This is a genomic window from Variovorax sp. SPNA7 (genome assembly GCF_033807855.1).
Classification (GTDB): Bacteria; Pseudomonadota; Gammaproteobacteria; order Burkholderiales; family Burkholderiaceae_C; genus Variovorax; species Variovorax beijingensis.
In genome coordinates, this window is the sequence record NZ_CP138514.1 from 786,396 (window position 1) to 841,474 (window position 55,079).

A 55,079-nucleotide genomic window follows, 5' to 3' on the forward strand; every position below is an offset into this window, starting at 1 on the left:
CACACCGCACGGCATGCCGTCGACGCCCCTGCAAACCGCAGCTTCGTTTCGCCAGGCGCCGTTTTTCCCTACATGCGCCGAGCGATGGCGTGCTGCAATCGCTTCGTAATGAGTTTGTCGCAATTGCCACCCTTCACAGAGGATTCGAGACCATGACCTTCCGTCCCAAGTACGTGACCTTCGACTGCTACGGCACCCTCACCCGGTTCCGCATGAAGGAGCTGACCACCGATCTCTTCGCCGACCGCATCCGGCCCGAGCAGATGGCGCAGTTCGTCACCGATTTCACCGCCTACCGCTTCGACGAAGTGCTGGGCGCGTGGCAGCCCTACGAGGTGGTGCTGAAGAACGCGGTGCGCCGCCTGTGCAGGAAATGGAAGATCCAGTACCTCGACAGCGACGGCCAGGCGTACTACGACGCCGTGCCCACCTGGGGCCCGCATGACGACGTGGCCGCCGGCCTGGCCAAGGTCGCCAAGGAAATCCCGCTGGTCATTTTGTCGAACGCCTCGGACGACCAGATCCAGAAGAACGTGGCCATGCTCGGCGCGCCCTTCCACCGCGTCTACACCGCGCAGCAGGCACAGGCCTACAAGCCGCGGCTGCAAGCCTTTGAATACATGCTCGATTCGCTCGGCTGCAACCCGGAAGACGTGCTGCACGTGTCGTCGAGCCTGCGCTACGACCTGATGTCGGCCGACGACATCGGCATCGTCAACAAGGTGTTCGTGAACCGCGGCCACGGCCCGGGCAACCCGGCCTACCGCTACACCGAGATCCAGGACATCGGCGGCCTGCCCGGCGTCGTCGGTCTCTGATTTTTTTATCTCGCACAAGTCCCACGCCATGAAGCTCGACTCCTACTGGACCGATTCCGCGCCCGCCTTCGCTCCCGCAGTGCATGCACTGCCGGCGCAGGTCGACGTTGCGGTGGTGGGCGGCGGCTTCACCGGCTTGTCGGCGGCGCTGGCGCTGGCGAAGCGCGGTGCCCGCGTCGCGGTGCTGGAGGCCGGCAGCCGCGTGGCGGCCGAGGCGTCGGGCCGCAACGGCGGGCACGTGAACAACGGGCTCGCAGTGGACTATGCCGACGTGGCCGCCAGGGTCGGGATCGACAAGGCCCGCGCCTGGTACCGTGCCTACGACGACGCGGTCGACACCGTGGCGCGGCTGGTGCGCGACGAAGCCATCGACTGCGACTTCATGCGCCACGGCAAGCTCAAGCTCGCCACGCGTGCCCACCAGATGGCCGCGCTCGAACGCAGTGCCGAGCGCCTGGTCGCCGACGGCGTGGACACCGATGTCGAGATCCTCGACGCAGCGCAAGTGCGCAGCGAGGTGCAGAGCGAGCGCTTCCACGGCGGCCTGCTCTACAAGCGCAGCGGCCAGATGCACATGGGCCGCTTCGCCCAGGGCCTGGCCGAGGCCGCGCAGCGCCATGGTGCGCAGATCCACACCGGCACGGCCGTGAACCGCGTCGAGCGCCTCGGCCAGGGCCATGCGCACCGTCTGCACACCGCTGGCGGCATCGTCACCGCCCAGCAGGTGCTGCTGGCCACCGGCGCCACACGCCATGGCGGCTACGGCAGCTTCGGCTGGCTGCGCCGGCGCATCGTGCCGATCGGCAGCTTCATCGTCGTCACAGAGCCGCTCGGCGCCGAGCGCGCGCAGGCGCTGCTCGCGGCCCGGCGCACCTACACGACGGTGGCCAACATCCACCACTACTTCCGGCTCACGCCCGACCACCGGCTGGTGTTCGGCGGCCGCGCGCGCTTCTCGGTCTCCAGCCCGCAGGCCGATGCCGCGAGCGGCGAGATCCTGCGTGCCGGGCTCGCCGAGACCTTTCCGCAGCTCGGCGCCGTGCGGCTCGATTATTGCTGGGGCGGACTGGTCGACATGACGCAGGACCGCCTGCCCCATGCCGGCGAGCGCGACGGCCTCTACTACGCGATGGGCTACAGCGGCCACGGCACGCAAATGTCGGTTCACATGGGCGAGCGCATGGCCGCCGTGATGAACGGCGACGCCGGCGCCAACCCCTGGCAGGGCCGCGACTGGCCCGCCATTCCAGGCCACCTGGGCCCGCCATGGTTCCTGCCGGCGGTGGGCCTCTACTACACGCTCAAGGACAGGCTGGCCTGACCTCCTGCGAGCTACGCGTTTTCGTTTCGTGTTCTTCAACCCAAGGGATCAATCCAGGAGTACCCACCATGAGCGACAGCAGCAACAAGAGGTTCGAAAACCTCGTCGGTCCCGGCGAAAGCCTTCGCGTGATGGATTCGCTGAAACGCGGCGCATCGCGGCGCGACATCCTGGCAATGCTGATGGCCGGCGGCATGCAGGCCACGCTGGCCGGCAGCCTGGCGGGCATGGCGGTGTCCGCGCATGCGCAGACGCCCAGAAAGGGCGGGCGCATCCGGGTGGCAGGCGCCACGGCCGCCGCCACCGACACGCTCGATCCGGCCAAGCAGTCGAACCAGACCGACTACTCGCGCTGCAACATGGTCTACAACGGCCTGACCACGCTGGACGCCAGCCTCACGCCGCAGCCCGCGCTGGCCGAATCCTTCACCACCAAGGATGCCAAGACCTGGGTCTTCACCTTGCGCAAGGGCGTGGTCTTCCACGACGGCAAGGCGCTCGCGCCCGCCGACGTGGTGTTCTCGGTGATGCGCCACAAGGACCCGGCCACCGCCTCCAAGGCCAAGATCCTTGCCGACCAGATCGAAAGCGCCAAGGCGACCGGCCCGAACGAAGTGACCTTCGTGCTCAGCGCGCCGAACGCCGACCTGCCGGTGATCCTGGGCACCTTCCACTTCCACATCGTCAAGGAAGGCACCACCGACTTCAACGCCGGCATCGGCACCGGCCCCTACAAGCTCAAGGAATTCAAGCCCGGCGTGCGCTCGCTGATGGTGCGCAACGACGCCTACTGGAAGCCCGGCAAGCCCTACCTCGACGAGATCGAGTTCGTGGGCATCGGCGACGAGAGCGCGCGCGTCAACGCACTGCTCTCGGGCGGCATGGACCTGGTCGGCTCGGTCAACCCGCGCTCGGTGGCGCGCGTGAAGGGAACGCCCGGCTTCGGCATCTTCGTGACCCAGTCGGGCCAGTACTCCGACCTCGTGATGCGCAAGGACGTGGGCCCCGGCGCCAACCCGGACTTCGTGCTCGCCATGAAGCACCTGTTCGACCGCGAGCAGATGAAGAAAACCATTGCGCTGGACTACGCGGTGGTCGCCAACGACCAGCCGATCGACCCGACCAACCGCTTCTACTTCGCCGGCCTGCCGCAGCGCCCCTTCGACCTCGACAAGGCGAAGTTCCACCTGCAGAAGTCCGGCATCACCGGCAAGGTGCCGATGGTGGCATCGCCCGCGGCGCTCTATTCGGTGGAGATGTCCCTGCTGCTGCAGCAGACGGCGCAGCGCGCGGGTCTGGAGCTGGACATCAAGCGCATGCCGGCCGATGGCTACTGGTCGAACCACTGGCTCAACAGCCACGTCGGCTTCGGCAACGTCAACCCGCGCCCGAGCGCCGACGTGCTGCTGACGCAGTTCTTCCAGTCGGGTGCGGCATGGAACGAGTCGCGCTGGAAGAGCGAAAAGTTCGACCAGCTGCTCGTGGCTTCGCGCGCCGAGACCGACCTGGCCAAGCGCAAGCAGATGTATGCCGACATGCAGACCATGATCCACCAGGACGCCGGCATCGGCATTCCGCTGTTCCTCTCGAGCCTCGACGGCCACAGCTCCAAGCTCAAGGGCCTGTCGCCCATCCCGCTCGGCGGCCTCATGGGCTACAACTTCGCCGAGAACGTGTGGCTCGAAACATGAGCTCTCCCCCAGTCTTGCTCACTTCGTGTAGCCGCCAACCCCCTCACCGGGGGCAACACCAGCGGCCCGGCAAAGCCGGTTCCGCGGTGTTCCCCGAACGGGCCTGGCTTCGCCGGCCGCGGTGGGCGTGAAGCGCATAGCGCAGAGAAGTCACTGATATGAATCACGTCATTCTCAAACTCCTCGGCCAGCGCATCGCGCTGGCGCTCTTGTCGCTGCTGGCGGTCTCGGTGGTCGTGTTCTCGATCACCGCGGTGCTGCCGGGCGATGCCGCGCAGGAGCAGCTCGGCCAGGACGCCACACCCGAGGCGGTGGCCGCGCTGCGCGCGCAGATGGGCCTGGACGTGCCGGCGCCGCTTCGCTATGCGCGCTGGCTTGGCGGGCTGCTGAAGGGCGATCTCGGCACGTCGAGCACCACGCAGATGCCGGTCGGCGAACTCGTTGCCAGCCGCCTGCCCAACTCGCTGCTGCTGGCCGCCGTCACGGCGCTGTTCTCGGTGCCGATCGCACTGGCGCTGGGCATCGCCTCGGCGGTGTGGCGCGGCTCGTGGTTCGACCGCGCCGCCTCGACGACGGCCGTGGGCGTGGTGTCGGTGCCGGAGTTCCTGGTCGCAACGCTGGCGGTGCTGGTGTTCGCGGTGCAGCTTCGATGGCTGCCGGCGCTCTCTTTCGTCAACGACATCGAGTCGATCGGGCAGATGCTGCGCGCCTTTGCCATGCCGGTACTGGTGCTGTGCTGCGTGATCGTCGCGCAGATGATGCGCATGACGCGCGCCGCGGTGATCGACCAGCTCGAGGCGCCCTACATCGAGATGGTGCGCCTCAAGGGCGCCTCGCCGATGCGCATGGTGCTTGCGCATGCGCTGCCCAACGCGGTGGGGCCGATTGCCAACGCGGTGGCGCTGAGCCTGTCGTACCTGCTGGGCGGCGTGATCATCGTCGAGACCATCTTCAACTACCCGGGCATCGCCAAGCTGATGGTCGACGGCGTCTCGCAGCGCGACATGCCGCTGGTGCAGACCTGCGCCATGATCTTCTGCTGCGCCTACCTGATCCTGGTGACGACGGCCGACGTCTGCGGCATTCTCGCCAACCCGCGGCTGCGGCACCGCTGAAGGAAACGCCATGGAAACGTCCACCTCTCCAACGGCCGTGAGCGCCACGGCCTTACTGGCGCCAGCGCCGCAAGAGCGCCGTTCCGGGCCGCTGCGCTGGCTCGCGGGCTTCGGCGCCTCCGGCCTGCTTGGCCTCGCGGTGCTGCTGTTCTGGCTGCTCGCGACGCTGCTCGGCCCCTGGCTGCTCTCGCACAGCGCTGCGGCCATGGGCACCTCGAACGTCTTCGAGCCGATCAGCGCCGCGCACTGGCTCGGCACCGATTACCTCGGCCGCGACATGCTGGCGCTGATCATCCAGGGCGCGCGCTACACGGTCGGCGTGGCGCTGCTGGCCACGCTGCTGGCCAGCGGCACCGGCACCGTGCTGGCGCTGCTGGCTGCCGCCAGCGGCCGCTGGATCGACGCGGTGCTCAGCCGCGGCCTGGACACGCTCACGGCCATCCCGAGCAAGATGTTCGCCCTCATCATGGTGGCGGGCTTCGGCTCCTCGGTGCCGATGCTGGTGGTCACGGCGGCCATCATCTACGTGCCGGGCGCCTACCGCATGGCGCGCTCGCTGGCCGTCAACATCAATGCGCTCGACTACGTGACCGTGGCGCGCACGCGCGGCGAGGGCACGCTCTACATCATGCTGCGCGAGATCCTGCCCAACATCCTGGGCCCGATGCTGGCCGACCTGGGCCTGCGCTTCGTCTACGTCGTGCTGCTGCTGGCGAGCCTGAGCTTCCTGGGCCTGGGCATCCAGCCGCCGGCGGCCGACTGGGGCTCGCTGGTGCGCGAGAACATCGGTGCGCTCGCCATGGGCGGGGCCTCGGTGATCGTGCCGGCACTGGCCATCGCGAGCCTGACCATCGCGGTCAATCTCGTCATCGACAACCTGCCCGGCCGTTCGGCCAGGGAAAGAGGAGCACGCTGATGGGCGCACCACTCACTGTCCAGGGCCTCAGCATCGTGGCCGGCGCGAACACGCTGGTCGACAACCTGAGCTTCTCGGTGCAGCCCGGCGAAGTGCTGGCGCTGATCGGCGAATCGGGTTCCGGCAAGACCACCACCGCGCTCGCGCTGATGGGCTATGCACGCAGCGGCTGCCGCATCTCGGCCGGCCGGGTGCAGATCGGCGACACCGACGTGCTGGCACTCGATGCGGCGCGGCAGCGCGGGCTGCGCGGCCGCACGGTCTCCTACATCGCGCAGAGCGCGGCCGCCTCCTTCAACCCTTCGCGCACGATCATGGACCAGGTGGTCGAGCCCACGGTCATCCACGGCCTGTGCAAGCGGGCCGAGGCCGAGGCCAAGGCGGTGCAGCTGTTCCGCGAGCTGGCGCTGCCCGACCCGGAAAACATCGGCGCGCGCTATCCGCACCAGGTCTCCGGCGGCCAGCTGCAGCGGCTGATGGCGGCCATGGCGCTGATCGGCGACCCCGAACTGGTGATCCTCGACGAGCCGACCACCGCGCTCGACGTGACCACGCAGATCGAGGTGCTGCGCGCCTTCCGCCGCGTGGTGCGCGAGCGCCGCGCCACCGCCGTGTACGTGAGCCACGACCTGGCCGTGGTCGCGCAAATGGCCGACCACATCCTGGTGCTGCGCAACGGCCGAATGAGCGAGCTCAATGCCACCGGGCAGATCCTTTCCGCCCCGGCCGACGACTACACCAAGTGCCTGCTCGCGGCCGCGCGACCCGCGGTGCGCGCATCGGGCCAGGCCTCGGGCGATTCCGCGCTGCTGCTTCACGTGAACCAGCTTTCGTGCGGCTACGGCGCGGTGGACGCCAAGGGCCAGCCGGCCAAGCTCATCCTCGAGGACATCAACCTCAAGCTCTACCGCGGCCAGGCCATTGGCGTGATCGGCGAATCGGGCTCGGGCAAGACCACGCTGGCACGGGCCGTCGCCGGCCTGCTCAAGCCCTGCCACGGCAGCGTCACCTTCGACGGTCACGCGCTCGCGCCCACGCTGCAGCAGCGCGATCGCGAGCAGCTGCGCCGCATCCAGATCGTGTTCCAGATGGCCGACACGGCGCTCAACCCTTCGCAGACCATCTGGCGCATCCTGGCGCGGCCGCTGCAGTTCTACAAGGGCTTGCGCGGCGAGCCGCTCAAGCAGCGCATCTTCGAACTGCTCGACCTCGTGAAGCTGCCGCGCACGGTGGCCGACCGCCTGCCGGGCGGTCTCTCGGGCGGGCAGAAGCAGCGCGTGAACCTGGCGCGCGCACTGGCGGCCGAGCCCGACCTCATCCTGTGCGACGAAGTGACCTCGGCGCTGGACACCGTGGTGGCCGCGGCGGTGCTCGACCTCATGGCCGAGTTGCGGCGCGAGCTCGGCGTGTCCTATCTCTTCATCAGCCACGACCTGCACACGGTGCGCTCGGTGTGCGACGAGATCGTGGTGATGCAGCACGGCCGCAAGCTCTCGCAGGTGGCGCGCGCCGACTACGAACGCGGTCCGCACCATCCCTACTACGACCTGCTGGCGCGTTCCGTGCCCGAGTTGCGCCAGGGCTGGCTCGACGACATGGACCACGCAGCAGCAGCCGCGACAGCCACGCCATCAACCAGGGAAGCACTCGCATGACCCCCACGTTCCGCATTGCGCTGATCGCCGGCGACGGCATCGGCAAGGAAGTGATGCCCGAAGGCCTGCGCGTGGTGCTGGCCGCCGCCGAGCGCTTCGGCTTCGAGCTCGACTGCCGCACCATCGCCTGGGCCAGCTGCGACTACTACGCCGCGCACGGCCAGATGATGCCGGACGACTGGAAGGAACAGCTGCGCGGTGTGGACGCACTCTATTTCGGCGCTGTCGGCTGGCCCGAGACCGTGCCCGACCATGTCTCGCTCTGGGGATCGCTGCTCAAGTTCCGCCGCGAGTTCGACCAGTACATCAACCTGCGCCCGGTGCGCCTGTTCGAAGGCGTGCCCTGCCCGCTGGCCGGCCGCAAGCCCGGCGACATCGACTACCTGGTGGTGCGCGAGAACACCGAGGGCGAATACACCTCGCTCGGCGGCGTGATGTACGAGGGCACCGAGCGCGAGATCGTGATCCAGGAATCGGTGTTCTCGCGCCATGGCACCGACCGCGTGCTCAAGTACGCCTGCGAGCTTGCCCGGTCGCGCAAGAGAAAGCACCTCACGGTGGCCACCAAGAGCAACGGCATCGCGATCAGCATGCCCTGGTGGGACGGCCGCGCCGACGCCATCGGCCGCGACTATCCGGACGTGACCATCGACAAGCAGCACATCGACATCCTGTCGGCGCGCTTCGTGCTGCAGCCCACGCGCTTCGACGTGGTGGTGGCGAGCAACCTGTTCGGCGACATCCTCTCCGACCTCGGCCCGGCCACCACCGGCACCATCGGCCTCGCACCCTCGGCCAACCTCAACCCGGAGCGCAAGTTTCCCTCGCTGTTCGAGCCGGTGCACGGCTCGGCGCCCGACATCTACGGCCAGAACATCGCCAACCCGATCGCGATGATCTGGTCGGGCGCGCTGATGCTGGACTTCCTCACACAGGGCCAGGGCGCAGGCCGCGCCGCGCACGATGCGATCCTGGGCGCCATCGAAGCGGTGCTGCGCGACGGGCCGCGCACACGCGACCTGGGCGGCACGGCCTCCACCACCGAAGTTGGAACAGCCATTGCCGAACGTGTGGCCGCCGCCTGATCTCTCCATTCATCCAAGACCTTTTCGACCATGACACTGACCCTTGAACGCCAGGACCTGCTGCCCGGCCAACACCTCATCGGCGCCGAGTGGCGCGAAGCCAGCGACGGCCGCCGCCTCGACGTGACCGACCCCGCCACCGACGGCGTCTTCGCGAGCGTGCCCGACGGCACCGCCGCCGACGCGCGCGCCGCAGTGAACGCCGCGCATGCGGCCTTCCCCGCCTGGCGCGCCGTGCCGGCCAAGCAGCGCGCGCAGATCCTCAAGCGCTGGAACGACCTGATGCTCGCGCACCAGGAAGACCTGGGCCGCCTCATCTCGCGCGAGCAGGGCAAGCCGCTGGCCGAAGGCCGCGGCGAAGTGGCCTACGCGGCGAGCTATGTCGAGTGGTTCGGCGAAGAAGCCACGCGCGCCAACGGCGACGTGATTCCGGCCCCCGTGACGGGCCGGCGCATGCTCGCGCTGAAGGAGCCGGTCGGTGTGGTCGCCGCGATCACGCCGTGGAATTTTCCGGCCGCGATGATCGCGCGCAAGATCGCGCCCGCGCTGGCCGCGGGCTGCACCGTGGTGTGCAAGCCGGCCGAGGACACGCCGCTGACCTCGCTCGCGCTCGTCAGGCTCGCGCAGGAGGCCGGCGTGCCCGCGGGCGTGCTCAACATCGTCACGGCTTCGCGCGAGCGCACGCCCGAGGTGGTCGACGTGTGGCTGGCCGATGCGCGGGTGCGCAAGATCAGCTTCACCGGCTCCACGCCGGTCGGCAAGCACCTCGCGCGCGCCTCGGCCGACACGCTCAAGAAGCTGTCGCTCGAGCTCGGCGGCAATGCGCCGTTCATCGTGTTCGAGGATGCCGATGTCGATGCCGCGGTCGAAGGCCTGATGGCCGCCAAGTTCCGCAACGGCGGCCAGACCTGCGTGTGCCCGAACCGCGTGTTCGTGCAGGCCAGGGTGCACGACGCCTTCGTCGACAAGCTGGCCGCGCGGGTCGGTGCGCTCAAGGTCGGCCCGGCGACAGAGCCCGACTCACAGATCGGCCCGATGATCAACGCACGTGCGGTCGACAAGATCGAGCGCCACGTGCGCGACGCCGTGGCCCGGGGCGCGCGCATCGTGGTGGGCGGCGAACGGCTGCGCTCCGCGCGCTGCGACGGCCCCAACTACTATGCGCCGACCGTGCTGGTGAATGCCGATGCGGGCATGGAATGCAGCTGCGAAGAGACTTTCGGACCCGTGGTGCCGGTCACGCGCTTCGAGACCGAGGCCGAGGTGATCGCGGCCGCCAACGACACGCCCTTCGGCCTGGCCGCCTACTTCTACTCGAACGACGTGCGCCGCATCTGGCGCGTGGCCGAGGCGCTCGAATCCGGCATCGTCGGCATCAACGAAGGCGCGCTGGCCGCCGAGGCCGCGCCCTTCGGCGGCGTGAAGGAATCGGGCTACGGGCGCGAAGGCTCGGTGCACGGGCTCGACGACTACATGCACACCAAGTACCTGTGCCAGGGCGGGCTGTGAGGCGGCGACCGCGCCTTTTCGGCATTCCGGCTTGACCCGGCCCCAGGGGCATCCTCTAAAAGGGGAAGATCCATCGAAAGGAACACTTCATGCGATCTCCCGCCCCGCACCTGAATCCCTCCGAAGCCGCGCGGCGGCTCGGCGTTTCGGCCAAGGCCCTGCGGCTGTACGAGCAGCGCGGCCTGGTCGAGCCCGGCCGGACCGCGGCGGGATGGCGGGCCTATGGCCCGGCGGAGATGGCCCGCGCGGCCGAGATCGTCGCGCTTCGCGCGCTCGGCTTCAGCCTGGCCCAGGTGGCACGGGTGCTCGCGGGCAACCCCGAAGGCCTGGAGCAGGCGTTGGCCGCGCATCAGACGGCCCTGGAGGCGCAGCTTCGCCAGCTCATGCACACGGTCGAGAAGGTCCGCGGCCTGCGAAGCGATGTTGCGCAAGGCCGAACGCCGAGCATCGGCGAGCTCGCGGGCCTGCTCGCGCCCGCCGGCGAAGTCCGCCTTGCCTTCGACCTGCCATGGCCCTGGGGCGGAGAGCGCTTCGAGCTTCGGGACATCCGGCCGCTCAACTACATTGTCGGGCCGCTCGGCAGCGGCAAGACCCGGCTGGCGCAGCGCATCGCCGAAGCACTGCCCAATGCGGCCTGGCTGGGGCTGGACCGGCGGGTGGGGTGCGGCGCCGCTGTGTCCGAGCCTCGGGTCGACCGCGCGCTGGCCTGGCTCGTGGAGGACGGCGCGACGCCATCGGACGCGCTGATTGCACTTCTGGCCGGGCTGGAAGCGGAAGGACCCGATGCCGTGGTCGTTGACCTGATCGAACACGGCCTGGACCAGGTCACCCAGGAGGCGCTGATTGCCCGGCTGCGCCGCCGCGGACCCAACGCGCGGCCGATCTTCATGCTCACGCGCTCCTGCGCGATCCTCGACCTGGCGGCCGTCGGGCCGGGGGAGGCGATCATCCTGTGCCCCGCGAACCACAGCCCGCCGAGCCTGGTCGCGCCCTGCCCCGGCGCGCCGGGCTACGAGGCCGTCGCCACCTGCCTGGCGTCGCCGGAGGTGCGGGCGCGAACAGCGGGGGTTGTCGCATGGCGGCAGGCGGCCTGAGCACGCATCGAAGCAGGCCCTGTCACCGCAGCGCCGACAGCTCCGCGCGCATGGCAGCAAACGCATCCGCGGGATTCGGCGCGCGCGCTATCGGCCGACCGACCACCACGTGCGTCGCGCCCGCATCGATGGCCTGCGCCGCCGTGGTAAAGCGCGCATGGTCGCTCTTCTCCGAGTCACCGGCCAGCTGTATGCCGGGCGTGACGATCAGCATGCCCGGCGGCAGGATCTCGCGAAGCAGCCGCGCTTCCAGCGGCGAGGCGACGACGCCGTCGCATCCCGCGGCAGCGGCAAGCCGTGCAAGGCGCAGCACCTGCTCGGTCACCGTCGAGCCCACGCCCACTTCGCGCAAGCTTTCGTCGTCCATGCTGGTGATGACGGTGAGTGCGAGCACCTTCAGCTCGGGAAAGCGGCGCGCAGCCTCGACCGCGGACCGAAGCACCGCCGAGCCGCCCGAGGCATGGACCGTCACCATCGAGGCGCCGATCTGCCCCGCTGCGGTGACCGCCGCCGCGACCGAGCTCGGGATCTCCAACAGCTTGAGGTCCAGGAACACACGCTTGCCGCCCGTCACGAGCTCGCGCACGACCGAAGGCCCGGCCGCGGTCAGCAGCTGCAGGCCGACCTTGTAGAACGTCGCTTCGGCGCCCAGTTGACGCACGAGTTCCGCTGCCGATGCAGCGGTGGCAAAGTCGAGCGACACGATGAGGCGGTTGTCCAAGCAGAGTACCCAGTCCAGACAATCGCGCAGCCTATCACCTGGCGGGCACAACCGGCGAGGCTGCCGCCCTCTGTGGGGCACGCTCAATCGGCATCCGGCGGCAGCACCAGCGGGCCGCAGTTCTCGTCGGCAACGAACACCGCCAGCAGCTTCGCGGGGCGCACCGGATCGGGATTCTCCGCAAAGAGATGCAGCGTGCGTGGCGGCTCGAAGAAGGTCTCGCCGCTCTTGTAGGTGCCCACCGGACCGCCGCCGAGCTGCGAGCGGATGGTGCCTTCGAGGATGATCGCGGTCACCGAGCCCGGATGCCGGTGGGCCGGCGAATAGGCCAGCGGCGGAAAGTCGACGAGCACGGTGGTCACCGCCTTGCCCGGCACGTTCGGCAGCGCCTCGCACGAGAGCACCTTGACCGAGGTCGCGGGCCTCGCGTCGGCGCCCGAGCCCGCAGGCGCCGGGGCCGATGAGAACATCGGCCGGGCCACGCTGCTGCACACATCGGCGAACCACTGCGCGGCCTCCTGCCGGTTGCCGTGCGGCATCAGCGCCCAGCCGGCGGCCAGCACCAGGGAGAGCGCAGCAATGCCCGCGCCGAGGTGCCGGTGAAGCTGCCCCGCCTTCACGATGCCACTCCCTGCCGCTGGCGCAGCCGCAGCGATGCCTGCCAGCCCAGCTCGCGCCTGGCCTTCTCGCTGCTGACTTCGGGGTTGTCCTCGGCGATGTTGAAGACACCGCCCTGTGCATGCCGCAGCGCCAGCACCGCCGCCCAGGCCGCGGCCTCCACATGGACCGGGCACGCGCCCCTGGGCGCGGCGGTCGACGTGCCGGGACCATAGAACTGCCCGTAGCGCAGCACCGTGCCCGTGAGGCCCGCCGTGCCCAGCACGCTGCGCTCCAGCGCCGCCACGCCGCCCACGCTGACGCCGCGCGTGCCCTCGGCGGCGAGATCGAGCGGGTCTTCCTCGACATGCGGGGTCGCGCCGGGCGCATAGAGCCAGGCGATGCTCTGCGCCACCAGCCGGCGGGTGCCGGCCGCCGCCGCGGCGGCCACGAGGTTGCGCGTGCCCTCGGTGCGCACGCGCGCATTGCGATGGGCGGCATCGGCCATCCGCTTGGGATCGAGGTCCGGCGGCAGGTCGGTGAGCTGGTGGATCACGATCGCCGGTGCAATGCGCATCAGCGCCGCGCGCAGGGCCGGCGCGTCGAACACGTCGACGACGACGGGCACCGCGCCGCTTGCCTCCAGCGCCTGCGCGCGTTCGGCGCGCCGCGTGCTGCCGTACACGGCGTAGCCTGCGTCGACCAACAGGGGCACGAGCGCGCTGCCGATGGCCCCGGCCGCACCCGCCACGAATATCTTCTCGCTCATCGCATGTCCTTTTTTTACTGGATGTCCGAAGCTTAGGTTTTCGATGCCCCATTCCAAAGAGCCAAGATTCGTCAAAATGAATGGGCCATGAGCCAAGAGAAGAAACCACCCGCCGCCCTCCTCGCGATCGACCGTGCAGCATCCACGCCGCTGCACCGGCAGATCTACGAACGCTTCCGCACGACCATCGAGCAGGGCCTGCTCCGCCCGGGCGACCGCGTGGCCTCGGCGCGCAGCCTGGCCAGCGAACTGGGCGTGGCGCGCGGCACCGTCGAGGCGGCCTACAACCAGCTCGCGGGCGAAGGCTATTTCTCGCCGCAGGGGCAGGCGGGCACGGTGGTCTCGCCCTCGCTGCCCTCCCCGCGATCGGCGCACCGCTTGCGCCGGCAGGCCGAGGCGCGGGCCGTGGAACAGGAACTCGCCGACCCCGCGCCGCCGCCGCCCCTGCAGCTGGGCATTCCGGCGCTCGATGCCTTCCCGCGCAAACTCTGGGCACGCCTGGTGTCGCGCCGCGCCAGGGCAACGGCCGCGGCCGACATGTTCTATGGCGACCCCTCGGGCCATCCGTCGCTGCGCACGGCCATTGCCGCCTACCTGCGGGTGTCGCGCGGCGTCGCGAGCCATCCGTCGCAGGTCTTCGTGACCGGCGGCTACCGCGCATCGCTCGCGCTCACCTCGCACGCGCTGCTCGCCAAGGACGAGCGCGTGTGGGTGGAAGACCCGGGCTATCCGCCAACGCAGGAGGTGCTGCGCAGCGCCGGCCAGCGCACGGTGCCCGTGCCGGTGGACGAAGAAGGCCTGGTCGTCGCGCGCGGCATGCGCAAGGCGGCGGGGGCGAAGATGGCCGTCGTCACGCCCTCGCACCAGGCGCCACTCGGCGTCTCGATGTCGCTCGCGCGCCGGCTGCAGCTGCTCGACTGGGCCTCGCAGGCGAAGGCCTGGATCGTCGAGGACGACTACGACGGCGAATACCGCTACACCGGCCCGCCGCTGCCCGCGCTCAAGAGCCTCGACCACCACGACCGCGTGCTCTACGCCGGCAGCTTCTCGAAGGTGCTGTACCCCGGACTGGCGCTGGGCTACGTGGTGGTGCCCAATGCGCTGCGCGGCGCCTTCGGCGAGGCCGCGCGGACAGGGTCCAACGGATGTCCGCAGCTCACGCAGGCAGTGGTTGCCGATTTCATGCGCGAAGGCCACTTCTCGCGCCACCTGAAGAAGATGCGGCTGCTCTATGCGCGCCGCCGCCACATGCTCGCGGCCGCGCTGCTGAAGGCCTTCGGCGAGGAGGTGCGCATCGACCTACAGGGCGGCGGCATGCACCTGATCGCACGCTTCGACCGGCGGCGCGAAGGCGACGAGGAGCTGGCGCGCCGCGCGCAACGCGCAGGACTGAACTGCCAGCCGCTGTCCGCGCGGGGCACGGCAAGTTTCCGCGACGAGGGGCTGCTGATCGGCTTCACCAACATCGGCTCCGCGATACACGCGCAACAAATTGCGGCGAAGCTGCACCAGGCCGTGGGCCGCGAGCCCTGAAAAACCCGTGCAAGGGCACAATCCACTGCGCCAGCCATACATACAAGAGGAGAAGAGAACCATGCGCAGCCGACTGCTTGCCTTCGTCATTGCGATCGTCCTGGCCGGGTGCGCTGCCACGGCGCCACCGGTCCCGCCCAATACAGGCAAGCTCGCGAAGGGCGCCAAGGTCGGGGTGCTGGTCTACATGCCTTCGCCGGCGCAGCACCTGCACGTGGGCACCACCGTCTTCAACAACTTCTCGGCAAACTATCAGTTTCCCTGGACGCCCACCTCCAGGGCCTACGAGATCTTCGCGTCGGACCTCGAGAGGGCAGGCTTTCAGGTCGTGAAGCTCTCCAGCTTCGCAACGAGCACCATCGACACTCTGGCTGTTTCAACGGATGGGCGCTGGATCGCGAACCCAAAGCAGGACTGGGCGGCCCGAAAGCTCCGGGAAGAGCAGATCTCGGCGGTCGTCGTGGTCGAAGGGAAACGAACGCTCGCGCGGCTCGAGTGCACCGGTGGCCCCTGCGCCGAGAGCTACATGGCGAACTCGGGTCTTTTCACGCGCAGCATGCTGGGAACGACGAGGTACTTCGCCGTGCCCGCTGTCGAGGCAAAGGTCTTTGTCATGGATCCTCCGATGGACCTCATGGCCTACGAGCCGATGAAGACCCTGCAGGCGCGCCGTGTCCGGCAACTCGACAATTTTCCCGAGCCCCGCGACTTCAAGCGACTGAGCAATGCAGAGTTCGCGCCCGTGGCTGCCTCGATCGATGCGCACCTGCGGTCGCTTTCGCGCAGCGCCGCACAGGCATTGAGCAATGGCGTGAAATAGGATCTGGACTCCCGTATGTCTCGATGGTCCCGACTCGGCCTCGGGTTTGACGCATGAATCTGCGGCAAGCCAGATCGTGGGTGCCTTTTGCCTGCGCATCCATTCTCAGCTTCGTGGCCTACAGGACCCTTTCCGCAAGCGAGTGGTACTACGCGATCCTGTGGCTGCTGGCTGGCCTGAGCGTCGTGCTTGCGGCGAGGCTTCTCTTTCAGGCCGGCTTCAAGGCGTGGCCAGTTGCAGCAACAGCCATCGGCCTGCTGGCCGGGCAATGGTGGCTGGTGGAGGCTCTGATCCTGCGAGCGTTCTGGCGCCTCAACGGGTTCGGCCCTTGATACTCGCCCAAGTCCCGGGGCGACCTTCGCCGCATGCGCTTCAGCGAGGTGCGCTTGCCTCAGGTTCCTTCGCTGCCGCCCGGCCCGCTGCGCTGAAGATCGATCCGCAGCCCCTCGGCGGTGCCGTTCTCGACGTGCAGCGCGAAGCGCATCGCCGAACCTTCGACCAGGATCTCGATCGCCAGCTTCGCCGTCGCCCGATCGAAGCCCATCTGCGCGCCCTTCCAGGCCGCCGCGGCATCGCGGGCCGCGAGTGACGCCGTCTCGACCTTGAGGCCGCGGCCGACGGACCGGGAGTTCAGCGCGATCGCATGGCGCCCTTCCAGATGCACTTGCAGGCCCGGCGCGGCAACGAGCCCCTCGCCAAGCCGCAGCTCGCCCGAGAGCGACGTGCGGCCCAGCAGCAGGCGCGCCTGCTGTGTCAGCCCGTGGCCAGGCCCACTGCGGCCCTGGCGCAGCATCGATTCGGCAAAGGCCTGCAGCTGCAACTTGCCGCGCTCGGAGACCCAAGGGCCCAGCAAGGCTCCGCGGTGCTCGAACACCACGCCCGCGAGCGGCGCCGCGGCAAACTGGTACAGGTAGCTGCGCCCGTTGGGCGCGTCGACGTAGATGCCCATCCGGCTCACGCCCATGCGCGAGTCGGGCCCGACATGCTCGACCGTCGCATCGTTGAAGTCGATCTGCCCGTCGCGAATGGGCACCGTGACGTCGGCATCGAACAGCAAGTGCGCGTCGGTGATCTGGCCGCGGATGGTGCCTTCGGCCTCGCGGAGCGGTGCGAGGTGCCACGCATCGGCCGCCGCATGGCCGGCCGCGGCGCCGGGCGTTGCTGCCGCTGCGTCCGCGCCCTGGCTCGCCTCGCGGATTTTCTGGATCTGCGGCGGCAGCACCAGCGGGCCATGCAGCTTCAATCCCGAGCACTCGGCCTTGTCCGCCTGGACGGAAACCAGGCGCGGCACGCCGGCCTCGGCGCGCAGCCGAGCCACCAGCTCATGCACGTCGATGCGGCCGATTTCAAGGACGAACGGATCCGACGCAAGCCGCAGCGCCATCGCCTCGAACCGCCGGACCCGGAGTTCGACGGCGCCGTCCGGCATGGATTGCCACGTCACGCCCTCGAGCGTGCAGCGATTGCGCCCGGCATCGCCGGAAGCCCCGAGTTCCGATCCGAGTGCGAGTTCGATGAGGGAGGCCGCGAGCGAGACGGTCATGCCGTGCTTCTACCAGACCTCGCGAGATCATGCGCCGTTCGGTGGCAACCGCAGACGCGGCTCCCAGTCTTCGACACGCCCCGAGGCTGCGCGTTTTTGAAAGGTCTGGCGCCAGCGTTCGGCGAGCGCCGGCAATTCGGCCGCACGCTCCCATTCGGGCGCCGCGTGCGCGTCCCGGGTGAACAGCAATGCAATGAGACGCGACAGAGGCCAGTCCGGGTGCGGCCGATCGACCCGCACGGCCTGCGCGCCGGCGCGCACCCAGCCGGGTTCGAGCGTGCGGTAGTACCAGCCCGTGTGGCCGCGCGCCTGCATCTCGCGTGCCATGCCGCGCTCGCCGAACCGCAGGTCGAGTTTCCAGCAGGGCTGCCGGCCCTGCGACACCTGCACCAGCGCCTCGCCAAGGCGCACCACGTCGCCGATGCACACGTTCGATTCGTCCCAGCCGCGGGAGGAGATGTTCTCGCCGAATGCGCCCGGGTTTGCAAGCAGGTCGGCGCGGCGGCTCCAGGAAGCCCAGCGGGCATAGTGCTCGCGAGGGTAGTGATGCACCGCCTTCTCGACACCGCCGTGGATGCGCAGGTCGGCCTGCGCATCGCCCTGCAGGCCCGTGGCCGACAGCCACAGCGCGTGGTCCGCGGGCAACTTGTGGATGCCGCTCGACGAGCGCCCGTCGGGCAGCAGCGCCACCTGGCCCACCAGCAACGCATCGATCACGGTGGCGCCTGGCGTCATTCGAGCTGCCCCAGCCAGGCCGTCAACATCGCCGCGGCGGCCGTGCAGGGGCCGGCGCCCAATGCGGCGCTGCGGGCGCGCAGCGCGGGTATGTCGACCCCGGCCTGGACGAGTTCGCAGGCATGCCCGATCAGCCATGGTTCGATGCGCGACGGGTCCGCCTCCGGATGGAACTGGAGCCCAAGCGCATGCGACCCCAGGCTGAACGCCTGGTGCGGCGTGGAAGCCGTGCTCGCGAGCAGGACGCCGCCCGGCGGAACGTCGAAGGTGTCGCCATGCCAGTGGAGCACCGGGCTGCCTTCCAGCCGCGCAAGGCACGAGGCCTGGCCGGCCTCGTTCAATTCGACCGGCGCCCACCCGATCTCCTTGCCCGCGGCCGGATACACGCGCGCACCGAGCGCGCTGGCCATCAGCTGCGCGCCCAGGCACAGCCCCAGGGTCGGAAGCCGCAGCGCCAGGCGCTCGCGCAGGCCCGCCAGCTCGTCTTCCAGCCACGGATAGGTCCGGATGTCGTAGGCGGCCACGGGACCGCCGAGCACGACGACAAGCCCGGCGCTGCGCCATTCGTCGACGCCAAGGGGCGAGACGCCGGCCTGCCGGTACTCGATCTCGTAGCCGGCGTCCGCGAGCACGCGCGCGAACGAGCCGAGGTCCTCGAAGGCGAGGTGCTGCAATGCGATGCACTTCATGGGATCAGGCTCCATCGGCCTGGCAGCCCTCGCCGCGGCACCCGCCGCGCGCCGATGCAAGGCCGTCCGCATCGCCCGAGGACCGCGTGATCAGCGTCGCGGGTGCCTCTTCGGCGGCCAGCTGGCCGATGGCCGCGCCGAGCGCCATGTCATCGAGCAGGCCGAAGTGGCTCAGCCGGATGCGGCCCTGCCTGTCGATGAGGACGACGCTCGGCGTTCCCTGCAGCTGGTACGCCCGCATCGTCGCGGGAATGCTGCCGCGGGAAGGCGCGTCGATGCCGATGGGAAACATCAGGCGGTACTCCTGCACGAATGCGGCAAGGGCAGCGGCGGTCATCACATCCTGGTGTTCGAACACCGTGTGCAGGCCGATCACGGCAACGTCCTTGGCATCGAAAAGCTGCCGCGTCTTCTTTGCCTGCGGCAGGCCGTGCGACACGCAGGCCGGGCAGAGCATCTGGAAGGCATGCAGCACCACCACGCGGCCGCGCAGCGACTCCAGCGTGAGGGCGCTGTCCGCGTTGAGCCATTGGGCAACCTGCAGCGCGGGCGCCGGGGGAAAGATCTTCGGCATGTCGAAAGCTCCAACGTGAAGGCAACCAGGAAGCGGCCGCGCCGCCCCCTGCACTATCGCTCCGGTCAGGCGGCTGCGCGCAGCTTGACCGACGGAAAATCGACCGGCACGTCGAAGGCCACGTTCACATAGTTGGTGAACAGGTTCAACGCCACGTGCGCGACGATCTCGACGATCTGCGCATCGTCGAAGCCGGCGCTGCGAAGCGCGTCGACATCGGCAGCGCCGACCTGGCCGCGCGCATCGACCAGCTTGAGCACGAAGCGCAGCGCTGCCGCCGTCTGCGGGTCGGAAGATTCGCCCGCCTGGGCCGCCGCCATGTCTGCGGCGGACACCCCGGCCTTGCGGCCGAGCGCCGTGTGCGCGGCCAAGCAATAGTGGCATGCGTTGCGGTCAGCCACCGCCACGGCGATCTGTTCGCCGAGTTGCGCAGGAATGGCGCCGCCACCGAGCGCGCCGAACGATCCCCACATGCTCTTGAGCGCGGCCGGCGAATTGGCAACGGCGCGGAACATGTTGGGCGTGGCGCCGAAGGTGCCATGGATGTTCGCCAACAGGGCCTTGGCTTCGCCGGCGGCTGCGGCTTCGTTCACGAGAGGGATGCGAGACATGGGAGTCCTTTGAAGAAGTGGAGGAACGAAGCCAGTGTCTGCGCATGCGCCGTATGATCGGGATCGTTTCATCCGAATAAGATACCTTTTCGTCCAGAATCGACCCGCATGCCCCCGATCGACAGGCTTTCCTCTCTGCTCGAGCGCTTTCACGTGCGGGCCCATCTGTTCCACGCCGGCCCCTTGTGCGGCACCACGAAGTTCGCTGCCCGGCAAGGCCGCGGCTTCCTGCATGTGCTGCGGCGCGGCGAGATGGTGGTCACGCACTCGGCGCGCGCCGGTGTGCCGCGCAAGCTCGCCGTGCAGGCGCCGTGCCTTCTTTTCTATCCCCGGCCCCTGGCGCACAACTTTCACAACGCACCAGCGGAGGGTTCGGATTTCGTCTGCGCGACGCTCGATTTCGATGGCGGCGAGGCGCATCCCCTGGCGCGCGCGCTGCCGCCCCTGGTCGTCCTGCCACTCGATGCCGTGGAGGGCCTCGAGCAGTCGCTGGCGCTGCTCTTCGCCGAGACCACCCGGGTGCTGTGCGGCCACCGCCTGCTGGCCGACCGGCTGTTCGAGGTCGTGCTGATCCAGCTCCTGCGCTGGCTGCTCGACCACCCGCAGGAAAGCGAGCTTCCCGCCGGCCTTCTGGCCGGACTCGGCGATGCGCAGCTGGCGCGCGTCCTGGTCGCCATGCACGAGCGTCCGGGCGATCCCTGGACGCTGGACCGCATGGCGCGCGAGGCCGGCCTGTCCCGCAGTGCGTTCGCCCAGCGCTTCAAGGCCGTGGTGAACGCCACGCCCGCGGACTACCTCGCCAGCTGGCGCCTCACGATCGCACAGGCCGAGCTCCGGAAGGGCGCATCGCTCAAGACCATCGCGGACACGCTCGGCTACGCCAATGCATCTGCGCTGTCGCGGCTCTTCACGCAGAAGGTCGGCATGCCTGCGCGCCAATGGCTGGCCAGCCGGCAGTGAAGGTGCCCGGACGCGGCCTCTGAAACCGCGCAGCTGCTAGCGCGTGCGCAGGCCAGCGCCCTGCAGGCTGCTGCGCAGCGCCAGCTTGCGCACGATGGTCGAGAACGCGCGCGTGGCCGCCGCGTCGCGTGCCACCGGCGACCACAGCATGCCGGGCGTGCGCACGGGCGTGGGGCTTTCGAGCCGGATGACCACGAGCCCCGAGAGCGGGTTGACCACGTTCGCGGCCACGATGGACGCGAGCTGCGTCTTGGCGACCAGGTCCATCATCGGCGCCAGCGTGTTGATCTCCGCCACCACGTGGGGCTGCGCGCCGCAGGAGCGAAAGCATTCGTCGAGCATCTGGCGCGTGGCAAAGCTGGCCGGCAGCAGCACCATCGGCAGCCGGTGCAGCTCCACCATGCGCACGCGCTTGCGCCGCGCGAGCGCGTGCTTCCTGGCCACCACCAGCACCATCTCCTCGTTGTAGAGCGGCTCGAACTGCAGCGGCCCGGGCACGCTTGGCCGGTAGGCGATGCCCAGGTCCAGCGTGCCCTGCTGCAGGCGCGCGGCGATCTGGTCGGCCGACAGCTCCTCGACCACCACCTTCACGCGCGGATGCCGCGCCTGGAAGCTCGCGATGCAGTCTGGGATGAAGCCGAGGTTGAAGGTGTGCGTGGAGCCCACGCGCAGCTCGCCCGCCACCTCGGAGCTGTCCTGGCGCAGCGCGCCCAGCCCCAGGTCGATCTCGTGCAGGGCCTTGGTGCAGTAGTGCAGGAACTCGTCGCCGGCGTCGGTCAGGCTCACGCGCTTGCCGATGCGGTCGAACAGCGCAACGCCGATCTCCTCTTCGAGCTGCTTGATCTGGTGCGACAGCGTCGACTGCGTGACGTGCAGGCGCTCGGCCGCGCGCGTGAAGTTCAGCGAGCCCGACAGGGCGATGAAGTAGCGCAGGTGCCGGAGTTCCATGGCGTTCCTCGGAAGCAATGATCGATGGCATCGATGCTAACGATGGAAAACAATCATTTTCGGAATTCTTGGATGCAACCTAAAGTTTCTCCGGCCCCACCACAACGACAGGAGACTCCCCGGTGCAAAAAGTCCTCAGCGGCATCAAGGTGCTGGAACAAGGCACGTTCATCACCGGACCGGCCGCCGGCATGTTCCTCGCGGACCTGGGTGCCGAGGTGGTCAAGATCGAGCAGCCCGGCGCGGGCGATCCGTTCCGCGCCTTTCGCGGCGGCCTCTACAGCCCGCACTTCCAGACCTACAACCGCAACAAGCGCAGCGTCACGCTCAACCCGAAGCTGCCCGAGGACGCGGCCGTGTTCGACGAGCTGGTCAAGGACGCCGACGTCTACATCCAGAATTTCCGCCCCGGTGCGGCCGAGCGGCTGGGCGCCGGCGAGTTGCGGCTGCGGGCGCTCAATCCACGGCTCGTGTATTGCGCGATCAGCGGCTTCGGGCAGACCGGCCCCGCGGCCGGGCGCCCCGCCTACGACACGGTGGCGCAGGCCGCAAGCGCCTTCCTCAAGCTGCTGGTGAACCCGGCCAACCCGCGCGTGGTCGGCCCCGCGCTCGCCGATGCCATGACCGGCTTCTACGCCGCCTACGGCGTGCTCGGCGCACTGGTCGAACGGGGCCGCACCGGGCGCGGGCGCGCGGTCGAGGTGTCGATGCTGGAGGCCATGTGCCACTTCAACCTCGACGCCTTCACGCACTTCTTTTCCGAGAGCGAGGTCATGGGCCCGTTCAGCCGGCCGAGCGTCTCGCAGTCCTACGTGCTGGAGTGCGCGGACGGCCTGTGGATCGCGCTGCACATGTCCTCGCCCGAGAAGTTCTGGCAGGGCCTGGCCAACGCCATCGAGCGCCCTCGCCTGTTCGCGGACCCGCGCTTCGCCTCGCGCGAGGCGCGCATCGCGCACCAGGAAGACCTGATCGCGCTGCTCGGCGAGCTGTTCCGCCAGCAGACCCGCGCAGCGTGGTGCGCGCGGCTCGAGGCCGAGGACGTGCCGCACGCGCCCATGTACGACACGCGCGAGGCCATGGAAGACCCGCAGGCGCGGCATCTGCAGCTGCAGGTGAGCGCACCGCACCCCGAGGGCGGCGAGTGGCACACCATCCGCTCGCCCGTGAGCTTCGACGGCGAGCGCGCGCTCGAAGTGACGGCGCCGCCCATGCTCGGCGCCGACAACGCGGCCATCGTCGAGCCGATCCGTCGGCGCCTGGGGCAGCCGCCCACCGCCGCGCGCTGAGCCCACGCAGCCTTCCAGAACAAAACGAAACGAGCCAGGAGACAAGAACACCATGACCCCATCGAACGAAAGCGAGCTCACGCAGACCGTGCTGCAGAGCCTCAAGGGAACGCGCGACGCGCGCTTCCTGCAGCTCATGCAGTCGCTGATCACGCACCTGCATGCCTTCATCCGCGAGGTGGACCTGAAGCCGGACGAATGGATGCAGGGCATCGAATTCCTGACCGCCACAGGCCAGACCTGCACCGACAAGCGCCAGGAGTTCATCCTGCTGTCGGACACGCTCGGCGCCTCGATGATGGTCGTGATCCTGGACCAGCTGCGCGCCGCCGCCGGCAAGCGCGGCCGGGCCGAGGCCAGCGAAGCCACGCATGCCACCGAGCTCAGCGAGGCCACGCACGCCACCGTGCAGGGCCCCTTCTACTGGGAGGGCGCGCCCGACCTGCCGCTCGGCGCCGACGTGGCCCAGGGCGCCCGCGGCGAGCCGACCTTCTACAGCGGCCGCGTCACCGACACCCACGGCCAGCCGCTCGAGGATGCGCTGCTCGACATCTGGTCGGGCGACGGCGAAGGCGTGTACGACATGCAGCTCGAAGGCGCCGCGATGCAGGCGCGCGGGCGCATCCGCACCGACCACGAAGGCCGCTACTGGTTCTGGTCGATCCGGCCGAGCTTCTATCCGATTCCGGTCGACGGGCCCGTGGGCCGCATGCTCGAGGCGATGGGCCGCCATCCGAACCGCCCCGGCCACATCCACATGATGGTCTCGGCGCCGGGCCATGTGCCCGTGACCACGCACCTGTTCGTGGCCGGCAGCCCGTACATCGAATCCGACGCGGTGTTCGGCGTGCGGCCGCGGCTCGTCGTGGACTTCGAGCCGCACCCCCCGGGGCGCGCGCCGGACGGCAGGTTACTGGAAACGCCCTACTGGTCCGCGCACTACGACTTCCGCCTCGAACCCCGACACGCCTGAAAGACCACGCCCATGAAAATCGGAAAGTCCACCGTCCCGCGCACCGCCATCTGCACCTCGGACGAACACACCATCGTCGTGCGTGGCCAGGACCTGTGCCAGGAGCTGATCGGGCACCTGTCGTTCACAAACTATTTCTTCCTGCTGCTCACCGGCCGCCGCCCCGATGCCGCGTGCAGCGCCGTGCTCGACGCCACGCTGGTGGCGATTGCCGAGCACGGCCTCGTGCCGAGCGTGCAGGCCAGCCGCATGACCTTCGCGGCCGCGCCCGATGCGCTGCAGGGCGCGGTGGCGGCCGGCATCCTCGGCTGCGGCTCCGTCATCCTCGGTGCGTCCGAAACCGCGGGCCGGCTGTTCATCGACGTGGCGGCGCGCGTGGATGCGGGCGCCACGCTGCCGCAGGCCGCCGCCGCGGCCATCGCCGAGCTCAAGGCCGCGCGCGCCGCGATCCCGGGCTACGGCCATCCGCTGCACAAGGAACGCGATCCGCGCGTCGACCGGCTGATCGGCGTGGCGACGCAAGCCGGCGCCGACCTGCGCTATGTGCGCATCGCGCAGGCGCTGGAAGAGGCGATCCCGGGCATCGTCGGCAAGGACCTGCGCATGAACGTCTCGGCGGCGATTCCGGCGGTGCTGCTGGGCGTGGGCTTTCCGGTGGCGTCGCTGCGCGGCGTGCCGATCCTCGCACGCACCGCGGGGCTGATCGCGCACCTCGCGGAAGAGGCCGAGACGCCGAGCGGCTTTGCGCTGTCCTACCAGGCCACGCGCGAGTTGCAGTACGAAGGCACCGTGCCCGCGGGCTTTGGGAAGGCGCCATGAAACGCCGCGAGATCCTGGCCGCGCCGCTCGTTGCAGCAGCGCTGCTGGCGCAAAGCAGCGCATGGGCCCAGGCAGCCAATGAGCGCCCCCTCAAGCTGGTCGTGCCCTTCGCGGCCGGCACCACGACCGACATCGTGGGACGGGTGCTGGCCGAAGCCCTCGGGCGCCAGCTGTCGCAGGCGGTGATCGTCGACAACCGGCCCGGCGCGGGCGGCGCCATCGGCAGCGAACTCGTGGCCCGTTCGGGGGCGGATGCGCACACCGTGCTGCTGGGCACCGTGGGCACGCATGCCATCAACGCGACGCTCTACAAGCGGCTTTCCTACCATCCGCAGCGCGACTTCGTGCCGCTGGGCTTCGTCGGCGCCACGCCCACGCTGCTGGTCGTGCCCGCCGCCGCGCCGTGGAGGACGGTGGCGGACCTGCGCCAGGCCAGCGGCAAGTCGGTGAGCTTTGCCTCGGCCGGCAACGGCACCTCGGGGCACCTGGCGGGCGAGTTGCTCAACCTGCGGCTCGGCAAGGATTTCGTGCACGTGCCCTACCGCGACGGCGCGCAGGCGCTCACCGAGGTGATGGCGGGGAACGTGCAGTTCATGTTCTATCACCCGGCCGCCGTGCTGCCGCAGATCCGCGCCGGCAGGCTGCGCGCGCTGGGCGCATCAAGCGCGCGGCGAAGCATGGCCGCGCCCGACGTGCCCACGCTGGCCGAGCAGGGCATTGCGGACTTCGACCTGGTCGCGTGGTTCATGTTGTATGCGCCGGCCGACATGCCCGCCGCGCAGCGCGACCGCCTGCGCGAAGCCACGCAGGCGGTGCTTGCCCAGGCCGCAGTGCGCGACAAGCTCGCGGCCCAGGGCATCGAGCCGATGGCCATGGGCGCGGCGGACATGGCCGCCTTCGGTACGGCCGAGATCGCGAAATGGGGCGAGGCCGTGCGCCGCTCCGGCGCGCAGGTGGATTGAAGAAGACAGAACAACCCAACAAGCGGGCACCCATAGCCCAAGGAGACAAGCCATGCTTTCAATAACAAACCTCGTCAAGAAGATGCTCGGCCTGGTGCTGGGCCTCGCCGGCATGCTGGCCACGGGCCATGCAAGCGCCCAGACCGCGGAGTGGCCCACCAAGCCGATCCGGATCGTCGTGGGCTTCGCGCCCGGCACGCCGCCCGACATCTTCGCGCGCATGTACGGCGACTACGCGAGCCGCAAGCTCGGCGTGCCGGTGCTCATCGACAACAAGCCCGGCACGGCCGGCAACCTCGCGTCGGATACGGTCGCCAAGGCGCCGGCGGACGGCTACACCTTCCTCTACAACCTGTCGACCGCGTTCACGATCAACCCGTACATCTACAGCAAGCTGCCCTTCGACCCCGAGAAGGATTTGGTTCCCGTCGCCACCACGATGCGCCAGGGCCTCGTGCTGATCGCCAACACCAAGTTCCCGGCCAAGACCATCAAGGAGCTCGTGGCCGCGGCCAAGGAAAAGCCCGGCACCTATTCGCATGCTTCGTACGGCGCGGGAAGCCCCTCGCAGCTGATCGTCGAATCGTTGAAAGACGAAGTGGGCATCACCATGCTGCATGTGCCCTACCGCGCGAGCCCCATCGCCGACCTCGTTGGCGGACAGGTCGACACGCTGATGGAACCTATTGCGACAGGCTATCCGCTGATCAGCAGCGGCCGGGTGCAGGCGCTGGCCTACTCGGGACCCACGCGGCACCCCGCGCTGCCCGACGTGCCCACGCTTTCGGGGGTGATGCCGGGCTTCTCGATGATGTCGTGGCATGGCATCTGGGCGCCCGCGAACACGCCCGCCGCGGTGCTCAACCGGTTCAATGCGGTGTTCGTCGAAGCGAGCAAGGACCCGGACCTTGCCAAGCGCATCAAGGACCTCAACAGCGAGCCGCTGGGCGTCACGCGCACCGAGATGAGCGCGATGGTGCGCCGCGACGCGGAGATCTACAGCCGTGTCGTGAAGGCGCGCAACATCCGCGTGGATTGACCTGCTGCGCCCATCGCCTCCCACTCCTCATGGCCCTTAACATCGGCCGTGATGACCGCTTCACTGCCACCCGAAATCATCCCGCAACTGGCGCAGGCGCGCGCCGTTCTCGCGCATCACCTGGCCGGCACGCTCCAGGCCATCCACCTGTTCGGCTCCGCCGTCGACGGGGGGCTCAAGCCGCACAGCGACATCGACCTGATGGTGACCGTGGAAGCGCCGCTGCCCGCACAAGTGCGGCATGCGCTGATGACGGACCTGCTGTCGGTCTCGGGCAGCCCCGGCGCCGGCGGACCGTGGCGCCCGCTCGAAGTGACGCTCGTGGTGCGGAGCGAGGTCGTGCCCTGGCGCTATCCGCCGCTGCGCGAACTGCAGTTCGGCGAATGGCTGCGCGACGCGCTGCAGGCCGGCATCGTCGAGCCGGCCATGCCGGACCATGACCTTGCGATCCTGCTCACGAAGCTGAGGCAGCACAGCGTCTGCCTGCTCGGCCCTCCCGCGGCCGAACTGTTCGACCCCGTGCCCCGCGCCGATTTCACGCGCTCGTTGCTGGACACCGTGGCGCAGTGGAACGACGCGCCGGACTGGCAGAGCGACGAGCGCAATGTGGTGCTCGCGCTCGCGCGCATCTGGTTCAGTGCGTGCACAGGCCAGATCGCGCCCAAGGATGCCGCCGCGGCATGGGCGCTGGAGCGCCTGCCCGGCGAGCACCGGCCTGTGCTGGCGAGCGCGCATGCGGCTTACCTGGGCCATGCGCCGGACAACTTGGCCGATCGTCCTACCCAGGTCGGGGCGTTCGTGCGCTACACCAGGGCGCTGATCGAGGGTGTCGTCTGCGCAGGCCCCGCGCCCGCGCGGTGAACCATTGCGGCGCAGCCGCACCCCGCCAGGCTTTCCTCCAGGCACGACGAACAGGAGAGACACGGATGTACGTCATCATGGGTGGTACAGGGCATGTCGGTTCGGCGGTCGCGCAGGCACTGCTCGACCGCGGCGAAGCAGTGACGATCGTCACGCGCGATGCGAAGCGCGCCGGTGCGTGGCGCGCAAAGGGCGCCGAGATCGCCGAGGCAAATGTTGAAGACGTGGCGTCGCTGCGCGCGGCGTTCCAGCGCGGGCGCCGCGCCTTCCTGCTCAACCCGCTCGCGGACACGTCGGCGGACACCGACACCATCGAGCGGCGAACGGTCGCCAACATCCTGTCTGCACTGGAGGGCTCGGGGCTGCAGAAGGTGGTGGCGGAATCGACTGGCGGTGCGCAGCCCGGCGAGCGCATCGGCGACCTGAGCGTGCTGTGGGAGCTCGAAGAGGGCCTGCGCCGCCAATCCATTCCGGCGGCCATCAACCGCGCGGCCTATTACATGAGCAACTGGGACGGGCTGCTCGATGCGGTGCGCAGCACGGGCAGGCTGCCCACGATGTACGACCCCGACCTCACGATTCCCATGGCCGCGCCGCTCGACCTCGGCGAGATCGCGGCCCGCAGGCTGGTGTCCCCGCTCGACGACGTCGGCATCCGCTACGTGGAGGGGCCGCGGCGCTATTCCTCGGTCGACGTGGCAAAGGCGTTCTCGCAAGCGCTCGGCCGGCCGGTGGAGCTCGACGTCACGCCGCGCGACAAGTGGAAGGCAGCGTACCGCGGCCTCGGCTTTTCCGAAGCGGCCGCAGACTCGTATGCGCGGATGGCCGCGGTGAGCGTCGACAGCGGCTTCGACATGCCAGGCGATGCCCTGCGCGGCTCGACGACACTCGAGGCCTACATCCGCGGCCTGGTGGCGCGATCCTGACGGCGGCGCGCCACCCACCACCCACGTTCAGGCAGCGAGCACCTGCAGGTTGCCAGCACCGGGCAGCACGCGCAGCGTGGCGGCCGTCCTCACCGAATAGTCGCGGCTCAGCACCGTGCTGACCTCGATGTAGTCGCAGCGCGCCTCGGCCGGCGTGAGGGTCAGCACGGCATAGCCGCGCTTGCTGGTCTCGGCGTAGCGCAGGTCGTCGATGATGCGTCGGAAGCCATCGGACAGCAGGTCGTTGGCGATCAACGGCAGCGCCCGCTCGAAGCCGGGCGACGACACCGACGAGGTTCCGAATTCCACGCCGACCCGCTGCCCCGAAGCGTCGGTGAGGTTCCCGGCCCAGGCGTTGTGCGTGTCGCCGGCCAGCGAGATCAGGTTCTTGCCCTGGTTGCGCGCCATGGCGAGCACGGCATCGCGCGCGGCCGGGTAGCCGTCCCACGCGTCCAGGTTGTAGGGCACCTTCTGCTGCGTGATCAGCGCGCGCTGGCTGTCGCTGCGCGCGGAATCCGGAAGCGCCTGCGCCGCCAGGTAGGCGGTCAGCGTCTCGACGCTGAAGTCGGTCGCGATGCTCAAGGGAATGACCATGCGCATCATGAGCACCTGCTGGCCGAGCACCTGCCAGGTGCAGGGCGATGCGGCCATGCGCTGGGACAGCCAGTCCACCTGCGGCTGGCCCATCAGCTGCCGCGTGGGCGCCGACGCCTCGCCGGCCAGGTACTGCGAGAGCGTGACCTGCTTGTCGCGGCCGATCAGCCGGGTGTCGAGCATGTGCATCGAAGCCAGCGTGCCGAAGTCGAAGGAGCGGTAGATCCGCAGCGGGTTGGCCGGGTCGGGCAGCCGCGTCGGCAGCCACTCGTGGTAGGCCTGCACGGCCGCCGCGCGCCGTGCCGCAAAGCTGCCCTCGGTCGCTTCGTCGTGGTTCTCGGCCCCGCCGGACCACGCGTTGTCGGCCAGGTCGTGGTCGTCCCACACCGCGATCATGGGCAGCCGCGCATGCAGGGCGCGCAGGTCGCCGTCGGTGCGGTACTGCGCATGGCGCAGGCGGTAGTCCGCGAGCGTGAGGATCTCGTGGTCGGGCCTCGACTCGCGGTCGATGGCAATGGCCAGCTGCGAGGCGAAGCCCACGCGGCCGAATTCGTAGATGTAGTCCCCCAGGTGCAGCACCACGTCGATGTCGGTGCGCTTGGCAATGTCGGCATAGACGTTGAAGTAGCCGCTCGGGAAATTGGAGCAGGACACCACCGCCAGCCGGGCCTGCGATACGCCGCCCACCGGCAGCGTGCGGGTGCGGCCGATGGGCGAGCGGTCGTTGCCCATGGAGAAGCGATAGAAATAGGTGCTGGCCGGCTGGAGCCCCATGGCGTCCACCTTGACCGTGTAGTCGCGCTCGGGGCCGGTGCTCGCGGTGCCGCGCGCGACGATGATGCCGAAGCGCTCGTCGCTGGCCACCTCCCATTCGACGTTGAGGGTGCCCGGCGCGGCGGCCGTCACGCGGGTCCAGAGGATCACGCGGTCGGACAGCGGATCACCGCTCGCGATCCCGTGCTTGAACACCGAGTTGGATCCGTCGGGCGGACGCCCGCCCCCCACTCCGCCACCGATGCCGATGCCCCCTCCTCCGCCGCCGCCACCCCCGCCACAGGCGGTCAGGCCGATACCGCTGCCCGAGAACATCGCGAACAGCACGGCGCTGCGCAGCAGCGAGCGCCGGGTGGTGCCACTCAGGGCTTGCGGGGGGTCGGTGTCTGCATCGTGAACGGCATGGCTGGCCTCGCCGTTGTTCTTCTTCTCGTCGTGGGTGCGCATGGCTGTCTCCTGATCCGCCGACGGCAAGACGCACGGCACGCCTCGGTCCCCGTTCGACGTCGGCGCCATTGAAAGTGAAGACCTTGGTTTTCAACGTAGGCTGCCGCCGATGCGCGCGTCAGCCGGGAGCGCGCGGGGGTGCCGTCAGTTCAACGTGTCGAAGAGCCTGAAGATCCACGACAGCTGGTAGACCAGCGTGCCCGCCACGAAGACGGTGTGAAAGCGCTGGCTCGCCGTCCTGGCCGCCACGATGCACAGCAACACGAGAACGGGCGTGCGGATCAGGTACTCCAGCGCAAAGCGGGCGAAGTGCGCCTCGCCCTTGATCAGCGTGTCGACCACGTCGAGCAGGTAGGTCGCAGCCAGCAGGCCGAAGAACCAGGCGCGCCGGGCATAGAAATAGTCTTCATAGCTCGCGTAGTCGCGCATGCTGTCCGGAAAGAGCAGCGCGCACAGCAGGAACAGCACGATCGCGTAGCTCACGATGAAGGCATAGGTGCCGAAGGTCCAGCTCTCGATCTGGTAGAGGCCGAACTCCCACCACCAGAAATGCACCAGCGCCAGCAGGACCGAAGCCACCCAGGCAAGGTGCACCGCATAGAGCCGGTACTGCGCCGGGTGCTGCACGATGCGCGCAACGCCCGACAACAGCCGCGTGACGCCAAGGCCGATCACCATGCCCATGACGATGCGGATGTGCGGGAAGATGTCGTGGGCGGAGATGACTTGTTGCTGCATTCAGGGGCTTCATGGTGTTGGGACGATGCCAAGGGTGGCCAGGCTGCCGACGCCACGCTACAACACCTGGAGGTGCGGCTCTGTGCAAGACCCTGCTGCGATCGGGCGTTTTGATCCGATGGCCTTCTACGCCTGGGCCATTCCCCGCATCAATGTGAGCAGGGCGTGTTCGAGGTCTTTCTCGAAGTCGTACCGCAGGCTCTTCAACTCGGGGAGCTCTGTCACTTGCGCGGCCATCCCCGCCGGGTTGCTGAGCGGCCACAGCCCGATGATGAGCGGCAGCGCATGCTTCACCACCTGTTCGAAGGCCCGCACCGGCATGGCGGGCACGCGGGCATGGAAGTCCTGCGCTGTCCGTTGCCGGACGGCCAGCAGGCTGCCTTTGAAGTCGACCATGCGTTCGAACGACACCTTGCGCTCGAGGATGGACGGCAGGATGCTGATCAGCCGGCAAAGCAGGGGCCGCGCAGAAATCGCGGAGGCGAAGACGCGGGCAATGTATTCGACGCTCGCGCCGGCCTTGCCGCCGCGCGCCAGCGCCGTGCCCAGCTCGGCATGCCAGCCTGCAAATTCTTCGACGAGCAGGTCCATCAGCACGGCCTCGCTGCTTTCGAAATAGCGGTAGACGTTCGACTTGGTCATTTGCGCCTCGCGCGCGAGTTCGTTGATGCCCAGGTCGAGGGCCTCCGGGCTCTGGCGCAGCATTTCCCGGGCGGTGGCCAGCAGGTGGCGGCGCCGCTCTTCCTTCTGCTCGGCAGAGCGGGCGCGTACGTAGGGGATGGGCGAATTCATGCGGCGATCAGACTCCATTTGCTAAAAGACCGATGGTCTGTTAAATTGCAGACCAACGGTCTCCAATCTTGCCTGAAAGCAAGGATGCCGGCCACCTCCAGCATCACAGCGGCTTCAACAAGGGCGAACATCATGGCTACCAACGTCGACTCCTGGGTTCTCATCACCGGTGCATCCAGTGGTTTTGGCGAGGAATTCGCAAGGCAATACGCGGCCAAGGGCCACCCGCTGATTCTGGTGGCGCGCCGGCTCGATCGGCTGCAAGCCCTGGCTGCGGCGCTGCACCGGGAGTGGGGCGTCAGGGTCATCGTGGAGCAGGCCGACCTGTCGGACATGGCCGCCGTCCGCGCGTTGCACGCCAGCCTTCGCGAGCGCGCCATCGAGGTCGAGATCCTGATCAACAACGCAGGCCATGGCCTGCAAGGCACTTTCCTCGACACGCCGATGCAAAGCGCCCTGGACATGCTGCAACTGGACATCGCGAGCCTGACGGTCATGACGCGGCTCTTCGGCGAGGACATGCGTGCGCGCGGCCACGGAAAGATACTGCTCGTGGCCAGCATGCTGGCTTACTTCGGCGTGGAAAACATGGCCGTCTATGGCGCAGCCAAGGCCTATGTGCTGCGCCTTGGCGATGCCTTGCACCGTGAGTTCAAGCGCGATGGCGTGACGGTGACCTCGCTGTGCCCCGGCATGTCCGACACCGGCTTTGCGCAGGCCGCAAAACAGAAGATCACATGGGGGCTCAAGCTGCTGATGATGAAGCCGGCACCGGTGGTGCGGGCGGGAATCCGGGCGCTGCACGCCGGCCGCGTCAGTGTGGTTCCAGGCTTCAACAACAAGGCTGCCGTGGCGATGGTGTGGGCAACACCGCGATGGCTGCACCAGGCCCTCTTTGCGCGCGTCATGAACAGTTGAGCGCGTTGCGCGTGCCACCCGGGCCGGCGCCAGGTGCCCGGCCAACTCACAATGCCGTCTTTTGCCTTGGGAGCCGAAGATGGACGAAACCGGAGATGTCGCGGACGACCTGATGGCCCTGGTCGCCGTGGTCGAGGCAGGAGGGTTCAGCGCCGCAAGCCAGCGCTTCGGCATTCCCGTGTCGCGGCTCAGCCGCCGCATCTCGGGGCTCGAGAAACGCCTGAACGTCAGCCTGATCGTGCGCAATTCGCGCAGCTTCAAGGTGACCGACATCGGACAGCGGATGTATGCGCACGGCGCGAACATCCGGGCCGAAGCGCAGCGCGCACTGTCCGCCGCGCGCGACAGCCTGGGCGAGGCATCGGGGACGCTTCGCATCTCGTGTCCCATCGCCTTGAGTGCCATGCTCGTGGGCCCGCTGGCCATCGACTTCAGCCTCAGACATCCGCGCGTGGCGATCACGCTCGACGCGACCGACGGCCGGCCCTCGGCATTCAGCGACCCCGTCGACCTGTTGATACGTCCTTCGGTCAAGCCGCTTCGCGACTCGAGCCTGGTGATGCGCAAGCTGGCCGACATTCCCTACGTACTCGTCGCATCGCCCAAGGTCCGCGACGCGCTGCCGGGCGCCAAGCTTCCCGCGCAGCTGCAGGGCTGCCCGGCGATAGGCTGGACCTTCATGCCACATCCTGCACGCTGGATGCTGAGCCATGCGCACGAGGGCGACGCAGAGATCGATGTGCGCGTGCAGTTCACGAGCGACAGCCTGCTGCAGATCCGCGAAGCTGCGCTCGCGGGGCTCGGTGTGGCGCAGCTGCCCGCGTCGATGTGCACCGCGGACTTCAAGGCCCGGCGTCTCAGCCTGATCGCACCCGGCTGGGCGCCGCCGCCGATCTCGCTTTTTGCGCTCTATCCCTCGCGGCGCGATCTCACCATCGCGGGGCGCCTTTTCCTGGACGAACTCTGCGAAGCGGCCTCGGCGCTGGGAAAGCCGGGCCAAGGCAACGCATTTTTGGAAAGCTGAGTTGCGCCGCCGGCCCTGTCATGCGGCGGTCATCCTTCCTAGACTCGCGTCGCTTCGGCACCATCCCGGGCCGGCGAACAAGGAAGCACATGACGACTTCGAGCGACCCATGCGAGCATTCGGCAACCAGCCGGCGCCGGTTCATCCTTTCCGCCAGCGCATTGGCCGCCTTGCCGCTGAGTGGCTGCGGCGGTGGCGGCAGCAGCGGCAGCGGCTTTCTCCCGCTGCCCGCTGCGGCGATGCCACCGGCTCCCGCACCTGCACCCGCACCCGCGCCGGCCCCGGCACCCGTGGTCGAAACGAGCTCCGGCACATTGAAGGGACAGCGCACGGCCGATGACGCCGTCGCGTTCTTCCTCGGCGTCCCGTATGCGCAGCCGCCCGTCGGCGCCCTGCGGTTTCGCTCGCCGCAGCCGTACCGGGCCCCGGGCGGCGTGTTCGACGCCACGGCTTTCGGGGCCGCCAGCCTGCAGACCTTGCCGGCGTACGTCACCTGGATCTATCCCTCTCCTGCCGTTCAGAGCGAGGATTGCCTGACGCTGAACGTGTGGGCACCAAGCCAGAGTCGCAAGCTGCCCGTCGTGGTGTGGCTGCACGGCGGCGCATGGCGCACCGGCGCCACCAGCATGCCGCTGATGAACGGCGAGGCGCTCGCGCGCAAGGGCGTGGTCGTCGTCACCGCCAATTTCCGGCTCGGTGCGATGGGCACGCTGTCGCATCCGGACCTCGTCGATCCCGACACGGGGACGCAGGCCAACTGGCAGCTGCAGGACCAGATCGCGGTGCTGCAGTGGGTGCGGCGCAACGCCGAGGCTTTCGGTGGCGATCCCGCCAATGTCTGCCTCATCGGGCAGTCCGCCGGCGGCACGAGCGGCGCGATCCTGGCGCAGAACCCTGTTGCGCGGGCCTGCTTCCAGAAGGCCATGCTGTTGAGCCCGGCCGGGGTGCCGGCGCCCACCGGCTTCACCCTGGCCGACGCCGGAAGGTATGCCGAAGCGCTGGCCGCCAGGCTGCAGACAACGCCCTCGGGCTTGCGCGACATTCCGGCGTCGACGCTGCACCAGGCCGAACTCGCGCTCAATGCGCAGCCATTGCCGGCGGGCATCACCTCCGGCCGGGGCTTGCGCGCAGCACCGATCGTGGACGGCCAGGTCTGCCTTTCCGACTGGACGCGCACCGCATGGCCAGGCGATCTTCCCCTCGTGATCACCAACACGCTGACGGAGGGATCGTTCTTCCTCGATGCCTACGACCCGATCACCCAGGCACGGCTGACGCCGGCGTTGCCTGCCAGCCGCGCCGAGCTCCTGGCCCTCGTGATACCCCAGGCGGGTGGTTCGCAGGCGAACGCCGATGCGGTGATCGACGCCTACACCGATGCAGCCGCACGCGAAGGCCGGTCGACCGCGCCGGGTGATGTATGGATCGAGATCTATGGCGACCGCGTCCTGCGCAACTTCAGCGTGCGCTATGCCGGCAAGGTCGCCGGCGACGGAGGCAATGTCCGATACGCCACCTATGCGCATCAGATCCAGGCGCCGGGGCGCGGCGTACCCCATTGCGCGGAATTGCCCATGCTGTTTGGCAGCTTCGGCCTCGACTACTACCGGGACAAGGTGGGAGCAGGCGCGGCCGAAGCGCAGCTGTCGGACGCATTGATGGCCGCGGTGCTGTCGTTCGCAAGCGATGGGAATGCGCGGCTGGCGCCGGAGCTCGGCTGGCCGCGCTTTTCGGGCGCGTCGGACTCCGCGGCGTCGTTCGGCGGGCAGAACGCCGCGGTGGCAACGATCGGCTTCGTGCCCAAGTTCGCACAACTGGGTGTCTGGGACGCCCTGCTCGGCTACTGAGTCACCCGGGCGGGCGCAGGGTTCCGGCGTTTCGCCATCCAAGGCGGCTGGATGCTTCGGCTGCGGCATTGCGAACGGCGGTCGCGGCGCTGGAGTTCCAGTCGGCCGAAAAACCGTCGCGATGCCCGAGCGCCGTGATCACCACAACAGGTTCGCCGTCGTGGTCGAGCACAGGGGCGCTGAAGGCGTTGACGCCGGGAATCGGCCTTCCCTCGGCGCGCGTGACGCCGTGCTCGCGAAGCTCCGCCACAGCCTGCCGAAGCTCCTCGGCCTTCGGCTTGCGCAGCGGCGCCTTCCGATCGTCCGGGTCTCCGAGCGCCACCGCCATGGCCTTCTCGATGCGTTCGGCGGGCAGCACGGCGGCAAAGGCGCGGCCGGTGGCCGTGCCGAGTATCGACATCACGGTTCCGGCGCGCATGGAGACATGCAGCGGTTCGCGTGCCTCGATCATCCGGATGATCGTCGGTCCGAAGTTGCCCCAGATGGCCACCGCGACCGCATGTCCGGTGGAGGCCGCAAGCTGCTGGGCAACGGGCAGCGCCACCCGGACCGGGTCCAGCTGGTGCAGGCATGTCAGTCCCAGGCGCAGCGCGGCCGGGCCGAGCGCATAGCGGCCGGTGTCGGGTTCCTGCTCGATCAGTCCGAGCTTGCCGAAGCTCACCAGGTACGGGTGCGCACGTGAAGCGGGCAGCCCGGATCGGCTCGAGAGATCCCTGAGCGTCAGGGGCGTCTGGCTGTCGGCCAGCGCAAGCAGCAGCCGCCCGCCGACTTCGATCGCCTGGACGGCCCGCTGCGCCTTGTCTTCCTTCGCAGCTTCTTCGGGGTGGCTGTCTCGCATATCGCCTTTCAGGTTGCCGCAAGTCTAGTTCGCGCGGGAGGACGGGATTCAGCACGCGCCAGCCCCGCTGGCAGGACTGGTTCTCGGGAAAACACCTAGTTCCACCTATGCAAATCAGTTTGCCATAAACAAATTCACATCGCATACTGCAAACGCATTTGTTTTAGACAAATTCAATCCCAGGAAGCCCCCGCATGAACACCCCCAAGAAATTCGCCTCGCAAGCCGACCTCGAAGAGAAGCAGATCAGCTTCACCCGGCTCTCGGAACACGCCTGGGCCTATACCGCCGAAGGCGACCCGAACACCGGCATCGTCGTGGGGGACGATTGCGTGCTCGTGGCCGACACCCAGGCCACGCCGGCCATGGCGCAGGACGTGGTCAGGCGCATCCGCGAGGTGACCGACAAGCCCATCAAGTACGTGGTGCTCACCCACTACCACGCGGTGCGCGTGCTGGGCGCGAGCGGCTTCGATCCGCAGCAGATCATTGCGAGCCAGGACACGCGCGACCTGATCGTGGAGCGCGGCGAGCAGGACAAGGCCAGCGAGATCGGCCGCTTCCCGCGCCTGTTCCGGAACGTCGAGACGGTGCCACCGGGCCTGACCTGGCCCACCATGACCTTCACCGGCAAGATGACGCTGTGGCTCGGCAAGCTCGAAGTGCAACTGCTGCAGCTCGGGCGTGGCCACACCAAGGGCGACACGGTGGTCTGGCTGCCGCAGGACCGCGTGCTGCTCAGCGGCGACTTGGTCGAGTTCGACGCCACGCCCTACGCCGGCGATGCCTATTTCAAGGATTGGCCGCGGACGCTCGAGAACCTCGCGGCCTTGAAACCCGCCGCACTGGTTCCGGGCCGCGGCCCCGCCCTGCTGGGCGAAGAGCAGGTGGCCGCCGGCCTCAGGGCCACCGGCAGTTTCATTGCCGACGTGCGCGCCTGCGTCGAAGCCGGCGTGGCCGCGGGCAAAGACCTTCATGCGGTCTACCAGGACACCTTCGCCCAGCTCAAACCCAAGTACGGCCACTGGGTCATCTTCGACCACTGCATGCCCTTCGACGTGACGCGCTGCTACGACGAAGTGACCCAGCACCCGGACCCGCGCATCTGGACGGCCGAGCGCGACATCGAGATGTGGAAGACGCTGGAAGGCTGATCGCCTTCCCCCGGCGGGGGAAGGAGCAATACAAAAACAAGGACACGGAGACACCACGTGATCGACTACCAAAGCCTGCGCTTCGACTACAAGCGCCATCCCGACCAGGACGCCGCGGCGCCAGTGCGCCGCCCGGTGGCCGTCGTTGGCGCAGGCCCCGTGGGTCTGGCGCTGGCCATCGACCTGGCGCAGCGCGGGATTCCGGTGGTCCTCCTGGACAACGACAACGCGCTGTCCACCGGCTCGCGCGCCATCTGCTTTGCCAAGCGCACGCTCGAGATCTTCGATCGGCTCGGCTGCGGCGACCGCATGGTCGGCAAGGGCGTGTCGTGGAACGTCGGCCGCGTGTTCTTCAGGAACGAGGAGATCTACAGCTTCGACCTGCTGCCGGAAACGGGACATGCGCGCCCCGCCTTCATCAACCTGCAGCAGTATTACGTCGAAGGCTTCCTGGCCGAGCGCGCGGCCGGGCTGCCGCTGATCGACCTGCGCTGGAAGAACAAGGTCGCGGGCGCCGTGCAGCACGCGGACCATGTCGCGTTGACGGTCGAGACGCCCGACGGGCCCTACCAGCTCGATGCCGGCTACGTCGCGGCCTGCGACGGGAGCCGCTCGAGCCTGCGCGGGCTGCTCGGGCTGGAAAGCAAGGGCCGGCAGTTCAAGGACCGCTTCCTGATCGCCGACGTGAAGATGAAGCTCGACCGGCCCGCCGAACGCTGGTTCTGGTTCGACCCCGAATTCCATCGCAACCAGAGCGTGCTGCTGCACATGCAGCCGGACAACGTCTGGCGCATCGACTTCCAGCTCGGCTGGGACGCCGATCCCGAGGAAGAAAAGAAACCCGAAAAGATCATTCCGCGCGTGAAGGCGCTGCTGGGCGAAGACGCGCAGTTCGATCTCGAATGGGCCAGCGTCTACACCTTCTCCTGCCTGCGGATGGACCGTTTCCGGCACGGCCGCGTGTTCTTCGCCGGAGACTCTGCGCATGGTGTTTCCCCGTTCGGCGCCCGCGGTGCCAACTCGGGCGTGCAGGATGCGGAGAACCTGGCGTGGAAGCTTGCCGCGGTCCTGCAGCGCCAGGCATCCGACGCGCTGCTCGACAGCTACGGCCACGAGCGCGAGTACGCGGCCGACGAGAACATCCTCAACTCGACGCGCGCCACCGACTTCATCACGCCCAAGAGCGAGGTCAGCAGGCTGTTCCGGGACGCGGTGCTCGAACTTGCCAAGTTCCACGCCTTTGCGCGCACCCTGGTCAACAGCGGCCGCCTGTCGGTGCCGGCCACGCTGCACAACTCGGCCCTGAACACGCCGGACGCCGACGCCTTCGAAGGGCGCATGGTGCCGGGCGCCGTGGCGGCGGACGCACCGCTGGTCCGCGCCGACGGCACCGCGGGCTGGCTGCTGCAGGAAGCAGGCCACGGCGCGTTCACGGCCGTGGTGTTCGGCAGCGGCGAGGTCGCGGAGCACGCGGCCCGCGCTGCGGCCGAGGCCGGCGCTGCCGCCGGCGTGCCGATCGAAACGGTGCGCATCCCGGCCGATCAAGCCCATGCGCTGGCAGCCGAGCGCTACGACGCGCGCGCCGGCACGGTCTACCTGCTGCGCCCCGACCAGCACGTGTGCGGGCGCTGGCGCCGGGCCGACGCCGGCCTCATGCGCGCCGCGCTCGATCGCGCGCTTTGCAACGCCTGAAGGATTCCTGCCATGCCGCAAGCCACCGCCGCGCAACAACTGACGACCGCACCGAACATCGAGGCCCCGGACGATTTCTACGAGGCGCTGATCGAAGCGCACCAAGGCCTCTCCACGGACCAGAGCCACGCCTTCAACGCGCGGCTGGTGCTCGTCCTGGCCAACCACATCGGATCGCTGCCCGTGCTGCGCGAGGCGTTCGCCGCTGCGGCACGCAAGTGAAAGCACCCATCACAACCAACGGAGACAAACCCATGATTCGCCTTTTCCTGACCGGCCTGGCGCTGGCCGCAAGCACCCATCTCGCCGTCGCGCAGGACAGCAAGCCCATCGAATGGGTGGTGGGCTACGCCGCGGGCGGCGGCTCCGACTCCGTGGCGCGCGCCACCGCAGAGGCGATGACAAAGAACCTGGGCCGGCCCATCGTCATCAACAACAAGCCCGGCGCGGCGACCAACATCGCCGCGGACTACGCCGCCCGCTCGAAGGACTACGGCAGCATCATGCTGACGGCCGACTTCGCCACGCTCGCAGCCAACCCGTTCCTGTTTTCCAAGCTCAGCTACAACGCCGAGAAGGACCTCGCGCCGGTCGGCATGCTGGCGCGCTTTCCGCTCGTGCTGGTGGTCGGTCCCCAGGTGCCGGCGAAGAACTTCAAGGAGTTCATCGCGTGGGCCAAGGCGCAGCCGGGCGGCGTGAACTACGCGTCGGCCGGCGCCGGCAGTCCGCACCACCTGGCCACCGAGCTGCTGCGCGAAAAGACCGGCGTCACGATGACGCACGTTGCCTACCGCGGCGCGGCGCCGGCAATGCAGGACATCCTCGGCGGCCAGGTGCCCTTCATGATGGTCGACACCGCCAGCGGCAACCAGTTTGTGCTGGCCGGCAAGGTCAAGGCGATCGGCGTTGCCAGCGCAAAGCGCATCGCGACGCTGCCCGACGTGCCGACCCTCGCGGAGCAAGGGCTGTCCGACTACGAGGCCTATGCATGGCAGGGACTGGCGGTGCCCAGCGCCACGCCCGCAGAGACGGTCGAGAAACTCAACAAGGCATTGGTCGACGCACTGAACTCGGCCCCCGTGAAAGCCCGGTTCCTGGCGCTCGGCGTCGAAGGACTGCCAGGCACGCCGAACGACATGGCCGCGTATGTGAAGGGCGAGCGCGAACGTTGGGGCCGCCTCATCAAGGCGAACAACATCAAGGTCGACTGATCGGATCCGTGTTGCCGGGCGGCGGGCGTGTCCCGCATGACGCTGCACCGTATCGAACGCGGCGAGCCCTCGGTCACGATGGGGGCCTATATGTCGACCCATCCGCGCTCGACGCGCGGGAGCGGCAACTGCTCGACGAACTGGCCCGCGCATTGGGCAGGAAGCCGCTGCATGTTTGAACGCCCAAGGACGAATAGCCCGGTCTGGCTGGTCTTCGGCTCGACGAGCATAGGGGATGAACGCATGACTGCGATGCAGCGATCGCGGTCTGTCGTGCGTCTGCAATTGCCGTCCGCTTCTTGCTAGTGAACTGCCCTTCAACGCGGCTGCTCCGACTACCAGCGGGAAGAAAAGCTGGCCACAAAAGCCGGGGCGATTCAGTTCGCCCTGTGCTGTTAGCCTTACATGGTCGGCAGGGCCTCTGCCACGCCAACTCCGGCCATCGTGCCCAATTTTAGAAGTGAACTCACTATGACCAACCCGCTGTACAACGCCTCCGTTCCCGTCATGCAGCAGATGCTGCGCGCCCTGTCCGACGTGCTCAAGAAGGCCGAAGACCACGCGACGCAAAAAAATATCGATCCAAATGCGCTGCTGCAGGCGCGGCTGTTCCCTGACATGTTTCCGCTGGTACGTCAGGTACAGATCGCCGCAGACTTCTCCAGGGGCATTGCCTCCCGCCTGGCTGGTGCCGAGGTGCCGTCCTGGCCCGACACTGAGGTCAGCTTCGCCGACCTGCAAGCGTTGATCGCCAAAGCTTTGGCCCATATCGGCTCCTTCAAGTCTGAGCAATTTGATTCAAGCGAGAGCCGCGAGATCGTATTGCGCCCCGGCACCCCCAAGGAAAAGAAGCTGACCGCAGGCGCATATCTCCTGCACTATGGACTGCCGCAGTTTTTCTTCCACGTGACCACCACCTATGCCATCTTGCGCCACAACGGTATTGAGATCGGCAAGCGCGACTACATGGGTGCCTACTGACCCAAGACAGACAGGAGTTCAGCCACTCTGGCCACTGCCGCTCGATAGCAACTAGAGCCTCTGTCGCTGCACGATTTCAGCTAGCTGTGGACGGAGGCTTTATCTACCCTAATTTGCTTGGCGCCTGGTCAAAGCTGACCAAATGTCTGCTGCGTTGTCTGTGAATTACACAGTCGACCCGTTGCGAGCGTTCGACGTTGGTCTGCTGATGGCGGCTATGCAGCGGTTGCCGACGTCCCTCGGCCTCGCGCGAATGGGTACTATCGGCCAGAAGCCGACACTCATCTCCATCGTCCACTTGAACTCGCCTGTTCGCGTATTCGGAAGTACGAACCCCCAAGGACACCTGGCAAATCGCGATGAAGCATCGATTGTCTGAGGCGCGCAAAGCCTTTCTTGGCTGGCCCTTTTCGCACACAGGAAGATTCTGGGGCGCCGCAACGGTGGCATGCGTTGTCGCGCCTGTCGGCTATTGGAAGCTTGCGCCTCTGGAGGCGGGGCAACTCGCAGTACTTGCCGTTTATCTTGCTCTCGCTCTAGGGAAGGTCTGAACAGGTCACAAATTGGCGTGCGCTGAGGGCCAATGGTGTGCATGGTGATGAACCGCATCGCCGGATGCCCCGAAGCGACAAGACCTGCCCCTCATCCAGCGCCCTCAGACTGTTTGCGGACGCACCTGCTCCAGCATCGCAATCAGCTTTCTGCGGGCCATCCACAGGTTCGACAGCGCAAACAGCGTGATCACATGCGCCGTGTTCTTGGCCAGTCCCTTGAACCTCACCTTCACGAGCCCGAACTGCCGCTTGATCACCCGGAACGGGTGCTCCACCTTCGCGCGGATGCTCGCCTTCTGATACTCCAACTTGCGTGCCCTGGCCTTGGCGCGGCCCTCTGGCATCTTCGCCATGTCGCTGGGTCGGCCCGCGATGTGCCATTGCACACCCCGCTTCACACGGCTCTGCGCTCCCCGGTAGCCCGAGTCTGCCCATACGGCGTCCTCTTTGCCGTGAAGCAGGTCGCCCACCTGTTCCACGTCGGCCTCGTTGGCCGCAGTGGTCGTCACCGTGTGAACCAGCCCCGAGTCCGCATCCACACCGATGTGCGCCTTCATCCCGAAGTGCCATTGGTTTCCCTTCTTCGTCTGGTGCATCTCAGGGTCTCGCTCGCCGCTCTCGTTCTTGGTGGAACTGGGCGCCGAGATGATCGTGGCATCGACAATGGAACCTCTCTTCAGCAGCAGCCCCTTCCTGGCCAGGTGGGCGTTGACCTGCTTGAAGATGTCTTCGGCCAGATCGCTGGCTTCCAGCAGGTGGCGGAAGTTCAGGATGGTCGTCTCATCGGGGATGGCCTCCAGACCGAGTCCGGCGAACGTGCGCAGCGAGGCGATCTCATACAGCGCTTCTTCCATCGCCGGGTCGCTCAGGGCGAACCAGTTCTGCATCAGGTGCACGCGCAGCATGGCTTGCAACGGGTAGGGTCGACGGCCTCGGCCTGCCACTGGGTAGTGAGGTTCGATGACCTTGAGCAGCGCCTTCCACGGCACCACCAGTTCCATCTCGCCAAGGAAGACTTCGCGCCTTGTCTTCTTCCTCTTGCCCGCTTGCTCGGCATCCGCAAAACTGATCTGGCTCATCGCTCTTGCTCCTTTGCAGGGTTCAGCCCTCATGCAAGAAACGTGCTCTTGATCAGACCTTCCTTAGAGAATCGTCTCGGGACGCTTCTGCCTTTTGCCGTGCTGGCAAACAACGATGCGCTTTGCTTCGACTGCGACTCGGGCGAGTCGCAGGTCGTCCTCTGGAGCAACGAGCGGTCTGTAGAGGGCGAGCCGTCATACGAGCATGTAGCGGATTCGTTCGACGAGTTCTGCGCGGCACTCTCGTCGGTGGCTACCGGGTGACCGCGATGGGCTCGGCGGGCCTGGAGCGGGGTCAAAGCTTCCGATCAACCGGCTACAGTCGGCCACAACCAGACATTCGACGTGGCCGCCCAACTCGGCCTCACTATCCACTACAACAGTCATTCATCCTCCAAGCCCAAGGCTGCAGAGTTCGTGCAACCGGCGTCCGCTTTGGAGCGGGGCCACTGGCGGCTCCCGATCCCATTTCCGCTGTTCTGCAAAAGGTCGGTGCGGAGCTGGAAGGGCGCATCACAGAGTTTTGTCACAACGAGTCAGACCCGACGAGAGATTGATGATTCAGGCCGGGGGCGCTCAATCGAGAGCGTTGCGGTGGCCGAGCCCGCCGTTGCAGCAACATGGGTGTTTGTTGCTCTTCCAACCGCGGCATGCTTGGAAAGCGTGTGCGCACTGACCCGTTTGCGAACAACAATCGGCAGAAATAGCCATTGGAAAAGACGCCTGCGATCACCCCGGCAAGGTCATGCGTTGGGTGCAAGAGGCAGGGCTACAAAGACATGATCATCGATATTTTCTGCTCCGTCGACGGCAATCGTGACCGCTGGGCATTGTGCTGGCGGATGGCGCGCGAACTTGTACAGCGCGAGCAAACGGTTCGCTTGTGGCTCGACGATGAACACGCAAGGCGCAGCATTTCCGTTTATGAGGTCGGGTACTTTCCGATGTACGCGGAGAACTCCGCGCAATGGTACGGCGACACCAGTGTCACTCGCGGCAGCATGGACCAGCGCAGCAAGGTTCAGGTGAGGCCCTGGCCGTCCGAAGGAAAATGGCTGTCCAGGCGTCGGCCCCCTGATGTCGTCATCGAGGCATTCGGATGCGGCCTACCTGATGCGGTGGCCGAGGAGATCAACCGATTCCCTAAGCCTCCTGTGTGCGTCGCACTGCATTCATTTTCGAGTGCCACCCACACCTATTCGAAGAAGTCAGCCAGCCGCTCTGGACTCTTTGCCTTGCCAAGGGTTTCTGTTCACGTTCTCAAGGCGGGTCTGTGGGACGACGGATTGCCTTGGAATTCGAACATTGAGGCAGGCGTCTTTGACGTCGCAAAATGGAGGACAGCGTTTGCAGAAGGCTGGCTGCGCCGACCTCTCGGGACGGGCGAGCGATTGATCAGCATGTGCGCGCCCACCAATCCCCAGGCACTTCAGGATCTTTACGGCATCTTGGAGCGAGACTCCATGTCCTCGGTCGTTTTGATGCCGAGATGCGACCCGATCGATGGACGTGATTGGGCATTTGGCATCGAGCATGGCCCGAATGTCAGGTCGATCGACGTTGGCCCCTTGTCACAGGATAACTTTGACGATCTGCTCAAAGGGTGCGACGTCAATTTCGTCTGTGGCGAGGACGCGATCGTCAGAGCATGGAAGTCCGGCCGCCCCTGGATCTGGCAGGAACTCTTCAGCGCACGCACCAACGGAGCCGACGAGTCCGGGGAACTCTTGCGAAAACTGAAGGCTCCCGCCACGCTTCTCAATATCCATGCTTGGTGGAACGGTAGACACCATGAGAAGCCTGAGGTGCATGACCTCTTCGATCGAAGTCTTTGGCCTGATGTCCATCTGCTGGGCGGAAACAGAGATTACGTTGCCAACTTGCTGACGCTTGTTTTGCCACTGGTGGGAGAACCCGAGGCAAAGCGAAAGCGAACACCACCCGCCGAAAGCACCTCGCAGGAGGGAGACCTGGAACACCTGCCGGCACGCGCAGGTTACGCCATTCGGGACGAAGTCATCGAAAGAAAAATTCTGACGGTTGGCATGGGCAGTTCTGTCGACTACTTTCACAACACCATCCTGCGCAAGTGCGAGCTGCGCGTTGTCAGGACTACGCGCCAATCCATGAACTTTGCCGCAACGTTCGACGAGTGCGACATCCGACCAAAGTCACCGATGAAAAACAAGCAGATGCGGGACAACATCTTCCTTCGCTGCAATTTCCGTGGGCATTACATCGGCTGTGATTTCGGTTCATGGCTCGAGGGAAGCAAGGGCCGAGCCGAAGACTGCGATTTTTCGGGCTGCCGATTGCATCTGACCAGGTTCTTCAACTCCGAATTGTCACGCCTGAAATTGCCAGGCTGGCCACACGTCTATCTCATCGGCGATTCCAACGGCACATGGGTCACAGAATGGGAGAAGGCATCGGCGATGCTGCCACTGCGACTTGCCTCACTCCATAAGCTGGGAACGAGTCGTAAGGAGACCGTGCTTGCCATTCACTTGCCTGACTTTGAGATTGACGCAGAAGCGGTATGGCCGTTGATCCAGGACATGAAATATGCATGGTTCCCGGGAAAATCCGACAAGCCGCGAGCGGCCGAGCAGGCTGTTGCAAAACTAGCCGAGCAGAACGAGGCGCACAAGCTTCAGAATCAAAAAGATATCGAGCGAGTTGCCATATGGAACCTGTTGCAGCGGTCGTGGCTATGCAGCGTTCGGAAGCAGTTAGACGGGTCGCCTGAGCTCTTGTTCGATACTTCGTTTTTTAAGGCGAGGGTTCCCGACGCGCCAGCGGAAGTCCTCGTGCGACTGAAGGAAGGATCTGCCAGCCGTCGCGGTAGCGAGGGCGCAACTGATGTGCTCGGAGGAAGTGAAGTTGTCGAGAAATTCATGCTGATGGGCGTTGGCCAGGAAGGGAATGACGTCGTTTTAAAACCGCATCGAAAGGAGAGAGGACAGTTCACGCTGAGCTACGCCTCCTACGAGGTGTTCGGAAGTGACGGTCAACCCATCCGTATCGACGACCTCCGCCAGGTCGCGAAAGCCTTTTGGACCATGTGAACGGGGCCACTGATTGAAAATGGGGCGACGCCCAAGTGCCGGAGTTGTTGACGACAGATCCAATGTCCACGCTTGGCGCCAGGTGCGACCATCGCGACGGGCCGGAGCCGGCCAGAACCGAACTTTTCAGCAGTTGACGCGACATGAACATTTTTACCTCGACGCGGCTTGCCGCATTGCTGAAACAAGGCGACTGTTACGGGTCGGTGCCTGAAGAATTGATCTCGGAAGTGGAGCATCGGCACGGGCTTGTGTTCCCCTCAGAGTACCGAGCGTTTCTGTTGAAATTCGGCGCCGCTCTCATGTCGGGGTGGGAAGTCTTCGGGCTGGTGCCTTCCACCACTGATGGTGAGGCCCCGACCTGGTGTGACATTCGTCCCCTGCTGCAAAGGCCAGCGCCCGGAGTACCAAGTGGTTGGGTGCCGATTTCCGATGACGGCATGGACAGTCAGTTCTATCTGGCCTGTGCTCCGGGAGACGGTCAAGGCGAAGTCTTCGTGCTCGGTCCCGATGCCGACGGCATTCGCGTATCCCCCAGCTTCTTCACATTTCTGAATCAAGCTACCAGCCTTGGGTTGGCTTCTCTGATTCCACAGCGGGCAAGCTCCTGAGCGTCTGCTCTGGAGCAGATCGAACGTCGCTTTTGGGCCCGCTAACGACAGTGTCGCGACCGGCTACAGTCGCCGCCAGTACCGGACATTCTGAGCGGCAGGCAGAATTCGGCCATCAGAGTTGACATTGGGGAAGTGATGGAGCTGACGGCGAGTGCAGTGAGGGTCTCGCGATGGTTGCGGGAGTACCGCGCATATTGCAGTATTGGACTGCTAGTCATTGCTGGCTTGATGCTGATGCACCGAGCAGAAATGAGGACTGCCGCCGAGAAGACTCTCACGGCGCGTGACGTAACGCTGAAGTACGTCGGACCGATTGAGAAAGCAATCAGCAGGTCTGGCATCAATCATGGAACGACGAAGTTCGACGCCGGTCTGGGCATTGGAATCGCAAACGACATTGATCGCGACGAGCTCCTGCTGAGACTCCGGCCCGTGCTATACGTTCCCTTTGCATCGGTTCTCAACGTCACACAGGAGCAAGCGGGCGCTGTTGAAGCCGCAGGTCCCAGAGTGCGGATAGGGTTGCACCTGGGTGAGGTCGTCACGTTGGAGGGCGCTGCTGGACCTGTTCTGTCGTATCAGGCATATATCGAGAAAATCGAGCGACGTCGCGGCCTATGGTTGATCGGGGCCATCGTGGCAGCGGTAGTCTCAGTGGCTATCTATGTTGGGACGTCGCGTGTGCGCACACACGAGTAGTGCCGCAGTCGGCCAAGAGCGGACGGTCGGACGTATGACGTTCAGCCCGCAGCGTTTGAAATCAACGTTCGCTAAAATTTTGTTGATGTCACGACGTACCAACCGCATGAGTGCTGAATTGGCGGCGTTTGCGCAGCAATACAAGAGGAAGGCGCAGCGTGGCGCCGAGCCGAACGATCGCGGGTACTCGCGAGAGGTAGAGGCTCTGATGAAACGACTTCCCGCCGCTGAGCTGTCCGCGGCGCTGAATTCGGACGGCGACGAGCGGCTTCCATCGCCGAAGCCCAAGAAGCAACCGCCCGATGATGGCCTCCCGATGAAAACCGGGCGTAGGCCTTGAGGCCTATATTCGGCCAGGACCGGACCTTCGACACCGGCATCAATTCGCATGGACCTTATGGCTACAAAGAACGATCTTTTTGAGGACATGGCAAGGGCACTGGAGGCGTGGTCGACAGCTGCGTCGGAAGCCCTCATCGACCCTCAATCCGACCTTGTCTGGGTAGAAGACGAGAACCCGTATCGCGAGATTCAACACGCTCTTGTCGCCGCTGGAGTGGCAAGAGAAACTCTGGCGAAGGTCCTTTCGGAATGCTTTCGTGGTCTCGGGCATTCATTCCTGGTTGCATTGGATGGCGGCACGGCTCTTGCCGCGAAGGGGCGCCTCTACGTGGTTGATGAACACGGCAGCAGAGTAGGCGAAGGCCTTCACGATGATTTCGTGGGATATCTCATTGACACCGGACGGCTGCCCGAATAGGACCTCCGCTTGTGGCCGAAATGGGCCGGTGAACACCTCAGGCCGAACGGCTGACGAGGGCCTGGAGATTTTCGTAGGCGTAGCCTCGGCGGTCGGTGATCAGCGTGTTCGCACGCGCAAGCAGAGCCTCGGGTATCGGTCCATTTTTCGTCAAGGCAAGTAGGGCGCTCGCGATTTCGGTCGCGCCGACTGCTTCGAAGGCTTCGGCAAATGTGCGCATGGCAGGTCCTCCGTACCGATGAATCAACCCGTCGATACCATCCTTGTCACAGTAGACCTCCGCCTCAGAGATTGCGAAGACCAACCTCTGAACACCGGCCAACGACGCAAGGCCATATCGCTCGCCGAGCTCGACCGCGTCCCGGATAACACTATCGGAATCCATGATTTCTGAGCCCTGCGTTTGAATGTCTGGTTCTGGCCGAATGCTGCGCTACTGGAGGGGGATGTAGGTGCCGTCGTCAGCCTTGTCAAAACGGCTGCCCGGCGCAGCCGCCAGATGAGGGACGATCGTTGGGTCGTAGTTGGCGACCGTGTTCAGGTCGTAAACCCCGTGGTTACCATCCCTCGCCATGTACGCCTCGTCTTCGTCGCCGGCGAAGAAGCGCCAGCCGCTGTCACCACCCGAGACAGGCGTTTCCCGGTGCATGTATCCGATGGGGAGCCCGTCGACCATGATTCGGTCCGTCGCAATGCACCAGCCGACCGACTCCACGAGCGGCTTGAGGTCTTCACTTTTGATCCTGAAGTTCTTCGCTGTGCTCGCATTCATCTTCTTCGTGTCCTCATGCCGAAGGTCTGCTCATGGCCGAACCCCGTCAGCGACGCGGCCGATTGATTTCATGTCGCCCTCGACGTACGCAGGACAACAAGGCTGCAAATCCTATTCCCCAGGTCGCACTTGTCAGGAGCGCTGGAAGAGCGAATCCACCTGGACCGTCATAGGTCAAACTGCGTCCAGGCGAAATCAGTATGTTTGCAAGCGGCACCGCCCCGTTTGCAATCGCTGAATCGAGCCATGTCCAAGCGTTTCGGTCCTTGAACCCCAGCCCGAAGGCGGCGTACATAAGAGGCCCCGTCCAAAACAGTGCTGTGAAGATCGCGTGCGCCAACGTCCCTACCAGGACGAGACGCCAAAATGAAACTGGCTTTTGCGTGGGCATCGCGATGTCCGCTCCATGGTTGATTTTCGACCGACGCACCGTCAGTGCGCATACGCCCGCGATGGCTTCGTTGTAAGGCAGCGACGAACGTCCGGTGTTGGCCGACTGTAGCCGGTCGCCGCCTCGCGCTTCAGGCTCACTTGAGGCATTGGGCTTCCTCCAAAGCGGACGCTTGCGAGCATGAGATGTGGCACTACCCGAGCCGTTCAGTAGGAGTACGGAGAGATCTGAATAAACGGGTCGACCTGCACCGTAAAGCCGTATGGCGCTGAGCGGTATTGTCAAAGCGGCCAGCAAACAGGTTTGCAGCCGCGAACTCGATAAACCTCCCGCGCTTGTCGTCGACGACCCTGGCACCGGGACAGTCCAGCAGGCTCAGGTTGATAACCGGTTCAAGCTGCGTCGAACAATAGACACCGACGGTAACGTCACCGCTCATGGGCCACACCCTCAGCTCAAGGCGTAGTTCTTGACGATGAACAACATAATGAAACGAGACCCCGTACTCCTCTTCATCTGGAGCTACTCCCAGAAGGTCACCGCAATCGTCCCCACCAGCAGCGCCACGCTAATGGTCGTCCTCGATGTTGAGGACTTTCCCCAGGCCCAGAAAATAGTTGGCAAACGCAAGCAGTGCTGCCGTCACCGCAATGTAGACAGCGGAGAGCGCCGCCAGGGTCGGGTCGGCAAACTCCCGCACATAGTTGTACATGGCCACCGGCAGCGTCTGCGTGTCCTGTGTCGTCACGAAAAGCGATGCGGTGAATTCGCTGAACGACATGATGGCGGCGAACAGCCATCCACCGAAGAGCCCCGGCGCCAGAAGAGGAACCGTGACGGTGAAAAGCACCTTCACCGGCGACCCGCCCAGGCTGGCCGCCGCCTGCTCGAGCCGTTCGTCCAGGTTCTCCATGGAAACATAGACGCTCCTGAGCACAAAGGGCAGCACCAGCATGACGTGGCACAGGATGACGATGCCGTATCCACGTTGCACCGAGGTCTGCGACACCAGGATGAGCAGGCCCAGCCCCAACGTGAAATGCGGCACCACCAGCGGCGAATGCAGGATCGCGAGGAGGAGCTGCTTGCCGCGGAACTCCAGCCGCTTCACGGCGATGGACAGACACGTCCCGATCACCAAGGCCAGGAAGGAAGACCATCCGGTGACGACCATGCTCGAGCGGAATCCTTCCTGGAAATCCGGATAGCTGAACACCCGCGCAAACCACTTGAGCGAATACGATTCAGGCGGAAAGGCAAGGATCGCTTTTTCGTTGAATGCGGCGATCGTCACCACCACCACCGGCAGCAATACGAATGCAAGCAGGATGGCGATCAGCAGCGGCCCGGCAACACGCAGCGGCAGAGGCAGGGAACTTCGGATCTTCATTTCAGTGTCCTCCAACGGCCTTCAGGCGCTTCGTCAGGAGTCCCAGGGCAAAGAGCGCCGCGGTCGTCATCAGCAGCCCCATCACGCTCAGGCTGGCTGCCAGCGGAAAATTCATGGAGGAAAAGCCGAGTTGGTAGACCAGGGTCGACACCGTGGGCACGCGGCCTCCGCCAATCATCTGGGGCGTTGCAAAGGCACTGAAAGTCCAGGCAAAGGCGGTCGTGATGCTGGCCAGGATGCCCGGCATCGAAAGAGGCAGCGTGACCGTGACGAAAGTCTTGACAGGGCCCGCGCCCAGGCTTTGCGCGGCCTTTTCATAGTCGCGGTTGATGTGGGAGATCGCCGTGGCAAGCATCAGGACCACCACGGGAATCGTCACGTGCACCAGCGCGACGAGCACGCCCAAGTGGGTGAACATGAGCTCGAACGGCCATTCGATCAAGCCGAGCTTTCGCAAGGTGCCGTTGATGAAGCCGTTGCTGCCCAGCACGGCGATCCACGAGTAGGTCCGGACGATTTCACCCAGGAACAGCGGCGTGATCGAGACGATCAGGATGAAGGATTTGAGAGCCCGGTTCTTCACGCGAACCAGGGCGTAGGCCAGGGGATAGGCGGCGACAAGCGAGAACACCGTCGTCTCCACACTCAGCAGCAAGGTATTGGCAAACGCATCGAGATAGATCGACTTGCCCATGCCGGAGAAATTGGCGAAGGTCAGCCCGCCGACATCCAGTGAGCCGGGGACAAACGCCCGAAAGCTGAACTGGAACACCGCGGCCAGTGAGACGGCGATGCCCATCGCGACAATGACGGCTGGAGATACCAGCCAGGCCCGTAGATCGGAGCGCATTCCTGAACCTTGTTCCAGAGACCCGACGGGGTCAGTTCATGATGTTCTCGGTGAACCACTTGCGCCACTCGGCAGTCTTCTCGGCGCGCAGCTTGTTGTCGATGACGATGGTCTGGGTTTCCCACTGTGCCTTGGTGGTGAACACGCCCGGCAGCTTGGCGTCCTCGGCCGAAACCGTTGCGTTGTCGACGACCGGGCTGGCCTTCTTCGAAGCCACGATCTTCGACTGCACTTCGGGCGACAGCGCAATGTTCAGGAACTTGTGGGCCAGGTCGGCCTTGGTGCTTCCCTTCATGATGGCCATGGTGTCCACGCCGAGCACCGCACCTTCCTTGGGCATGACCACCTTGATCGGCACGCCCTGGCTGACCATGTGGTACGCGTTCATCGAAAGAATGACTTCCACGGGCGTTTCCCCGGTGGCGATCAATTGCTGCGCATTGGCGTCGTTGGTATAGAAAGCCTTGAAGTTGGGCTTGAGCGCCTTGAGTTTGTCCTGGCCTTTTTCCCAGGACCTGGCATCTCCGCCCGACAGCATGGCGGAAACCGCAATCAAGTGGCTGGGGTCGAAGTCAGGGGCGCTGATCTTGCCTTTCAGGGCCGGATTCCACAGGTCGTTCCAGCTTTCGAACTTGACGCTGGGCGGCAGCAGGTCGGCGCGATAGCCGATGGAATACACATAGGCCCAGCTGCCGATGTGGTACGGGCTGATCCTGGCGCGCTCGACCAGGCGGCTGGCGTTCGGGATCTTGCTGCTGTCGAGCTGCTCGAACAGGTCGCTGTTGACGTAGAGCCAGCCGACATGCGAGGTCGTGAACGTGATGTCGCTTTCGGGCTTGGAGGCGAGCTTGGCCTTGTTCAGGCGGTCGATGGTGCCGCCGGTCACGTACTTCACCGGCACGCCGGTCTGCTTCGTGAACTCCTTGCCGATGTTCTCGTCGATGAGATCGCGGAAGCTGCCACCCCAGGTGCTCACCACCAGGGCGTTGTCCTGCGAGTAGGCCGATGTGGCGGCCAGCGTGGCGGAAAGCACGCACAGTGTCAAAAGCTTGCGAATCATTGAAAACCCTCAGATCGAAAAGTTGAACGTTGGTCGGAGCCGGCAATCCGTCGGCGAGTCGCACTGAAGGTGCAAGCGTTGCGCCAGCACCATGTCCACTCACCTCGGCGACCGGATGATGTGGAACTCGCGACCTGCGGCCAAGTCGCCTTTTACTTAGAGGTGCCTCAATTTTCCTGATGGGCGCGGGTCCGCGGGCAAAGCTCGGAAATTCCTAAACGGTCGCCCGGAAAATACAAATGGCACCGATGTCCCGCGCCGATGACCATTGCCGTTCCCGTCATCAGCCCCCAGCAACATGAAGCACACCCGCATCCGGCCTTTCAATACCAAGGCCACGTACCCGGAACAGAAGCTCGACAACGACCTTTGCCAGGCCGTCGTCGCCCGAGGCAGCACCGTTTTCCTGCGCGGGCAGATCGGACAGGACCTTGAAACCTCCGAGAGCGTCTGTATCGGCGATGTCAGCGGTCAGGCAGAGCAGGCCATGGCGAACATCGCGATGCTGCTCAAGGAGGCCGGCGGCGAACTCCAGGACATCTGCAAGATCACGATCTACATCATCGATCCGCGCTACCGCGAGGCCGTCTATCTCGTCGTGGGCCGCTGGCTGAAAGGGGTTTTCCCCGTGTCGACAGGCATCGTGGTGTCTGCCCTGGCCCGCCCGGAATGGCTGGTGGAAATTGATGCCACCGCCATGATTCCAGACTGAGCCCCATGACGTTCTCCATCATCGCGCGCTGCCCCGCCACCGGGCAGTTCGGTGCTGCCGTTGCCTCGTCCTCCCCCGCAGTCGCCGCGCGTTGCATCCGCGGCCGCACGCACGTGGGCGCCGCCGCCAGCCAGAACATCACCGACCCGGACCTGGGCCCGCTCGCCCTGGACCTGCTCGCCAGCGGACTGACGCCGGCGCAAGCGGTGGCCGAGCTGCAAAAGCGTCCCTTCATCGACTACCGCCAGGTGATGGCCATCGATGCGTCGAACCCGCCGGTGGTTTTCACCGGGGCCAAGGCGCTCGGCACCCTGGCCAGCGTGGTCGGCACACATGCGGCCTGCGCCGGCAACATGCTGCTCACATGCGAGGTGCCCCAGGCGATGCTCTCGGCATTCGAGAATGCCGAAGGCCCGCTGGCCGAACGCCTGATGCAGGCCATGCTCGCCGGCCAGGCGGCCGGTGGCGAGGAAGGCCCCGTGCATTCGGCCGGCCTGCTGGTCTACGGGGAGCAGAACTGGCCGATCGTGGATCTGCGGCTGGACTGGGTGGAGCTCGACCCGGTGCAGGCCCTCTACGCCACCTGGAAGGTGTACGAACCGCAGCTGCAGGCCTACATCACGCGGGCGCTCGACCCGCGCGCAGCCCCCAGCTTCGGGGTGCCTGGAAACCTCTGAAGGGCCGCCGGTACACTGGACCGTCAACGTCCCGCGCCGTTCTCCAGCCTCTTCTCTACCTCGACATGCTCAACCGCGTTTCCTTGCGCCAGATGGAGTATTTTGTCGCCACCGCGACGCACGGCAGCATCGCCGCTGCGTCGGCGCAGATCCATATCTCCTCGCCTTCGATCTCCGCGGCCATTGCGCATCTCGAGTCCGAGCTCAACGTGCAGTTGTTCGTCCGCCATCCCTCCAAGGGACTGGGACTGACCGCCATCGGCACCCTGGTGCTGCGGCAGTGCGAAGACGTGCTCGACCAGTCTTCCCGCCTGTATGAGATCGCCTCGGATTCGAGCGATGTCATGCAAGGCGTCTTGCGAGTAGGCAGCTTCCAGTCGCTCACCGCCATGATTGCACCCGAGGTCATCTTCGGATTTTCCCGGGCGTTCGAGACGGTGGAAGTCGAGATGGTCGAAGGCGACCAGGTGGTCTTGATGAACAAGATCCGTGCGCTCGAGATCGACCTGGCGATCACCTACGACCTGCACCTGGGCGACGACATCGAGTTCGAAACCCTGGCGACGCTGCCGCCTTATGTGCTGGTGAGCGAACTGCATCCGTTGGCGCAGGAGAAGGCCGTCACGTTCGAGGAGCTGGCACCCCAGCCCTACGTGCTGCTCGACCTGCCGATGAGCCGGGAGTACTTCACCTCGCTTTTCGCCAAGGCCGGCGTCACGCCGAACATCGTGGCGCGCTCGCGGTCCGAGGAAGTGGTGCGCTCCATGGTGGCCAACGGCATCGGGTATGCGCTGTTCAACGTGCGGCCCAAATCGAACCAGGCGCTCGACGGCAAACGCATGGTGCGTGTGCGCCTGGCCGGCACCCATCGCC

55 protein-coding genes (1 of these 55 only partly in view) are annotated in these 55,079 nt (G+C 66.5%); 36 read left to right on the top strand and 19 right to left on the bottom strand.

The features are described from left to right. The first annotated feature begins 152 nt into the window (after positions 1-152). From RZE77_RS31435 to RZE77_RS31475, 9 genes are all read left to right on the top strand, one after another. On the top strand, positions 153-818 hold the full coding sequence (locus RZE77_RS31435) for a haloacid dehalogenase type II (RefSeq protein WP_319442597.1): 666 nt from the start codon (positions 153-155) through the stop codon (positions 816-818). A 28-nt stretch (positions 819-846) separates the two neighbouring features. After that, a complete protein-coding gene (locus tag RZE77_RS31440; protein ID WP_319442598.1) occupies positions 847-2,139 on the top strand; it encodes an NAD(P)/FAD-dependent oxidoreductase in 1,293 nt (430 codons plus the stop codon). Positions 2,140-2,207: 68 nt separating this feature from the next. Next, entirely contained in the window at positions 2,208-3,830 is a 1,623-nt protein-coding gene (locus RZE77_RS31445; RefSeq protein ID WP_319442599.1) for an ABC transporter substrate-binding protein, read from the top strand. Between the two features lie 158 nt (positions 3,831-3,988). Then, positions 3,989-4,945, top strand: a complete 957-nt coding sequence (locus tag RZE77_RS31450) for an ABC transporter permease (RefSeq protein WP_319442600.1) — start codon at positions 3,989-3,991, stop codon at positions 4,943-4,945. Between the two features lie 10 nt (positions 4,946-4,955). Further along, the gene (locus RZE77_RS31455) at positions 4,956-5,861 is read left to right on the top strand and encodes an ABC transporter permease (protein ID WP_319442601.1); all 906 of its coding nucleotides are present in this window, start codon (positions 4,956-4,958) and stop codon (positions 5,859-5,861) included. After that, positions 5,861-7,516 (top strand): ABC transporter ATP-binding protein, encoded by a 1,656-nt coding sequence (locus RZE77_RS31460; RefSeq protein WP_319442602.1) that lies wholly within the window; start codon positions 5,861-5,863, stop codon positions 7,514-7,516. The genes RZE77_RS31455 and RZE77_RS31460 overlap by 1 nt, the downstream gene beginning before the upstream one ends. Next, entirely contained in the window at positions 7,513-8,601 is a 1,089-nt protein-coding gene (locus RZE77_RS31465; RefSeq protein ID WP_319442603.1) for a tartrate dehydrogenase, read from the top strand. The genes RZE77_RS31460 and RZE77_RS31465 overlap by 4 nt, the downstream gene beginning before the upstream one ends. Before the next feature lie 30 nt (positions 8,602-8,631). Further along, positions 8,632-10,110, top strand: a complete 1,479-nt coding sequence (locus tag RZE77_RS31470) for an NAD-dependent succinate-semialdehyde dehydrogenase (protein WP_319442604.1) — start codon at positions 8,632-8,634, stop codon at positions 10,108-10,110. A gap of 89 nt (positions 10,111-10,199) precedes the next feature. Next, on the top strand, positions 10,200-11,204 hold the full coding sequence (locus RZE77_RS31475; protein WP_319442605.1) for a MerR family transcriptional regulator: 1,005 nt from the start codon (positions 10,200-10,202) through the stop codon (positions 11,202-11,204). 22 nt (positions 11,205-11,226) lie between these two features. Here RZE77_RS31475 and pyrF read toward each other — a convergent pair whose 3' ends face one another. The 3 genes from pyrF to RZE77_RS31490 all read right to left on the bottom strand — a co-directional run bounded on the left by pyrF (position 11,227) and on the right by RZE77_RS31490 (position 13,291). Beyond that, positions 11,227-11,925, bottom strand: coding sequence for an orotidine-5'-phosphate decarboxylase (gene pyrF / locus RZE77_RS31480; protein WP_319442606.1), 699 nt, complete (start codon positions 11,923-11,925; stop codon positions 11,227-11,229). Positions 11,926-12,008: 83 nt separating this feature from the next. Further along, positions 12,009-12,545, bottom strand: a complete 537-nt coding sequence (locus RZE77_RS31485) for a cupin domain-containing protein (RefSeq protein ID WP_319442607.1) — start codon at positions 12,543-12,545, stop codon at positions 12,009-12,011. Then, positions 12,542-13,291: an NAD-dependent epimerase/dehydratase family protein gene (locus RZE77_RS31490; protein WP_319442608.1), complete on the bottom strand. Its 750-nt coding sequence runs from the start codon at positions 13,289-13,291 to the stop codon at positions 12,542-12,544. Before RZE77_RS31490 ends, RZE77_RS31485 begins: the two co-directional genes overlap by 4 nt. Positions 13,292-13,378: 87 nt before the next feature. Between RZE77_RS31490 and pdxR the strand changes: the two genes are divergently transcribed. The 3 genes from pdxR (at position 13,379) to RZE77_RS31505 (ending at position 15,976) form a co-directional block, all read left to right on the top strand. Beyond that, positions 13,379-14,824, top strand: a complete 1,446-nt coding sequence (gene pdxR / locus RZE77_RS31495) for a MocR-like pyridoxine biosynthesis transcription factor PdxR (protein WP_319442609.1) — start codon at positions 13,379-13,381, stop codon at positions 14,822-14,824. 61 nt (positions 14,825-14,885) lie between these two features. Further along, on the top strand, positions 14,886-15,644 hold the full coding sequence (locus RZE77_RS31500) for a hypothetical protein (RefSeq protein WP_319442610.1): 759 nt from the start codon (positions 14,886-14,888) through the stop codon (positions 15,642-15,644). Positions 15,645-15,697: 53 nt separating this feature from the next. Then, positions 15,698-15,976 carry a hypothetical protein gene (locus tag RZE77_RS31505; RefSeq protein ID WP_319442611.1) on the top strand — a complete coding sequence of 93 codons (279 nt, stop codon included), beginning with the start codon at positions 15,698-15,700 and terminating at the stop codon, positions 15,974-15,976. 59 nt (positions 15,977-16,035) lie between these two features. Here RZE77_RS31505 and RZE77_RS31510 read toward each other — a convergent pair whose 3' ends face one another. From RZE77_RS31510 to RZE77_RS31530, 5 genes are all read right to left on the bottom strand, one after another. Then, positions 16,036-17,187, bottom strand: coding sequence for a hypothetical protein (locus RZE77_RS31510; protein ID WP_319442612.1), 1,152 nt, complete (start codon positions 17,185-17,187; stop codon positions 16,036-16,038). Positions 17,188-17,214: 27 nt separating this feature from the next. Further along, positions 17,215-17,922 (bottom strand): MOSC domain-containing protein, encoded by a 708-nt coding sequence (locus tag RZE77_RS31515; RefSeq protein WP_319442613.1) that lies wholly within the window; start codon positions 17,920-17,922, stop codon positions 17,215-17,217. Further along, complete coding sequence (locus RZE77_RS31520) at positions 17,919-18,611, bottom strand: glutamine amidotransferase (RefSeq protein ID WP_319442614.1); 693 nt, start codon at positions 18,609-18,611, stop codon at positions 17,919-17,921. The genes RZE77_RS31515 and RZE77_RS31520 overlap by 4 nt, the downstream gene beginning before the upstream one ends. A 4-nt stretch (positions 18,612-18,615) precedes the next feature. Further along, positions 18,616-19,185, bottom strand: a complete 570-nt coding sequence (locus RZE77_RS31525; RefSeq protein ID WP_319442615.1) for a redoxin family protein — start codon at positions 19,183-19,185, stop codon at positions 18,616-18,618. 65 nt (positions 19,186-19,250) lie between these two features. Further along, complete coding sequence (locus RZE77_RS31530) at positions 19,251-19,796, bottom strand: carboxymuconolactone decarboxylase family protein (RefSeq protein WP_319442616.1); 546 nt, start codon at positions 19,794-19,796, stop codon at positions 19,251-19,253. A 108-nt stretch (positions 19,797-19,904) separates the two neighbouring features. Between RZE77_RS31530 and RZE77_RS31535 the strand changes: the two genes are divergently transcribed. Continuing rightward, entirely contained in the window at positions 19,905-20,756 is an 852-nt protein-coding gene (locus RZE77_RS31535; protein WP_319442617.1) for an AraC family transcriptional regulator, read from the top strand. 36 nt (positions 20,757-20,792) lie between these two features. Here the strand turns inward: RZE77_RS31535 and RZE77_RS31540 are convergent, their stop codons facing one another. Next, the gene (locus tag RZE77_RS31540) at positions 20,793-21,704 is read right to left on the bottom strand and encodes a LysR substrate-binding domain-containing protein (RefSeq protein ID WP_319442618.1); all 912 of its coding nucleotides are present in this window, start codon (positions 21,702-21,704) and stop codon (positions 20,793-20,795) included. Between the two features lie 122 nt (positions 21,705-21,826). Between RZE77_RS31540 and RZE77_RS31545 the strand changes: the two genes are divergently transcribed. The 7 genes from RZE77_RS31545 to RZE77_RS31575 all read left to right on the top strand — a co-directional run bounded on the left by RZE77_RS31545 (position 21,827) and on the right by RZE77_RS31575 (position 28,570). Next, positions 21,827-22,990, top strand: a complete 1,164-nt coding sequence (locus RZE77_RS31545; protein ID WP_319442619.1) for a CaiB/BaiF CoA transferase family protein — start codon at positions 21,827-21,829, stop codon at positions 22,988-22,990. A 52-nt stretch (positions 22,991-23,042) separates the two neighbouring features. Next, positions 23,043-23,963, top strand: coding sequence for a dioxygenase family protein (locus tag RZE77_RS31550; RefSeq protein ID WP_319442620.1), 921 nt, complete (start codon positions 23,043-23,045; stop codon positions 23,961-23,963). A gap of 12 nt (positions 23,964-23,975) precedes the next feature. Then, the gene (locus RZE77_RS31555; RefSeq protein WP_319442621.1) at positions 23,976-24,782 is read left to right on the top strand and encodes a citryl-CoA lyase; all 807 of its coding nucleotides are present in this window, start codon (positions 23,976-23,978) and stop codon (positions 24,780-24,782) included. Further along, positions 24,779-25,744: a Bug family tripartite tricarboxylate transporter substrate binding protein gene (locus RZE77_RS31560; RefSeq protein ID WP_319442622.1), complete on the top strand. Its 966-nt coding sequence runs from the start codon at positions 24,779-24,781 to the stop codon at positions 25,742-25,744. The genes RZE77_RS31555 and RZE77_RS31560 overlap by 4 nt, the downstream gene beginning before the upstream one ends. 52 nt (positions 25,745-25,796) lie before the next feature. Continuing rightward, a complete protein-coding gene (locus tag RZE77_RS31565) occupies positions 25,797-26,783 on the top strand; it encodes a Bug family tripartite tricarboxylate transporter substrate binding protein (protein WP_319442623.1) in 987 nt (328 codons plus the stop codon). Positions 26,784-26,834: 51 nt separating this feature from the next. Continuing rightward, positions 26,835-27,644, top strand: coding sequence for an AadA family aminoglycoside 3''-O-nucleotidyltransferase (locus RZE77_RS31570; RefSeq protein WP_319442624.1), 810 nt, complete (start codon positions 26,835-26,837; stop codon positions 27,642-27,644). Between the two features lie 65 nt (positions 27,645-27,709). After that, on the top strand, positions 27,710-28,570 hold the full coding sequence (locus tag RZE77_RS31575; RefSeq protein ID WP_319442625.1) for an NmrA family NAD(P)-binding protein: 861 nt from the start codon (positions 27,710-27,712) through the stop codon (positions 28,568-28,570). A gap of 27 nt (positions 28,571-28,597) precedes the next feature. On the opposite strand, the gene RZE77_RS31580 is transcribed toward RZE77_RS31575, so the two are convergent. From RZE77_RS31580 to RZE77_RS31590, 3 genes are all read right to left on the bottom strand, one after another. Further along, positions 28,598-30,385, bottom strand: coding sequence for an alkaline phosphatase D family protein (locus RZE77_RS31580; RefSeq protein ID WP_319442626.1), 1,788 nt, complete (start codon positions 30,383-30,385; stop codon positions 28,598-28,600). Between the two features lie 144 nt (positions 30,386-30,529). Next, positions 30,530-31,123 (bottom strand): hypothetical protein, encoded by a 594-nt coding sequence (locus tag RZE77_RS31585; RefSeq protein ID WP_319442627.1) that lies wholly within the window; start codon positions 31,121-31,123, stop codon positions 30,530-30,532. Positions 31,124-31,249: 126 nt separating this feature from the next. Then, complete coding sequence (locus RZE77_RS31590) at positions 31,250-31,915, bottom strand: TetR/AcrR family transcriptional regulator (RefSeq protein ID WP_319442628.1); 666 nt, start codon at positions 31,913-31,915, stop codon at positions 31,250-31,252. Positions 31,916-32,047: 132 nt separating this feature from the next. On the opposite strand from RZE77_RS31590, the gene RZE77_RS31595 reads away from it, so the two are divergent. From RZE77_RS31595 to RZE77_RS31605, 3 genes are all read left to right on the top strand, one after another. Next, on the top strand, positions 32,048-32,833 hold the full coding sequence (locus RZE77_RS31595; protein ID WP_319443447.1) for an SDR family NAD(P)-dependent oxidoreductase: 786 nt from the start codon (positions 32,048-32,050) through the stop codon (positions 32,831-32,833). A 79-nt stretch (positions 32,834-32,912) separates the two neighbouring features. Continuing rightward, positions 32,913-33,857, top strand: a complete 945-nt coding sequence (locus RZE77_RS31600; protein WP_319442629.1) for a LysR substrate-binding domain-containing protein — start codon at positions 32,913-32,915, stop codon at positions 33,855-33,857. A gap of 89 nt (positions 33,858-33,946) precedes the next feature. After that, positions 33,947-35,704 (top strand): carboxylesterase/lipase family protein, encoded by a 1,758-nt coding sequence (locus tag RZE77_RS31605; RefSeq protein ID WP_319442630.1) that lies wholly within the window; start codon positions 33,947-33,949, stop codon positions 35,702-35,704. A 1-nt stretch (position 35,705) separates the two neighbouring features. Here the strand turns inward: RZE77_RS31605 and RZE77_RS31610 are convergent, their stop codons facing one another. After that, positions 35,706-36,542, bottom strand: a complete 837-nt coding sequence (locus tag RZE77_RS31610; protein WP_319442631.1) for an IclR family transcriptional regulator — start codon at positions 36,540-36,542, stop codon at positions 35,706-35,708. 194 nt (positions 36,543-36,736) lie between these two features. On the opposite strand from RZE77_RS31610, the gene RZE77_RS31615 reads away from it, so the two are divergent. From RZE77_RS31615 to RZE77_RS31635, 5 genes are all read left to right on the top strand, one after another. Continuing rightward, the gene (locus RZE77_RS31615; protein WP_319442632.1) at positions 36,737-37,696 is read left to right on the top strand and encodes an MBL fold metallo-hydrolase; all 960 of its coding nucleotides are present in this window, start codon (positions 36,737-36,739) and stop codon (positions 37,694-37,696) included. A gap of 57 nt (positions 37,697-37,753) precedes the next feature. Continuing rightward, positions 37,754-39,388 carry an FAD-dependent oxidoreductase gene (locus RZE77_RS31620; RefSeq protein ID WP_319442633.1) on the top strand — a complete coding sequence of 545 codons (1,635 nt, stop codon included), beginning with the start codon at positions 37,754-37,756 and terminating at the stop codon, positions 39,386-39,388. Positions 39,389-39,400: 12 nt separating this feature from the next. Next, a complete protein-coding gene (locus RZE77_RS31625) occupies positions 39,401-39,610 on the top strand; it encodes a DUF2783 domain-containing protein (protein ID WP_319442634.1) in 210 nt (69 codons plus the stop codon). A gap of 32 nt (positions 39,611-39,642) precedes the next feature. Beyond that, positions 39,643-40,599: a Bug family tripartite tricarboxylate transporter substrate binding protein gene (locus tag RZE77_RS31630; protein ID WP_018904736.1), complete on the top strand. Its 957-nt coding sequence runs from the start codon at positions 39,643-39,645 to the stop codon at positions 40,597-40,599. A gap of 471 nt (positions 40,600-41,070) precedes the next feature. Next, a complete protein-coding gene (locus RZE77_RS31635; protein ID WP_319442635.1) occupies positions 41,071-41,580 on the top strand; it encodes a DUF1993 domain-containing protein in 510 nt (169 codons plus the stop codon). Between the two features lie 655 nt (positions 41,581-42,235). On the opposite strand, the gene RZE77_RS31640 is transcribed toward RZE77_RS31635, so the two are convergent. Beyond that, a complete protein-coding gene (locus tag RZE77_RS31640; protein ID WP_319442636.1) occupies positions 42,236-43,213 on the bottom strand; it encodes an IS5 family transposase in 978 nt (325 codons plus the stop codon). Between the two features lie 779 nt (positions 43,214-43,992). Here RZE77_RS31640 and earP point away from each other — a divergent pair. From earP to RZE77_RS31665, 5 genes are all read left to right on the top strand, one after another. Next, positions 43,993-46,281: an elongation factor P maturation arginine rhamnosyltransferase EarP gene (gene earP, locus RZE77_RS31645; protein ID WP_319442637.1), complete on the top strand. Its 2,289-nt coding sequence runs from the start codon at positions 43,993-43,995 to the stop codon at positions 46,279-46,281. 143 nt (positions 46,282-46,424) lie between these two features. After that, positions 46,425-46,892, top strand: a complete 468-nt coding sequence (locus RZE77_RS31650; RefSeq protein WP_319442638.1) for an SMI1/KNR4 family protein — start codon at positions 46,425-46,427, stop codon at positions 46,890-46,892. A 252-nt stretch (positions 46,893-47,144) separates the two neighbouring features. Beyond that, positions 47,145-47,594, top strand: a complete 450-nt coding sequence (locus RZE77_RS31655) for a hypothetical protein (RefSeq protein ID WP_319442639.1) — start codon at positions 47,145-47,147, stop codon at positions 47,592-47,594. A gap of 34 nt (positions 47,595-47,628) precedes the next feature. Further along, positions 47,629-47,934 (top strand): hypothetical protein, encoded by a 306-nt coding sequence (locus RZE77_RS31660; protein WP_319442640.1) that lies wholly within the window; start codon positions 47,629-47,631, stop codon positions 47,932-47,934. A 57-nt stretch (positions 47,935-47,991) separates the two neighbouring features. Then, positions 47,992-48,354, top strand: coding sequence for a hypothetical protein (locus tag RZE77_RS31665; RefSeq protein WP_319442641.1), 363 nt, complete (start codon positions 47,992-47,994; stop codon positions 48,352-48,354). 37 nt (positions 48,355-48,391) lie between these two features. Here the strand turns inward: RZE77_RS31665 and RZE77_RS31670 are convergent, their stop codons facing one another. From RZE77_RS31670 to RZE77_RS31690, 5 genes are all read right to left on the bottom strand, one after another. Continuing rightward, positions 48,392-48,574: a hypothetical protein gene (locus RZE77_RS31670; RefSeq protein ID WP_307597319.1), complete on the bottom strand. Its 183-nt coding sequence runs from the start codon at positions 48,572-48,574 to the stop codon at positions 48,392-48,394. Positions 48,575-48,787: 213 nt separating this feature from the next. Further along, complete coding sequence (locus tag RZE77_RS31675; protein WP_319442642.1) at positions 48,788-49,126, bottom strand: DUF2185 domain-containing protein; 339 nt, start codon at positions 49,124-49,126, stop codon at positions 48,788-48,790. Positions 49,127-50,085: 959 nt separating this feature from the next. Then, positions 50,086-50,907, bottom strand: coding sequence for an ABC transporter permease (locus RZE77_RS31680; RefSeq protein WP_319442643.1), 822 nt, complete (start codon positions 50,905-50,907; stop codon positions 50,086-50,088). A gap of 1 nt (position 50,908) precedes the next feature. Next, positions 50,909-51,757, bottom strand: a complete 849-nt coding sequence (locus RZE77_RS31685) for an ABC transporter permease (protein WP_319442644.1) — start codon at positions 51,755-51,757, stop codon at positions 50,909-50,911. A 31-nt stretch (positions 51,758-51,788) separates the two neighbouring features. Further along, positions 51,789-52,817 carry an ABC transporter substrate-binding protein gene (locus RZE77_RS31690; RefSeq protein ID WP_319442645.1) on the bottom strand — a complete coding sequence of 343 codons (1,029 nt, stop codon included), beginning with the start codon at positions 52,815-52,817 and terminating at the stop codon, positions 51,789-51,791. Positions 52,818-53,115: 298 nt separating this feature from the next. On the opposite strand from RZE77_RS31690, the gene RZE77_RS31695 reads away from it, so the two are divergent. The 3 genes from RZE77_RS31695 to RZE77_RS31705 form a co-directional block, all read left to right on the top strand. Then, positions 53,116-53,529: a RidA family protein gene (locus RZE77_RS31695; RefSeq protein WP_319442646.1), complete on the top strand. Its 414-nt coding sequence runs from the start codon at positions 53,116-53,118 to the stop codon at positions 53,527-53,529. A 5-nt stretch (positions 53,530-53,534) separates the two neighbouring features. Beyond that, complete coding sequence (locus tag RZE77_RS31700; protein WP_319442647.1) at positions 53,535-54,206, top strand: DUF1028 domain-containing protein; 672 nt, start codon at positions 53,535-53,537, stop codon at positions 54,204-54,206. A 65-nt stretch (positions 54,207-54,271) separates the two neighbouring features. Continuing rightward, positions 54,272-55,079, top strand: the 5' portion of a protein-coding gene (locus tag RZE77_RS31705; protein WP_319442648.1) for a LysR substrate-binding domain-containing protein. The gene runs 152 nt beyond the window's last position; the window shows 808 of its 960 coding nt (coding positions 1-808); the start codon lies at positions 54,272-54,274; its stop codon lies off the right edge, out of view.

Bases quoted from the DNA above. Each gene is read 5' to 3' on its own strand.
- RZE77_RS31435 (WP_319442597.1), top strand. From the start codon at position 153: ATGACCTTCCGTCCCAAGTACGTGACCTTCGACTGCTACGGCACCCTC.
- RZE77_RS31440 (WP_319442598.1), top strand. From the start codon at position 847: ATGAAGCTCGACTCCTACTGGACCGATTCCGCGCCCGCCTTCGCTCCC.
- RZE77_RS31445 (WP_319442599.1), top strand. From the start codon at position 2,208: ATGAGCGACAGCAGCAACAAGAGGTTCGAAAACCTCGTCGGTCCCGGC.
- RZE77_RS31450 (WP_319442600.1), top strand. From the start codon at position 3,989: ATGAATCACGTCATTCTCAAACTCCTCGGCCAGCGCATCGCGCTGGCG.
- RZE77_RS31455 (WP_319442601.1), top strand. From the start codon at position 4,956: ATGGAAACGTCCACCTCTCCAACGGCCGTGAGCGCCACGGCCTTACTG.
- RZE77_RS31460 (WP_319442602.1), top strand. From the start codon at position 5,861: ATGGGCGCACCACTCACTGTCCAGGGCCTCAGCATCGTGGCCGGCGCG.
- RZE77_RS31465 (WP_319442603.1), top strand. From the start codon at position 7,513: ATGACCCCCACGTTCCGCATTGCGCTGATCGCCGGCGACGGCATCGGC.
- RZE77_RS31470 (WP_319442604.1), top strand. From the start codon at position 8,632: ATGACACTGACCCTTGAACGCCAGGACCTGCTGCCCGGCCAACACCTC.
- RZE77_RS31475 (WP_319442605.1), top strand. From the start codon at position 10,200: ATGCGATCTCCCGCCCCGCACCTGAATCCCTCCGAAGCCGCGCGGCGG.
- RZE77_RS31490 (WP_319442608.1), bottom strand. From the start codon at position 13,291: ATGAGCGAGAAGATATTCGTGGCGGGTGCGGCCGGGGCCATCGGCAGC.
- pdxR (WP_319442609.1), top strand. From the start codon at position 13,379: ATGAGCCAAGAGAAGAAACCACCCGCCGCCCTCCTCGCGATCGACCGT.
- RZE77_RS31500 (WP_319442610.1), top strand. From the start codon at position 14,886: ATGCGCAGCCGACTGCTTGCCTTCGTCATTGCGATCGTCCTGGCCGGG.
- RZE77_RS31505 (WP_319442611.1), top strand. From the start codon at position 15,698: ATGAATCTGCGGCAAGCCAGATCGTGGGTGCCTTTTGCCTGCGCATCC.
- RZE77_RS31510 (WP_319442612.1), bottom strand. From the start codon at position 17,187: ATGACCGTCTCGCTCGCGGCCTCCCTCATCGAACTCGCACTCGGATCG.
- RZE77_RS31515 (WP_319442613.1), bottom strand. From the start codon at position 17,922: ATGACGCCAGGCGCCACCGTGATCGATGCGTTGCTGGTGGGCCAGGTG.
- RZE77_RS31520 (WP_319442614.1), bottom strand. From the start codon at position 18,611: ATGAAGTGCATCGCATTGCAGCACCTCGCCTTCGAGGACCTCGGCTCG.
- RZE77_RS31525 (WP_319442615.1), bottom strand. From the start codon at position 19,185: ATGCCGAAGATCTTTCCCCCGGCGCCCGCGCTGCAGGTTGCCCAATGG.
- RZE77_RS31530 (WP_319442616.1), bottom strand. From the start codon at position 19,796: ATGTCTCGCATCCCTCTCGTGAACGAAGCCGCAGCCGCCGGCGAAGCC.
- RZE77_RS31535 (WP_319442617.1), top strand. From the start codon at position 19,905: ATGCCCCCGATCGACAGGCTTTCCTCTCTGCTCGAGCGCTTTCACGTG.
- RZE77_RS31540 (WP_319442618.1), bottom strand. From the start codon at position 21,704: ATGGAACTCCGGCACCTGCGCTACTTCATCGCCCTGTCGGGCTCGCTG.
- RZE77_RS31550 (WP_319442620.1), top strand. From the start codon at position 23,043: ATGACCCCATCGAACGAAAGCGAGCTCACGCAGACCGTGCTGCAGAGC.
- RZE77_RS31555 (WP_319442621.1), top strand. From the start codon at position 23,976: ATGAAAATCGGAAAGTCCACCGTCCCGCGCACCGCCATCTGCACCTCG.
- RZE77_RS31560 (WP_319442622.1), top strand. From the start codon at position 24,779: ATGAAACGCCGCGAGATCCTGGCCGCGCCGCTCGTTGCAGCAGCGCTG.
- RZE77_RS31565 (WP_319442623.1), top strand. From the start codon at position 25,797: ATGCTTTCAATAACAAACCTCGTCAAGAAGATGCTCGGCCTGGTGCTG.
- RZE77_RS31570 (WP_319442624.1), top strand. From the start codon at position 26,835: ATGACCGCTTCACTGCCACCCGAAATCATCCCGCAACTGGCGCAGGCG.
- RZE77_RS31575 (WP_319442625.1), top strand. From the start codon at position 27,710: ATGTACGTCATCATGGGTGGTACAGGGCATGTCGGTTCGGCGGTCGCG.
- RZE77_RS31580 (WP_319442626.1), bottom strand. From the start codon at position 30,385: ATGCGCACCCACGACGAGAAGAAGAACAACGGCGAGGCCAGCCATGCC.
- RZE77_RS31585 (WP_319442627.1), bottom strand. From the start codon at position 31,123: ATGCAGCAACAAGTCATCTCCGCCCACGACATCTTCCCGCACATCCGC.
- RZE77_RS31590 (WP_319442628.1), bottom strand. From the start codon at position 31,915: ATGAATTCGCCCATCCCCTACGTACGCGCCCGCTCTGCCGAGCAGAAG.
- RZE77_RS31595 (WP_319443447.1), top strand. From the start codon at position 32,048: ATGGCTACCAACGTCGACTCCTGGGTTCTCATCACCGGTGCATCCAGT.
- RZE77_RS31600 (WP_319442629.1), top strand. From the start codon at position 32,913: ATGGACGAAACCGGAGATGTCGCGGACGACCTGATGGCCCTGGTCGCC.
- RZE77_RS31605 (WP_319442630.1), top strand. From the start codon at position 33,947: ATGACGACTTCGAGCGACCCATGCGAGCATTCGGCAACCAGCCGGCGC.
- RZE77_RS31610 (WP_319442631.1), bottom strand. From the start codon at position 36,542: ATGCGAGACAGCCACCCCGAAGAAGCTGCGAAGGAAGACAAGGCGCAG.
- RZE77_RS31615 (WP_319442632.1), top strand. From the start codon at position 36,737: ATGAACACCCCCAAGAAATTCGCCTCGCAAGCCGACCTCGAAGAGAAG.
- RZE77_RS31625 (WP_319442634.1), top strand. From the start codon at position 39,401: ATGCCGCAAGCCACCGCCGCGCAACAACTGACGACCGCACCGAACATC.
- RZE77_RS31630 (WP_018904736.1), top strand. From the start codon at position 39,643: ATGATTCGCCTTTTCCTGACCGGCCTGGCGCTGGCCGCAAGCACCCAT.
- RZE77_RS31635 (WP_319442635.1), top strand. From the start codon at position 41,071: ATGACCAACCCGCTGTACAACGCCTCCGTTCCCGTCATGCAGCAGATG.
- RZE77_RS31640 (WP_319442636.1), bottom strand. From the start codon at position 43,213: ATGAGCCAGATCAGTTTTGCGGATGCCGAGCAAGCGGGCAAGAGGAAG.
- earP (WP_319442637.1), top strand. From the start codon at position 43,993: ATGATCATCGATATTTTCTGCTCCGTCGACGGCAATCGTGACCGCTGG.
- RZE77_RS31650 (WP_319442638.1), top strand. From the start codon at position 46,425: ATGAACATTTTTACCTCGACGCGGCTTGCCGCATTGCTGAAACAAGGC.
- RZE77_RS31655 (WP_319442639.1), top strand. From the start codon at position 47,145: ATGAGGACTGCCGCCGAGAAGACTCTCACGGCGCGTGACGTAACGCTG.
- RZE77_RS31660 (WP_319442640.1), top strand. From the start codon at position 47,629: ATGACGTTCAGCCCGCAGCGTTTGAAATCAACGTTCGCTAAAATTTTG.
- RZE77_RS31665 (WP_319442641.1), top strand. From the start codon at position 47,992: ATGGCTACAAAGAACGATCTTTTTGAGGACATGGCAAGGGCACTGGAG.
- RZE77_RS31670 (WP_307597319.1), bottom strand. From the start codon at position 48,574: ATGCGCACATTTGCCGAAGCCTTCGAAGCAGTCGGCGCGACCGAAATC.
- RZE77_RS31675 (WP_319442642.1), bottom strand. From the start codon at position 49,126: ATGAATGCGAGCACAGCGAAGAACTTCAGGATCAAAAGTGAAGACCTC.
- RZE77_RS31680 (WP_319442643.1), bottom strand. From the start codon at position 50,907: ATGAAGATCCGAAGTTCCCTGCCTCTGCCGCTGCGTGTTGCCGGGCCG.
- RZE77_RS31685 (WP_319442644.1), bottom strand. From the start codon at position 51,757: ATGCGCTCCGATCTACGGGCCTGGCTGGTATCTCCAGCCGTCATTGTC.
- RZE77_RS31690 (WP_319442645.1), bottom strand. From the start codon at position 52,817: ATGATTCGCAAGCTTTTGACACTGTGCGTGCTTTCCGCCACGCTGGCC.
- RZE77_RS31695 (WP_319442646.1), top strand. From the start codon at position 53,116: ATGAAGCACACCCGCATCCGGCCTTTCAATACCAAGGCCACGTACCCG.
- RZE77_RS31700 (WP_319442647.1), top strand. From the start codon at position 53,535: ATGACGTTCTCCATCATCGCGCGCTGCCCCGCCACCGGGCAGTTCGGT.